This is a genomic window from Streptomyces sp. NPDC007983, from assembly GCF_042958345.1.
Lineage (GTDB): Bacteria > Actinomycetota > Actinomycetes > Streptomycetales > Streptomycetaceae > Streptomyces.
This window is the reverse complement of sequence record NZ_JBIBJI010000018.1, coordinates 112,238-169,908: the sequence shown is the minus strand read 5'-3', so window position 1 is coordinate 169,908 and position 57,671 is coordinate 112,238. Positions and strand designations below refer to the sequence as shown.

Sequence of the window (57,671 nt, the reverse complement as noted above, 5' to 3'; positions counted from 1 at the left end):
CGGGCGAAGTCGCCCCGCCCCGGCCGCTCCACCTTGATGACCCGCGCGCCGAGGTCGGCGAGCTGGCGGGAGGCGAACGGGGCGGCGACGGCCTGTTCGAGGGCGACGACGGTGATGCCGTCCAGGGGCTGCGCGGGCATGGGCGACTCCTTCGATACGGATAGCTCCTGTCTTCCCCGCAGTGAGCGGCCGCCGAACGCCGCTCACCGCGCCGGGTTCAGCCGGACGGCTTCCGGTTCAGCCGAGCAGCCTCCGCAGGTAGGCGATCTGCTCGGCCTGCTGGTGGGTGCCCCCGCCCTCATGGCCGTTGAAGGACCACACCTTCAGCTCCTTCTCGCCCGCGTAGTGGTGGTACGCGGCGAAGCCGCACGAGGTCGGGGTGATCTCGTCGCGCAGGGCGGTCGAGAAGAGCGCGGGCGCGGTGGCCCGGGCCGCGAAGTTGAGGCCGTCGAAATGGTCGAGGGTCGCGAAGACCCGCTCGGTGAGATCGCGCTGACCGGCACAGAAGCGGGCCAGTTCGCCGTAGGGATCGGCGTCGGTGATCTCGACGGCCCGCCGGATGTGCGTCATGAACGGCACGTCCACCAGCGCCGCGGTCAGATCCGGCACCAGCCCGGCCGCCGCCAGGGCCATGCCACCACCCTGGCTGCCGCCGCTCACGACGATCCGGTCCGGGTCGACCAGCGGATGCGTGCGAGCGGCCTCCACCGCGCGCACGGCGTCGGTGTACAGCCGCCGGTAGTAGTAGTCGTCCGGGGAGAGGATGCCCTGGGTCATCTTGCCCGGCGCCTCGGGGCCGGTGCCGCCGACCGGATCGGGAGTGGCACCGGGGGAGTGCTGGGCCCAGCCCTGGCCCCGGGTGTCCATGACGAAGACCGCGTAGCCCACCGACGGCCACAGCAGCCAGTTGTGCGGCAGGCCCCGGCCGCCGTTGTAGCCGATGTACTGCACCACGCATGGCAGCGGGCCCGTCGCCTCGCGCGGGGCCAGCAGCCAGCCGCGTATCCGGTGCCCGCCGAACCCGGAGAACTCGACATCGTAGGTGTGCAGCCGGGCCAGGCCCGCGTCGGTCCCGGTGAAGACCGCGTCCAGCTCCGTGGTGCGGGACTCGGCGAGGGTGTGCTCCCAAAAGGCGTCGAAGCCATCCGGCTCGGGCAGCGGGGGCCGGTACGTGCGCAGCTGGTCCAGGGGCATATCGACGAACACGGGGCGAAGACCTCCGGAGAATCGGTATGGCGATGGGCGATGGCCAGGGACAACGTGGGAGGAGCAGGTTCGGACGTCAAGGATCGTTCGGACATCCGATCAGCGTTCGACTTCTCGGTCAAGAGGAAATATGCGCCGGGGGAGCGGTACTGGAACGGACGATCAGCCGGGTGGACAGCTCGGTCCGCATCCCCTCCGGGACCTCACCCGCCCTCAGCCGCAGCAGGGTGCGCAGCGCCGTCGCCGCCATCTCCGACAGCGGCTGACGGACCGTGGTGAGCGCCGGTGTCGTCCAGCGGGCCTGCGGCAGATCGTCGAAGCCCACTACGCTGACGTCCTCCGGCACCCGCAATCCCCGCTCCCGCAGCGCCCGGTACGCGCCGAGCGCCATCGGGTCGGAGCACACGAACACCGCCGTCGGCGGCTCGGGCAGCTCCAGCAGCTCCGTCATCCGCTGGTACGCGCCGGCCTCCCGGAAGTCGCCGTAGCGTACGTACGCGAGCGGCACCCGCAGCCCGGCAGCGGCCATCGCCGAGCGGAACCCGGCCACCCGCGCACCGCTGCACACCTTCCGCCGGTACCCGCCGATCACCGCGATCCGCCGGTGCCCCAGCGCGAGCAGATGCTCGGTCGCGCTCACGCCGCCCTGCCAGTCGGCGGCGCCCACGGACGGTACGCCCGGCGGCGGCACCGGCCCGGGGTCGATCAGCACGAACGGAACCCGGTGCTCATCGAGCCAGGCGTACTGGGTGGGCGTCAGCTCCGCGAGATGGAACAGCACCCCGGAACTGCCCCGGTCGCACAGCTTGTCCAGCCAGCCCCGCTCGGGCCGCCCGTCGCGGGTGCGCGGCAGCCCTGCCGACACCACCACCTCCAGGCCGGCGTCGTGCGCCGCCGCCTCCACCCCGTGCAGCACCGCTCCCGACCACGCGCCGTCCAGTGAATGCACCACCAGATCGACCAGGGCGGGCGGCCGGGGCGCCTCCAGACGCGGTTTGCGGACGTACCCCAGACGGTCCAGGACCTCGCTGACCCGGCGACGCGTGTCGGGCGCCACATCCTCGCGGCCGTTGACCACCTTCGAAGCGGTCGGCACCGAAACCCCTGCCTCGCGGGCGACGACCGCCAGCGTCGGACCCGTCGACCCCGGGGAACGCGCCATCGAGATACCCCCTTCCCGAACCCGCCCAAGCGCGACACCGACCGGGCAGAAACCGGTTACTACAGTAAGGCCGCCTCAACTCCGACGGGAAGACCCGGGAATTGAGGCGGCGGCACCGCGCCGACCCTTCAGCCGTTCACGGTCACAGGCCGTAGCGGTTCTTCAGATGGCGCCAGAAGTCCCGGTACATCCACTTGTCGAATTCGGTGATGTGGTCGGCGGTTCCCGCCTGCATGAGGAAACCGCCCACCCCGGTCGGGGTCCAGTCGTAGAAGTCGTCCAGACCGTAGGTGTGCCCGATCTCGTGCAGCAGGATGTGGATGTTGTCCTGGTTCAGCGCGCCCAGCATGTACTCGCTGCCGATGCGCTGCCCCCAGTCACCGCCCGCGCCGCCGCCGAAGCCCTTGGTCAGCCACAGCGACTGGTCGTAGTGGCGCGCCGCGCCACCGGGGCACTTGGAGTAGTTGCCGTCCTGGTGGAAGAAGCGGCCGCAGTCCGGGGAGCACTGCGGGGCGCCGCCGCCGTCCAGACCGGTGTAGACGTCGACCGAGTTATCACTCCACTGCAGCGTGGAGCGGTTCTTGACCGCCCAGCCGACGACCTTGACCGGGACCTCCTTGTACGGGAAGTTCTCGAATCCCGCGACCGAGTCGATCCACTTCTTCGACTGGCGCTTGAGCGCGGTATGGATCTGGTCGCGCATCTGCGCCGTGACCGGCTGGTCGGATTCCCAGCGGACGCAGTAGTTCAGGCTGCCTTTGTTGGCCATCACCTGATCCCAGCCGTAGTTCTTGAAGCCGTACAGGTCGGGATAGGTGGACTCGACGTGCCTCCAGACCTCGTTCAGCGGCTGGACGAGATTGCTCGGCGGATTCCAGGTGTCCGACGCGCCCGTCCCGGCGGCGTCGGCGGGTGCGGTGAATCCGATGAGGGACAGCGCCCCGGCCGCCGCGGCGGTCAGGAGGGCGCGTAACCCGCGGAATCTTCGTACGCGCATGGCGGCTCTCTTCCGTGTGGGGAACGGGTGCGGGCGGCGCACCCCCCGGGGAGTGGCCGTACGGGGACGCCGCCCGCACCCTCCAGTGGCCCCCGCGGCCCGGAAGGTTGCCGCCCCCTGCCGAATGCGCGCGGACTGACAAACCGCCGTGCGCTCAGCGGCCGGTACGGGCCTCCCGCGAGCCGTCGTCCGGGACCACCCGGGCCGCGGCCGGGTCCAGCACCCGGGTGAGGAACGCCCGGGTCCGCGGATGCCGTGGCGCGGCCACCACTTGCTCCGGACCGCCCTCCTCCACGATCACCCCGTCGTCCATGAACACCACCCGGTCGGTGACCTCCCGCGCGAAGCTCATCTCATGCGTGACGACCAGCATCGTCATCCCCTCGTCGGCCAGCGCCCGCATCACGGCGAGCACATCCCCGACCAGCTCGGGGTCGAGGGCCGAGGTCGGCTCGTCGAACAGCATCAGCTCCGGATCCATCGCCAGCGCCCGCGCGATCGCCACCCGCTGCTGCTGCCCGCCCGACAACTGCGCCGGATAGGCGGCCTCCTTGCCGGTCAGGCCCACCCGGCGCAGCGTGTCCCGGCCGATCCGCACCGCCTCGGCCTTGTCGCGGCGCAGCACCCGCCGCTGCGCGATGGTCAGGTTCTCCAGCGCGGTCAGATGCGGGAAGAGGTTGAACGCCTGGAACACCATGCCGATCCGCCGCCGCACCCGGTCGATGTCCACATCCGGGTCGGTGACCTCGGCCCCGCCCACGGTCACCGAGCCCGCCGTCGGCTCCTCCAGCAGGTTCACACAGCGCAGCAGGGTCGACTTGCCGGAGCCGGACGGCCCGATGACACAGACCACCTCGCCCCGCTCCACGCCGAGGTCGATGCCCTTCAGCACCTCCAGCCCGCCGAAGGACTTGCGCAGCCCCCGGATCCGGATCACGGGTCCTCACCTCGCCTTCGCGGTACGGGCCTCCAGCCACCGGACCAGCTGGCCCAGTGGAACGGTGATGAGCAGGTAGCACAGCCCGGCGACCAGGATCGGGGTGAGACTGCGGTGCTGATTGAGCGCGTCCCGGCCGAACTTGGACAGTTCGTACTGATCCAGGGAGAGCCCGAGCAGATAGACCAGGGACGAGTCCTTGGTCAGCAGGATCAGTTCGTTGGTCAGCGGCGGCAGCACGATCCGGAACGCCTGCGGAATGATGATCGAGACCATCGCCCGGCCGTGGGACATGCCGAGCGAACGCGCCGCCTCCATCTGCCCCTTGGGCACGGCCCGGATGCCCGCGCGGATCGTCTCCGCCATGTACGCGGCCCCGACCAGACCGAGCGCCAGCATGACCGTGACATAGCGGTCCAGCGCCACCTGGAAGGCGAGCGGCACCCCGAAGCCGAGCGCGATGAACACCAGCAGCGCCGGGACGCCGCGGAAGAACTCGATGTACGCCACCGACAGCCATCGGTACGGAGTCACCCGCGACAGCCGCATCAGCGCGAGCACCAGCCCGGCCACGAGCCCGAAACCGAAGCCGAGCAGGGTGTAGACGACGGTGTTGACCAGGGCGGTGGTGATCATGTCGGGGAACAGGGACCGGGCGACGTCCGCGTCGAAGAACGCGCGGCGCAGTTCACCCCAGTCCGCGGCCAGGACGACGGCGAGAGTTACGGCGGCGAGCACCGCGTACTGCACCGCCCGTATCGCCCGCGCCCGCTGCCGACGGGTCATGGTCACAGCTCACTTCCTGGGCGCGGTGCCGAACCACTTCCGGTAGATCGCGTCGTAGCGGCCGTCCCCCCTCGCGGCCTCGAGGACCTGGTTGATCTTCTTGCGCAGGGCGTCGTTGCCGGTGCGTACGGCGATGCCGTACTTCTCCCCGGTGCTGAACTCGGCCGTCACCTCGGTGTCCGGGTTGTCCTTGACGAAGTCGTACAGCGCCCCGTTGTCGTTGATGCCCGCCGCGACCTGTCCGGTCTTGACCGCGGACACCAGCAGCCCGAGGTCCTCGAACTGGACCAGCGTGGCGCCCACGGCCCGCTTCTGGGCGTACGCCTCCCCGGTGGTGCCCTGCTGGACCGCCAGCCGCTTGCCCTTGAGGTCGCCGAGGTTCCGGTACGGCTTGCCCTTCCGGGTGAGCAGCGCCTGGGTGGCGTCGAAGTAGGGGCGGGAGAAGTCCAGGTTCTTCTCGCGGACGGCGTTGATCGTCATCCCGGCCGCGGCGACATCGCAGGTGCGGGTGTTGAGGTCCTCACCGGACTGGATGCCCTCGAAGGGTGTGTCCACGATCTCCTGCTTCACCTTCAGCTCCGCGGCGACGAGATCGACCAGATCCACGTCGAAGCCGACGATCTTCTTGCCCTGCCGGGACTGGAAGGGCGGATAGGGAAGATGGGTGCAGGTGGTCAGCTTGCCGGACGTCACCAGGCTGATGTCCGGGCCGCCGGAGTCCGACGGTTTTGTGCTGGTACAGCCGATGAGCAGGGCGGCAGCGGCGGCAATGGCCAAGACGGGCAGCGCGGAGCGAGCGGACACGGCACCTCCGGGACATGGTCGGCGAACGACCCCACGGGACACGTGATCAGTACGTCGGCCCGCATCCTGCCACTCTCCGTGCCGCCGTGACCCCGCCGTGTGCGTTGCGAGCGCATAACGGCCGGGGAACCCAGGCCCTAGCGGCGCCGTCGCCGCCTGCGGCGCTTGCTGAAGAACCAGCCGGCCGGCGGCTCGTCCGCCCGCCAGGGCTGGGGCTCGGGCGCCCCACGCCGCCGCCAGCGCGCGGTCAGTATGCGCGTGCGCGCGGCGGGCTCGGTGACCTCGGCGCCCCGGACGAAGTCCTCGTCGAGAACGACGTCGTCCCAGTCGTCCCGGGCCCGGTCGTCCGCCTCGTCCCCCCGGTCTGTGGAGCCGGTGCTCAAGGGGCACCTCCCGTCCGCCGGTGTGCCGCTCGGGCACGAAAGCGTGTTCCTGGAGCGAGGAACGTGCGGGACGCCCGCCGAGTTCCGGTGGGTGCTACGCGGGGATCCAGACGCGCATCGGTCCGGCCTCCCGGTTCGCCCAGGCGTAATAGGGGATCGCGGTGACGCGCACCGGGTCGTCCACACCACCGCTGCCGCCCCCGGCGTCCCGGTACGGCCACCAGCCGTCGGGCGGGGCCGCCCGGCGCAGCGCCCGGGCCATGATCACGGTCACTCCGCCCAGCAGCCGCGGCCGGTGCTCGGGGACCAGCTCGGTGTCCGTGTCGAGCGTGATGCCGTCCAGCCGCAGCCCGGCGGGCTGATCCGGCTGCTCCAGGCAGTACACCAGCGGTCCGTGCTCGATCGCGGCGCAGCCGCGCACCGCGTCCATCCGCGGGTCGGGGCGGGTCAGCCGGGGTGTCAGCGGCAGCGTCAGGACCACGGTCTCGCCCGGCCGCCAGCGGCGCCGCAGCCGCAGCCAGCCCCGCTCCGCGCGCTCCGTCACCGTCTCGCCGCCGATCGTCGCCTCGTACCGGTCGGCCCAGTGCGGGATGCGCAGCGACAGCGTCCAGTCGGCTTGCGCGGGAGCCTCGTCCACGACCACCGCGATCCGGCCTTCCCACGGGTAGCCGGTGCCCACCCGCACCGTTCCGCCGCCGGCCGCGTACACCCCCGACGCGTACTGGTGCAGCTGCAGGCCGCCGGCGTCGCCGCTCGCCATGTAGTGCGGCAGCGAGGCCAGCAGCCGCATCACATTGGGCGGGCAGCAGGCGCAGCGGAACCAGGGCGTCCGCCGGGCCTCCTGGTCGCTGTGCGACTCCGTACGGCCGTCCCGGACCTGGAGCGGATTCACATACAGCCAGCGCTCGCCGTCCAGGGAGACGCCGGACGCGAAGCCGTTGAACAGGGTCCGCTCGATCAGATCGCTGTAGCGGGCGTCCCCCGTGAGCAGCGCCATCCGCCAGCTGAACTGGATCGAGGCGATGGCGGCACAGGTCTCCGCGTACGCCCGGTCCGGCGGGAGTTCGTAACGGTCGCCGAAGGACTCCAGGTCGTGCCGTGAACCCACCCCGCCCGTCAGATGGGTCTTGGTGGCGGCCATGTCCTCCCACAGCCGCACCAGCGCCTCCCGCAGCTCCCGGTCGCCGGTCTCGGCCGCCAGGTCCGCGGCCCCGGCCAGCAGATACAGCTGGCGGACCGCGTGTCCGGCGACCGCCGTCGCGTCCCGCACCGGGACGTGGTCCTGCCAGTAGGGCGCCCCGGGGCGCGGCCCCGTGGCACCGCCGTCGCCCAGGGTTCCCGCACCGCGCCGGTCCACGAAATACCGGGCCAGATCGAGATAGCGCCGCTCGCCGGTCTCCCGGTACAGCTCGACCAGCGCCGTCTCGATCTCCGGGTGCCCGCACACCGCGTCCACGGCCTTGCCCGGGCCGAAGACCGCGTCGATGTGGTCGGCGCACCGCACCGCCACATCGAGCAGCCCGTCCTCGCCGGTGGCCCGCCGGTGCGCGACGGCGGCCTGGAGGAGATGGCCCGCGCAGTACAGCTCGTGCCCCCAGTGCAGCTCGGTCCACCGCCGGGCGCCCGGTCCGGCCTGGTAGTACGTCTGCAGATAGCCGTCCGCGTCCTGAGCGTCCGACACCAGGGCCGCCAGTCGCGCCACCTGCCCGGCCAGTTCCTCCGCGGCCGGTCCGCCGGGCTCGCCGGCGAGCTGCCAGGACGCGGCCTCCAGCCACTTGTGCACATCGGAGTCCTGGAACGGGAAGTCCCCCGTGAACCCCTCCTCCGCCGTCCCCGCGGCGGCCCGCAGATTGGCCAGATTGCCCGCCTCCTCCAGTCTCCCCGGCCCCTGCGGAACACTGACCTCGGCGTTGATCCGCCGCTTCGCGGCCCAGAACCCTCCGGTGATCCGGGCCGTGACGGGCGGCCGGAGAGCGGTGTGCGCATCGTGCGAGAGCCGGATCGGTCCTGTGGACATCTGCCTACCCCTTACCCCGTACGTTCCGTGGCGGCCATGCCTTCCACGGCGTGGCGAGCCGCACGCGCCATGTGGCCCATTCCACTGCACTTCGGCGCCGGAGTCAGGAGGGGCGACGCGGGTCCGTGCGAGGAGGCGACGGAACGTCAGGCGGCGGGCGGCTCCGCCCCGTCCACCACATGGGCCACACCACACGTGACGTTGTCGGGTCCGCCCGCGCGGTTGGCGAGGGCGATGAGTTCGAGCGCGGCCTCTCCCGGATCGGCCACCGAGCCCAGCACACGCCGGATCTCCTCCGCGGCCACCACCCCGCTGAGCCCGTCCGAGCACAGCAGATACCGGTCGCCCGCCAGGGCGTCCCGCAGCGCCAGATCGGGCTCGAACGCCGACCCGCCGCCCACGGCCCGCAGCAGCAGCGCTCGCTGGGGGTGGGACGCGGCCTCCGCCATGGTGATGCGCCCCTCGTCGATCAGTGACTGCACCACGGTGTGGTCGTGGGTGATCTGGAACAGCTCGCCGTCGCGCAGCAGATACGCCCGCGAATCGCCGATGTGCACCAGGCCCAGCCGGGACCCCGACCACACCATCGCGGTCAGCGTCGTCCCGACGTCGCGCAGCGCGGGATCGGACGCGGCCAGCTCGCACACCGAGGTGTGCGCCCGCCGCGCCGCATCCTCCAGGGCGCTCAGCAGTTCGGCCCCCGGAACCTCGGCCTCCAGCGGCTTGAGCGCCTCGATCGCCGCCTCGCTCGCATGCCGGCCGCCGCCGAAGCCGTCGGCGACGGCGAGCAGACGCGGACCGGCGTACCCGGCGTCCTCGTTGCTTGTCCGGACCGAGCCCCGGTCGGAGAGCACGGCGTAGCGAATTCCCAGGGAGTTGGGAGAAGAAGTCATGGTGACGTCCTTTCCGGACAACTGGTCGACGAGGAAGGCGGCCAGGTCACGCCGGGCCGCCGTATCGGCCTCGACCTGCGCCCAGTACGCGCGGACCTCCCGCGCCGCCGCGCCCGGATCCAGCTCGCACACGGTACGGATCCGGGCCAGCGGCATCCCGAGCCGACGCAGCCAGGCCACCAGCCGGGCCCGCTCCAGCTGCGCCGGGTCGTAGAGGCGGTAGCCGGAGTGCGGGTCGACACGGGCGGGCGGCAGCAGCCCGAGTTCGTCGTACAGGCGGAGCGCCTTGGGGGACAGCCTCGATGCCTTCGCGAACGCGCCGATCGTCAGCAGTCCCATGCCCGCCCTCCTCGCGCCGGGCACCTCGCCCGGCCACCACGATGCTGGAGCTTCCCCCTCGGAGAAGGTCAACCAAGGCCAATCAAGGCCAACGAAGACCATCTATGGACCATATTCAAAAGCACATACCTCTCTCGTTTATATTTATCAGTCATATACTTTCATTCGGTCTTCTTCAGGTATTCGTTGTGCTTGGTGCGGGAAATGACGGGGCATCCGCACAGACTCGTGGCAGCCACGAGGCGAGGGAGGACCCATGTCCGTTTCCACCACGCCCGGTACCGTGTGGGGCACCTGGATCAACCTGCAAGGCGGCATCCACTCCGAGCCCGCGCCGGTGGCCCAGGCCGACGACCGGATCCAAGTCTTCATCAGGGGCGGTTCGAACGTCCTCTGGAGCAGACTCGAGACCCGCGACGGGGGGTGGGGGGCCCTGGCAGCAGTACCCGGGCCTGGCCGTCGACGGCATTCCCGCCCCGATCCGCGGGAAGGACGGAAAGGTGCGGGTCTTCTACCGCACCCCGGGCAACGATCTGCAAGTCATCACCCAGACCTCAATCAACTCCGGGTACGGAGCGCCCCAGACGCTGGCCACCGGCATCGGGGACGACCCGGCCGCGACCCTCGGCGCCGACGGCCGCATCTACGTGTTCTTCCCCGGCACCGACAACGCCCTGTGGTACCTGCGCAACCAGGATCTCCAGTACGAGACGTACAACACCGCGGCGTCGCTCGGCGGCGCCATCTTCGCCACGCCGTCGCCCATCCTCGACGGGGGAGGGCGGATCGTGGTGGCGGTCAAGGGCAGCGGCGAAACCCTCTACACCAACCAGCAGGCAGCCGAGAACTCCACCACCTGGGAGGGCTTCTCGCTCAACGCTCCCAACGTGACCAGCCGTCCCTCGGTGTGCCTGGACGCGGCCGGCCGGGTGCAGGTCTTCTACCGGAGTTCGGACGGTTCCGTCCGGCGCGTCGGACAGACCGACGACTACGACTCGTTCAACGCGCCCGTGAGCCTGGGCGCGCAGATCGTGTGGCGGCCCACCTGCGGCCTGGGCCAGGACGGCCGGATCAACGTGTTCATCAAGGCCACCGACAACGCCCTGTGGGTCGCCGTCCAGACCACGGAGAACGGCACCACCTACACCGGCTTCCAGTCCCTCGGCGGGGTCATCGGCTCCGCCGGCATCAGCGTCCCCATCGCCAACGAGGAGAATCTGCTCTACGTGTTCCTGCAGGGCAACGGGACCGCCAGAGACCTCTGGCTGCAGCGCCAGACGTTCGTCTGAGCAGCGTCCCTGGGGGCTCCACGGTTTTCGAAACTTTCGCACCTGCCTCAGGGGCTGTCGGAAGTCATCAGAACCCTTAATCTCCGAACAAATTCGATCAACGATCAGTTGATCAACGGAGAGCCAGGAGCCCCCACATGCCCACAGCAGGAGAGCGACGATCGAGCCGCAGCGACGGACAGCCCAGCCGGCGACTGGTCCTGATGGGAGCCCTGGCCCTGGGAGCGGCCGCGGGAACCCCCGGCCTCGCCGAGGCCGCCGCCCCCTCCGCGCGGGAGACGACCGCCAGGGCCGCCCGGTACGCCAATCCGCTGGTCCGCAACCGTGCCGACCCGCATATCTTCAAGCACACCGACGGCTATTACTACTTCACGGCCACCGCCCCGGAATACGACCGCATCATCCTGCGCCGCTCCAGATCCCTGGGGGGCCTGGCCACCGCGTCGGAGTCGGTGATCTGGAAGAAGCACGCCAGCGGTGACATGGGCGCCCACATCTGGGCCCCGGAAATCCACTTCATCGACGGCAAGTGGTACGTCTACTTCGCGTCCGCGCCCGCGAACGACGTCTGGAAGATCCGGATGTGGGTGCTGGAGAACGCGAGCGCCAACCCGTTCGCCGGGACCTGGACCGAGAAGGGCCGCATCGCCACCCCCATCGACTCCTTCTCCCTCGACGCCTCCACCTTCGTCCACCGGGGCACCCGCTATCTGATCTGGGCCCAGAGCAACCCGGACGTCGGCAACAACTCCAGCATCTACATCGCCAAGATGGCCAACCCCTGGACCATCACCGGGCCGCAGGTGGAGATCTCCCGTCCGACCTACGACTGGGAGACCCGCGGCTACAAGGTCAACGAGGGCCCGTCCGTCCTCCAGAAGAACGGAAAGCTCTTCCTCACCTACTCCGCCAGCGCCACCGACGCCAACTACTGCATGGGGCTGCTCACCGCCTCCGCGGACAGCGACCCGCTGGCCCCCGCCTCCTGGAAGAAGAACCCCCAGCCGGTCTTCACCAGCAACGACACCACCAAGCAGTACGGCCCGGGCCACAACTCCTTCACCGTCGGCGAGGACGGCCGCACCGATGTCCTCGTCTACCACGCCCGCCAGTACAAGGACATCACCGGCGACCCGCTCAACGACCCCAACCGGCACACCCGGATCCAGACCCTCGGCTGGAAGGCCGACGGCACCCCGGACTTCGGCATCCCCGTGGCAGACGGCCCCGCACCGGACACCAGGGCCACCACCCGCTACACCATGACCGCCTTCACCAACAGCAGCGAATCCAACCTGTACGTGTACGACTCGCCGGACGCGCTCACCTACACGCTGCTCAAGGGGCCGGCGTACACCCCGCCCGCGGAGCTGATCCGCGACCCCAGCATCATCAAGCACACCGACGGCTACTACTACATCGTCTACACCACCAACTGGACCGGGAACACGATCGGTTTCGCGCGCAGCCGCGACCGCGTCAACTGGACCTTCGTGCGCAACCACACGCTGCCGCTCGCCGGAGTCGAACGCACCTGGGCGCCCGAGTTCTTCGTCGACGCGGGCGGCAGCGTCAACATCATCGTGTCGCTCGACACCACCGCCACCCCCGATGACATCTTCCGGCCGCATCTGCTCACCGCCACCAACGCCTCGCTCTCGTCCTGGACCACCCCGAAGCCGCTCACCGGCCTGGACAAGGCGAACTACATCGACACCTTCGTGGTACGCCACGGCGGGCAGTACCACGCCTTCACCAAGCAGGAGACGACGAAGTACATCGAGCACGCGACCGCCACCAGCCTCGGCGGTCCCTACACCCTGCGCGGCACCGGCGACTGGGCGGGCTGGGGCAGCTGGCGCGAGGGACCGGCGCTGGTCCCGCTGGACAATGGTGGGTGGCGGATCTTCTTCGACGGCTACGCCGAGAAGAAGTACTACTACAGCGACAGCCTCGACGGTTTCCGTACCTGGACCCCCATCCGGGAGCTGCCCCGGCTCTCCGGCTTCGCCCGCCACTTCACCGTCCTCAAGGAGAGCGTGTGATGCGCGGACGTCTGTGGGCCCTCGTCGTGGCCACCCTCCTCGGGCTGCTGGCCCCGCTGGCGGGCGCCGGTACGGCGCAGGCGGCCCCCGCCACCATCGTCAACGCCACGCAGTTCACCACCACATCGGGCGAGGCGGTGCACGCGCACGGCGGCGGAGTCATCAAAGTCGGCGCGTACTACTACTGGTTCGGTGAGAACCGCAACGCGGACAACACCTTCCGCTACGTGTCCGCCTACCGCTCCACGGACCTGAAGACCTGGGAGTTCCGCCGCCACGTCCTCACCCAGGCCACGGATCCCGAGCTGGCCACCGCCAACATCGAGCGGCCCAAGGTCCTCTACAACGAGCGGACCAAGCGGTTCGTGATGTGGATGCACAAGGAGAACGGCAGCGACTACAGCGAGGCGCGCGCGGCCGTCGCCACCTCCGCCACCGTCGACGGCGACTACACCTGGCGGGGCAGCTTCCGCCCGCTGGACCAGCACATGTCCCGCGACATCACGCTGTTCAAGGACGGCGACGGCACCGGCTACATGATCTCGGCCGCCCGGGAGAACTACGACCTGCAGATCTACCGGCTGACCGACGACTACACCGGTGTGGCGAGCCTGGTCGCCAACCCCTGGCCCGGCGGCCACCGCGAGGCCCCGGCGCTCTTCAAACGCGGCAATGTGTACTTCATGCTGACTTCCGGCGCCACCGGCTGGAACCCCAACCAGCAGCAGTACGCCACCGCCACCAGCCTGGCCGGTCCCTGGAGCGCGATGCGCGACGTGGGCGACGCCACCGCCTACGGCTCGCAGACCGCCTACGTCCTGCCGGTGCAGGGCGCCCGGACCACCTCGTACCTGTACCTGGGTGACCGCTGGGGCAACTCCTTCGGCGGCAAGGTCAACGACTCGCGCTACGTCTGGCTGCCGCTGGCCTTCCCCACCGCGACCACCATGACCATGGACTGGTATCCGCAGCTGACCATCGACGCCGCCGCGGGCACGGTGACCGGCTCCGGCGGCCCGTACACCACGCTGAAGGCCCGGCACAGCGGCAAGTGCGCCGATGTCGTCTCCGCCGCGCAGACCGATGGCGCCGCGGTCGTGCAGTACACCTGCAACGGCGGCGGCAACCAGCTGTTCTGGTCCAGGAGCGCGGGCGGCGGATACGTCCAGCTGGTCGCCCGGCACAGCTCCCAGTGCCTGACCGTGGCCGGCGGCTCCACCGCCGACGGCGCGGCCGTCGTCCAGTCGGCCTGCGGCACGGGCACGGACCAGCAGTGGCAGGTCACGGACACCGGCGGCGGATACGTCCGGCTCACCGCCCGTTCCAGTGGCAAGTGCCTGGACGTGGCCGACGGGTCCACGGCGGACAAGGCCGCCCTCATCCAGTGGAGCTGCACGGGCGGCACCAACCAGCAGTGGCAGCGCGGCTGACCGTCCGCACCCTTCCGGCCCTTCCCGTTCGGAGCTGTTGACATCCCCGGACGTGCCGGTAGCTTCACGTGCGCACGATGTCGGACATTGTTCGTAATTTCGAACCTCCGTGAGGGAAGTCATGAACGAACCAGTCGACAGACGGCACTTCATCGCCACCACCGCCTCAGGGGCCGCGGCCGTGATGCTCACCGCCGCCGCGGGCGGCACCGCGGCGGCGGCCACGCCCGGCGCCGCACCGCCCGCGGCCCCACGGGGGGCCCGGGCGCTGACCAGCGTCCGGCCCTTCCCGCTCACCGCCGTGACCCTGCTGTCCGGCGCCTTCAAGGACAACCAGTCCCGCAACACCGCCTATCTGCGCTTCGTCGACATCGACCGGCTGCTGCACACCTTCCGGCTCAACGTCGGCATCGCCAGCAGCGCCCGGCCCTGCGGCGGCTGGGAGAGCCCCACCACCGAACTGCGCGGCCACAGCACCGGCCACCTGCTGTCCGGCCTCGCCCTGACCTACGCCAACACCGGCGACGCCGCACTGCTCGACAAGAGCCGCAAGCTGGTCGCCGCGCTCGCCGCCTGCCAGGCCAAATCCCCGGCCGCCGGCTACGGCACGGGCTATCTGTCGGCGTTCCCGGAGAACTTCTTCGACCGGCTGGAGGCCGGCAGCGGCGTCTGGGCCCCGTACTACACCATCCACAAGATCATGGCCGGACTCGTCGACCAGTACCGGCTCGCGGGCAGCGACCAGGCCCTGGAGACCGTGCTGCGCCAGGCCGCCTGGGTCGACACGCGCACCGGAAGGCTCGGCTACGACCAGATGCAGCGCGTCCTGGAGACCGAGTACGGCGGCATGAACGACGTCCTCGCCGATCTGCACGCGATCACCGGCGACAGCCGGTGGCTGAAGGTCGCCGAACGCTTCACCCACGCCCGCGTCTTCGACCCGCTCGCCCGGAACGAGGACCGGCTCGCCGGCCTCCACGCCAACACCCAGATCCCCAAGATGGTCGGCGCCCTGCGGCTGTGGGAAGAGGGGCTGGACAGCCGCTACCGCACCATCGGCGAGAACTTCTGGAAGATCGTCACCGATCACCACACGTATGTCATCGGCGGCAACAGCAACGGCGAGGCCTTCCACGAACCGGACGCCATCGCCGCCCAGCTCAGCGGTAGCTGCTGCGAGAACTGCAACAGCTACAACATGCTCAAGCTCACCCGGCTGATGCACTTCCACGCGCCCGAGCGCACCGACCTGCTCGACTACTACGAGCGCACTCTGTTCAACCAGATGCTCGGCGAACAGGACCCCGACTCGGCCCACGGCTTCAACATCTACTACACGGGCCTCGCCCCCGGCTCCTTCAAACAGCAGCCGTCCTTCATGGGCCCCGACCCGAACCAGTACTCCACCGACTACGACAACTTCTCCTGCGACCACGGCAGCGGCATGGAGACCCACGCCAAGTTCGCCGACACCATCTACACCCGCGGCGACCGCAGCCTCCTGGTGAACCTCTTCATCCCCTCCGAGGTGCGCTGGCAGGAGAAGGGCATCACCTGGCGCCAGACCACCGGCTTCCCCGACCAGCAGACCACCACCCTCACCGTCACCTCCGGCGCCGCCTCCCTGGAACTGCGGGTGCGGATCCCCTCGTGGGCGTCCGGGGCCCGCGCCACGCTCAACGACAGCACCCTCCCCGACCAGCCGAAACCCGGCAGCTGGCTGATCATCGACCGGCAGTGGAAGACCGGCGACCGGGTCGAGGTGACCCTGCCGATGAAGCTGCGGCTCGACCCCACCCCCGACGACCCCGACATCCAGGCCGTGCTGTACGGGCCCGTCGTGCTCGCCGGGGCGTACGGCGACCGCACCGGCATGGCCATGCCGCGCCTCGAACAGGACTCCGTGGTCCAGCAGGCCACCAGCCCGATGCGCTTCACCGCCACCGCGGACGGGCAGAGCGTCACCCTGCTGCCCGTCGCCCGCGTCCACCACCAGCACTACAACGTGTACTGGCTGAGCGGCCAGCCGCCCACCCCACCGCCCGCCTTCGCCGCCTGGTACCGCTTCGACGAGACCTCCGGCACCACCGCCGCCGACGCCACCGGCCGAGGCAAGACCGCCCGGCTCACCGGCGGCGCCACCTGGACCACCGGCAGGGCCGGCAGCGCCGTCGCGCTGAACGGCACCGACGGATATGTGACCCTCGCCGAAGACCTCCTCGCGGGCGCCACCGCGTACACGCTGGCCACCTGGGTCCGGCTGGACGGCACCCCCGCCCAGTGGACCCGGATCTTCGACATCGGCACCGGTGTCACCGCCAACATGTTCCTCACCCCGGTCGCCGACTCCGGCAAGCTGCGCTTCGCCATCACCGCGGGCGGAGGCGGCGCGGAACAGCGCATCGAGGCCGCTCCGCTGCCCACCGGCCAGTGGACCCATGTCGCCGTCGCCTACGGCAGCGGCACCGCCGTGCTCTACGTCGGCGGGCGCGAGGCCGGGCGCAACACCCGCGTCACCGTCGAACCCGCCGATTTCGGCAACCACATCCGCGCCGCCTACCTCGGCAAGTCGCAGTACCCCGACCCGTACCTCAGGGCCGCGTTCGACGACTTCCGCGTGTACGGCCGGACACTCAGCGCGAATGAGGTCGCCACGCTGGCCGAAAGCTGACAAGCTCGGGCGGGCGGGCCACGGCCCGCCCGCCCCCGTACCGACCGGCATGGACAAGGACGACGTACATGGCCCACCTCGCGGCGGAGAACCGCTACGACTCCATGCAGTACCAGCGCTGCGGGCGCAGCGGTGTGCTGCTGCCGAAGGTCTCGCTCGGCCTGTGGCACAACTTCGGCGACACCCACCCGCTCGAGACCCAGCGCGCCGTGCTCCGCCGCGCCTTCGACCTCGGCGTCACCCACATCGACCTGGCCAACAACTACGGGCCGCCACCCGGCAGCGCCGAGACCAACTTCGGCTCGATCTTCGCCCAGGACTTCCGCCCCTACCGCGACGAGCTGTTCATCGCGAGCAAGGCCGGATACCTGATGTGGCCCGGGCCGTACGGCGAGTGGGGCTCGCGCAAGTACGTGCTGGCCAGCCTCGACCAGTCGCTGACCCGCATGGGCCTGGACTACGTCGATGTGTTCTACTCCCACCGCTTCGACCCGGACACCCCGCTCGAAGAGACGATGGGGGCGCTCGACAGCGCCGTACGGCAGGGCAAGGCCCTCTACGCCGGGCTGTCGAACTACCCGCCCGAGGCCATCGCGGAGGCGGCCGCGATCCTCAAGGATCTGCGCACCCCCTACCTGATCAACCAGCATCCGTACTCGATGCTCCAGCGCGGGGTCGAGGGCGGGGTGCTGGAGGCCTCCGCCGCGGCCGGCGCCGGTGTCATCGCCTTCTCGCCGCTCGCCCAGGGCCAGCTCACCGACCGCTATCTGAACGGTGTGCCCGCCGACTCCCGCATGGCGCTCGGCCACTTCCTCAAGCGCGACGCGCTCACCGAGGAGCGCCTCGCGCTGCTGCACGCCCTCAACAAGATCGCCGGGGAGCGCGGCCAGACCCTCGCCCAGCTGGCGCTGGCCTGGGTGCTGCGGGATCCGCGGGTGGTGTCCGTGCTGATCGGCGCGAGCAGCGTCGCCCAGCTGGAGCAGAACGTCGCGGTCCTGGACTCGCCCGGCTTCAGCGACGCCGAGCTGGCCGAGATCGACCGCCTCTCCGCCGAGGCGGGCGTCGACATCCCCTGATCAACCGCCGTGTCCCCGCTCCCGGCACCGGGAGCGGGGACACGGCGCGCCCTTGGGTCAGCGGCCGGTGAAGCGCGGAGCGCGCTTCTCACGGAACGCGGCCATCCCCTCGGACTGGTCCTCGGTGGCGAACAGCGCGTGGAAGGCGCGCCGTTCGAACAGCATCCCCTCGCGCAGCCCCACCTCCAGCGCCCGCTCCACCGCCTCGCGCGCCGCCATGACGGCCGGTGTGCCGTACGAGGCGACGGTCGCGGCCACCGCCGCCGCCTCCGCCATCAGCCGGTCGTCCGGGATGACCCGGGAGACCAGCCCGGCGCGTTCCGCCTCCTGCGCGCCCATGGTGCGCCCGGTGAGGATCAGGTCCATCGCCTTGGCCTTTCCGACCAGTTTCGTCAGCCGCTGGGTGCCGCCGATGCCCGGGATCACGCCCAGTTTGATCTCCGGCTGACCGAAGGTGGCCGATTCGGCGGCCAGGATGATGTCGCACATCATCGCCAGCTCACAGCCGCCGCCCAGCGCGTAGCCGGACACCGCCGCGATCTTGGGGGTGCGCAGCGCGGCGAAGGCGTCCCAGCCCGCGAAGTAGTCCTCGGCGAACATCTCGACGGACGTCCTGGGCTCCATCTCCTTGATGTCGGCGCCCGCCGCGAACGCCCGCTCCGAGCCGCGGATCACGAAGCAGCCGGTCCCGGGATCGCGGTCCAGCGGACGCAGCGCCTCGACCAGTTCGGCCAGCAGCCCGCCGCTGAGCGCGTTGAGCACCTCGGGGCGGTGCAGCGTCACGGTGACGACGCGCTCATGTCGCTCGATCTTGATGAAGTTCACGGTGTCTCCCTCGGGGGTGAGCGGTTCTACGAGTCCCAGATGGCGCCGTACGCGGGGATCCCGCGGCACTCCAGGCCGTGGACCACCTGCCAGGTGAGCTTCTTGTTGGAGATGCAGATGACGGCCTCGGCCCCGAAGTCCGCGTACGCGGCGTGGGCGAGCCGGACCATGTCGGGCTTGCCGTGTTCGGAGGTGTCCCAGATGACCGCGTCGGGCTGGACGGCAAGGATCTCGTCCACCAGGGCGTCGCCGTAGGTCGTACGGGGCGTGCGGGTCGCCCACACCAGCCGTGCCGGGACCTGCTGGGCCAGCAGATGGGGGAGGCAGGGGCCGATGCCGCTGCCGGTGGCCACGTAGACCACCTTGCGGAACAGCGTCTCGATGTTGGCCACGCCCGCGGTGGTGATGCCCTTCACCCAGACCCGGGACGGCGCGTCGTCGATGAATTTCCCGGTCCAGTCCCCGGCGCGGGAGATGGTGAGCCGGAAGCCCGACTCGCCGGGCGCGGGCACATTGGCGAACGAGTGCCATTCCCGCAGCGGGCTGCGGCTGATCGCGGTCGAGGACCCGGCGAAGGGCGTCACTCCGTGGTGGAAACGGGCGAGCGCCACATGCGCGGAGGGGCGCTCGACGGCCACCGCCACCCGGCGCAGCCGCAGCCACGGCAGCGCCACACTGAAGGTGATCAAGGCCAGTACCCAGACCCCCGGCGCCGTCAGCAGCCGCCCGGCGGCGGACCCGCCGCCGGGCCCGTCGAGGGTGGTCAGCACGGTCTGCGCCCAGAAGAGCGCGAGCGCCGCCCAGCCGCCGAAGCGGTGCGTCCTCTCGAAGTGGTCGTGGAACCGTGCCCGGAAGGGCGGCAGCGCGGTGGCCGTGATCCCCAGCAGCAGGACGACCAGGGCGTACGAGACGGCGAGCGTCGCGGCCGGGGCGGCGTGCCGGGTCAGCGAGCCCACCAGGGCGAGGAACCAGACCGTGCCCGCGAGGGCCCCGCCGACGTGCACCCCGCCGAAGTGGTAGACCTTGGCCAGCGTCCACCGGATCCTCAGCGGCCAGCTGACGGGCGGCGCGGTGGCCATGCGGAAGAGCAGATTGATGACGTACTGCTGACGGATGACGATGGCGACCGCGAAGTTGACGAGCGCCGCGTCGGAGAGCGTACGAGGCGGCAGGCCCTCGCCCGAACGGGACAGCAGGAAGGCCAGGTTGACCGCGAGGACCAGGGCGATGAGGCGGTTGTAGTGCATCAGGCGCGGATGCTTCAGCAGCCCGCGCAGCCCCGGTGTCCGGGGCGGCAGCGGCGGCTGCGCGGCGCGCGGCGGCGCTTCGGCGCGGGGTGTGGTCATGACGCCACCCCACCGGCCGTGCGGCGCTCGGCGGCCAGCCGCAGCAGGGCCGCCTTGTCGACCTTGCCGCGGCTGGTGAGCGGCAGCACCGGCAGGGTGTGGACGGCCACCGGCACGCAGTAGTAGGGGAGGGCCCGGGCCACGGCCCGCAGCGCCGCATCGGGGTCGACCCGCAGCGGGGCGGCGAAGGACACCAGACTGCGGTCGTCCAGCTTGAGCGTCACCGCGCGGACGCAGCCGGGGACCGCCTCGAGGACGGCCGACACCGAGTCCAGTTCGACCCGGAAACCCCGCACCTTGACCTGGTCGTCGGTGCGGCCCAGATGTTCCAGCTCGCCGTCGGGCGTCCAGCGGCCCAGGTCGCGGGTGCGGAACATCAGCCGCCCGCCGCCGAGGAACGGATCGGGCGCGTACCGTTCCGCGGTGAGCCGCGGATTGCGCAGATAGCCCGCCGACACGCAGTCGCCGCCCGCCCACATCTCGCCGGTCTCGCCGATGGCGCACGGGCGCCGCTCGGCGTCCAGGACATACACGGTGTTGTTGGGGGTCGGCCGTCCGATGGTCAGCCGCAGCGCCGCCGGGTCATGGCGCTGCATGGTGTTGACGATGGTGGTCTCGGTCGGCCCGCACGCGTTGTAGAAGGCGCAGACCCGGGCCCAGCGGTCCGCGAGCGAGCGCGGACACGGCTCCCCGGCGACGGCCGCCACCTTGATCCGTGCGCACAGCTCCGGGTCGACCGCGCTGAGCACGGTCGGGGTCGCGATGACCACGTCAACCCGGCGTACCGTCGCGGCGATGTCGGCGCCGCGGATGACGAGGGTGGCGCCGTGGCTCAGACAGCCGAGGATCTCCCACGCGGCCATGTCGAAGGCCACATTGAGGATCTGGGACACCCGCATCCCGGGCCGCATCCCCAGGTCCCCCGGCTCGGTGAGCAGGAGGTTGCACACATTGCGATGGGTGACGGTGACCCCGTTGGGCGCTCCCGTGGTGCCGGAGGTGAAGAGCACATAGCAGCCGTCGTCCGGCGTCACGGGCCGGGCGGGCACGAAGGGGCGTCCGGTCTCCTCACCGTCGAAGGGTTCGGCCATCGCGGTGTCGAGCGGGATGACGGTGTGGCCGGGCGGCACCGGTATCCGGTCCGCGTAGCCGGACGTCGTCAGGATCACCCGGGTCGATGCCGTGCGGATGACATGGCCGAGCTGGGCCGGGGGCGCCAGCCCCACGTCCTGCGGCACATAGGCCGCGCCCGCCTTCAGGGTGGCCAGCAGGCCGACGAGCAGGGGGAGGGAGCGCCGGACGAACAGCGCGACGTGATCACCGGGGCGTACGCCCAGCCGGACGAGCCGGGCCGCCAGCCGTCCGGCCTGCCGGTCCAGCTCCCCGTAGGTGATCGTCTCGCCGAGGTGCTCGGCCGCGACGGCCAGCGGGGAAGCGGCGGCGTGCCGCTCGATGGCCTGGTGGATCAGGGAACAGGACAGCGTGGCCACCGGCCCCTGGCCGTACCGCTGGAACAGCCGCCGGTCCATGCCGGAGAGGTGCCGAAGGGGATCGGCGGGCCAGTCCGGGGCTGCGCCCGGAAGCCTGCCGGGTTGCTGACGCACGGTGTGTATCCGCATATGTCGCCCACTCTCGTTCGACAAGTCGGTCATCGTTCGGCTGATGGAGCCGGGTGCGGGCACAAGGGGCCCAGGTGCGGGTGAAGGGTGAAAAGTGATGAGCCGTATGAGGTGCGAAGGTGGCACTTCGGCGAAAAAATCAGGACGCCGCCGACCCGGTCACAAGCACATCGTGTGGCATGTGGTGATCAGCCGTCTCGCTTGTTCGAGAGCTTAAGGACCCGTGCGGGGCGCATGGAAGACGGGCGATGGGCGCAAGTTGGCCAGGATCCCACTAGAGTGCGCCCGCGCGGAAAGGTACGCCTTGTGGCCTTGATGACGACCTGGTAATGACCGAAGCGGGGCGGCACCCCCGAAACTGACAGCGCATCAGCCTGCCCGCCGATGGCCGAGATCCGCCCCGGATGATGCGGGCGGGGCGTCCCGATAGCATGAACGGCCCGCCCGCACCGCCCACGCATCGCCGCACGGAGACAGAACCTTGGCCACACAACGGATCCCGGTCCTTCTCATCACGGGTTTCCTGGGTTCCGGAAAAACCACGATGCTCAACCATCTGATGCGCGACAGCGTGGACACCCGGATCGGGGTCATCGTCAACGACTTCGGCAGCATCAACATCGACGCCATGGCCGTCGCCGGACAGGTCGACTCGATGATCCCCATCGAGAACGGCTGTCTGTGCTGCGCCGCGGACGCCTCCGAGATGGACGAAATGCTCGACCGGCTCACCGACCCGGAGCTGCACATCGACGTCATCGTGATCGAGGCGAGCGGCCTGGCCGAACCGCAGAGCATGATCCGTACGCTGCTGTCCAGCGGCAATGAGCGCATCCGCTACGGGGGTCTGGTGGAGGTCGTGGACGCCGCGGAGTTCGCGAGCACCCGCGACCGCCATCCCGAGCTGGACCGCCATGTGCGCGACGCCGACCTGATCGTGCTGAACAAGACCGACCGGGTGGGGGAGGACGAGCGGGGGCGCGTTCTGGAAACCGTCGCCGGGATCGCCCCGGGGCTGCCCGTCATCACCGCCGAACACGGCCGCGTCGACCCCGGACTGCTCTTCGACCACGAGCCCCGGGACACTCCCGAAGAGCGTTTCTGGCAGCTGTCGTTCGCCGATGTGTGCGCCGAGGACCACGACCACGACCGCCATCTCCACGCCGCGTACCAGAGCGTCGAATTCACCTCGGCCGAGCCGCTGGACCCGCGCCGCTTCATGGCATTCCTCGACGCCCGGCCCGCGGGCCTGTACCGCCTCAAGGGCTTCGTCCACTTCGCGGGCGCCGACCCGCGGCCCACCTACGGACTGCACGCCGTCGGCGGGTACCTCCGGTTCCAGCCGGTGCCCTGGGAGCGCGGGGAACCCCGCACCACCCAGCTGGTGATGATCGGTACCGGCATCGACGCCGACACCCTCACCAAGCGGCTGACCGACTGCGTCGCGACCCGCCCGGAGGAGGTGGATGAGCGGCACATGATGGGGGTGCTGCGCTACGTGGACCAAGCGGACTAGTGGATTCCCTATGCCCGGATGCGCAACCCTTTGGCAACTCCAGCTGTCCTGGTGGGTGTACGTGAGGTAAACGCTCACCAACGAGCTGGAGGATATGTGCGGCCCCGTTCCCTTTCCACCGTCGCGCGCTGCGCCACGGTGGTCGCGCTTGTGACCACCCCCGCCTTACTCGCCGCCCCCTCGGCGGGCGCCGCCGAGGCCCGCGCCACCGCCGCGGCTTCCGCGCCGCGGGCCGACTTCAACAAGGACGGTTACGCGGACCTCGCCGTCTCCGCGCCGGCCGGCACCGTGGACGGCAAGGCCAAGGCCGGTTATGTCGCCGTCGTCTACGGATCGGCCTCGGGCACGGACACCGCCCACCGGCAGATCATCAGCCAGGCCACCGAGGGCGTCCCCGGCGAACCCGACGCCTCGGCGTACTTCGGAAGCCGGACGGTCGCCCGCGACCTGGACGGCGACGGCTACACCGACCTGGCGATCGAGGTCGGCGACAAGCCGGCCGTCACCGTCCTGTGGGGCTCGGCCAACGGCCTGACCGGCGGCACCCAGCTGCCCGAGGGTGACGGCGACAACTTCGGCTCCAGCATCATCGCCGGCGGCGACTTCAACGGCGACGGCCACGCCGACCTGGTCGATCAGGTCATCGTCAACAAGGGCTCGGACCTGGACGAGCGGACCGGACTGCGCGTCCGGTTCGGACCGTTCAACCGTGCGGGCGAAGCGGCGGGGAGCGCCACCGTCGACACCAACAAGATCGACCGGCCGACCAGCCTGACCGCGGGCGACCTCAATGGTGACGGCAAGGACGAGCTGGTCAGCACCCACGCCTTCGAGGAGATGTCCGAGGCCACCCTCGTCTGGAAGGGTGGCACGGACGGGCTCGGGAAGACGCCCACCAGGCTCACCGACGCCGCCACCACCGCCATCGGCGACGTCGACAAGGACGGCTACGGCGACCTGATCGTGCGCACCGTCCCCGACAACGTCGTCGAGGAACTGCCGTACGACCACGGCACGCTCAAGGTGTTCTACGGCACCGCTTCGGGGCCGAGCACCACCCGCACCAAGACCATCGACCAGAACACCGCCGGGGTGCCGGGCGTCAACGAGGACGGCGACCAGTTCGGCTACTCGCTCAGCGCCGACGACGTCAACGGCGACGGCTACGCGGACGTCGCGGTCGGCATCCCGTACGAGGACCTGGAGGCCGGCCAGAAGGACGCGGGCAGCGTCGTCCAGCTGTACGGCGGCTCGGGCGGGCTGTCCGGCACCGGTGCCCAGGCGTTCACCCAGGACACCGCCGGGGTCCCCGGCGTCGCGGAGGCGGGCGACCGCTTCGGCGCGGCGGTGCGGCTCACCGACACCAACGGCGACGGCGCGGCGGACCTCGCCGCCGGTGCCCCCGACGAGGACGGCGCCCACGCCACCAGCGGTGCCGCCTGGGTGCTGCGCGGCAAGGCGGCCGGGCTCACGACCGACGGCGTCGTCTCCTTCGGGCCCGACACACTCGGCGCCCCGGAAGCGGGCGCGGCCCTGGGGGCCGGTTTCTCGCGGTAACCGGGACCCGGTGACGGGTTGCGGACGCCGAACGATCCGCCGTGCGCCACTAGTTGACGTTTCTTCATGTCTACTGGACGGTAGTGTCCATGGCGACGCATGGGACGCGAGGCACCGCGACTTTGAGGCTACGGAACGGCCGACCCCGAGCGGGTCGTACAGGGCTGCTCGGGGCGGCCGTTCTGCTGGTGGCCGCGGTCGCGGCCCCGGGCACCCCGGCGGCCGCCGCCGAGACGCCCTGGTTCGACGGACGGGCCGCGGACGAGGTGACCACGGACGGGGCCCGGTTCGCCGACGGCCACGGCCGCGAGGTCGTGCTCCGCGGCTTCAACGTCTCCGGCGAGACCAAGCTGGAGGAGAACGGAGGCCTCCCCTTCGCCGATGTCGCCGACGCCCGGAAGTCCGCCGCCGCGATGCGGAATCTGACCGGGGCGAACTCGGTGCGCTTCCTGCTCTCCTGGGCCCACGCCGAACCCCGGCCCGGCGAGGTGGACACCGGCTACCTGGAGCAGGCCACCGCCCAGATGAAGGCCTTCCTCGACGCCGGAATCCGGGTCTTCCCCGACTTCCACCAGGACCTCTACTCCGGCCACCTCTTCGACAAGGACAGCTGGTACAGCGGCGACGGCGCCCCGAAATGGGTCGTCGACGCGGGCGGCTACGGCAAGGAGTCCTGCGGCATCTGCGCCCACTGGGGCCAGAACATCACCCAGAACCAGGCCGTCATGAAGGCCACCCGCGACTTCTGGCACAACCGCGCGCTGACCACCGGCGCCGGAACCGTGCGCGTCCAGGACGCCTTCCTCGCCACCGCCGAGAAGACCATGTCCTACTTCGCCCAGCACCTCTCCGCCGACGCGTTCGCCCGCGTCACCGGCTTCGACCCGCTCAACGAGCCCTACGCGGGCGTCTACGACGACGGTGAGAAGAGCCGCACCTGGGAGAAGAACGTGCTGTGGCCGTTCTACGAGAAGTTCCGCGCCCGCATGGACGCCGCCGGCTGGCGGGACAAACCCGCCTTCGTCGAGCCCAACATGTTCTGGAACTCCAACCTGGACTTCCAGCGCCAGGAGGGCGGGCTGCTCGACGTGGGGAAGCCCGGCTCCCGCTATGTCTTCAACACCCACTACTACGACCAGAAGGCCATCTCCGGCATCTTCATGCCCGGCAAGGCCGCCGACGGCCAGTACTCGACCGACTTCGGCGCCGTCCGCGACCGCGCCACCGCCCTGGGCACCCCGGCCGTCATGAGCGAGTTCGGCCATCCGCTCACCGGCTTCACCTCCGACAAGGCGCCCACCGTCCTCAAGGGCATGTACCAGGCGCTCGACTCCCGCCTCCCCGGCGCCACCTGGTGGATCAGGCCCGCCGCCTCCGGCCCCGCCCTCTCCTCCACCCAGTGGCAGTGGGACATCTACAACGGCCGCCACCACGAGGCGATGAACGGCAACACCTCGAAGGTCCTCACCGACGGCGACGCCTGGAACGACGAGGACCTCTCCGCCGTACGCCTCGACGACTCCGGCAACGCCCAGCTGCGTCAGGACGCCCGGCTGCTCGACCGCCTCTACCCGCGTGCCGTGGCGGGCCGCACGCTCGCGTTCACCTTCGAGGACCGCTCACGCGACGGCGGTACCACCCTCAGCTGGGACCGCATCCCCAGCTCACTCCCCAACGTCGCGCGACTCACCGGCTCCGGCCGCTACGGCCTCCTGGTGTGGCGCTCCGACGGCCGCACCGACGCCCCCACCGAACTGCACCTGCCCCGCGACTTCGACCCCGCCACCACCACCGTCGTCTCCGACCTGGGCGCCGTCACCGGCCCGCCCGCGTACACCGCCCAGGGGCACACCGCCGACCACCCCATCGCCACCGCGGCCGAGCCCGGCGGCGCCGACACCCGCCGTCTGGTGCTCTCCGCGCCAGAAGACACCGGCACCCTGCACTACGCCCTCGTCGCCGACGGCACCGCCGCCCCCTCGGCGGAACTGCGCGCCGCCGCCCAGCGGGAACTGACCCGATGGGCGGCGGACAGCGGATTCTGAGGCCCGGGGGCCTCGTCACCAGCGGTGGTGCACCTGCGCACGGATCCGCCGGTCGTACAGCTCGCCGATGGCGTCCAGGGTGGGCCGCGGCAGCGGCGGCAGCGCCGCCGCCGCCGCGTTCGCCCGCGCCTGCTCGGGGGAGCGCGCGCCGGGGATGACCGAGGTGACCCCCGGCTGCTGGACGATCCACCGCAGCGCCGTCTGCGCGGGCGTGGCGCCCTCCGGCGCCAGCTTCCCGAACTCCACCGCCGCCTCGACGCCCTCCGCGAAGTCCACCCCCGAGAAGGTCTCGCCCTAGTCGAACATCTCGCCGTGCCGGTTGTACGTACGGTGGTCGTCGTCGGCGAACAGCGTGTCCTTGGTGTACCTGCCCGACAGCAGACCGGACGCCAGCGGCACCCGCGCGATGATCCCCACCCCGGCCTCGGCCGCCGCCGGAACCACCTTCTCCAGCGGCTTGAGCCGGAACGGGTTGAGGATGATCTGCACGCTCGCCGTTCCCGGCCGGGCGATCGCCGTCAGCGCCTCCTCACACGTCTCCACGCTGACCCCGTACGCCGCCACCCGCCCCTCGTCCACCAGCGTGTCCAGCGCGTCGAACACCGCGTCGGTGGCGTGCACCGAGGACGGCGGGCAGTGCAGCTGCACAAGATCGAGCGTGTCCACGCCCAGGTTGGCGCGTGAACGATCGGTCCACGCGCGGAAGTTGTCCAGCGTGTAGTTCTCCGCGGCCTGCGGCATCGCCCGCCGCCCCATCTTGGTGGCCACGAAGATCCCGGCGTCCGGCCGGTCCCGCAGAAAGCGCCCGATGAGCTGCTCGCTGCGCCCGTCCCCGTACACATCGGCGGTGTCGAAGACCGTCACCCCCGACTCGACGGCCGCCTCCAGTACGGCCAGGGCGTCCGCCTCGCTGACATCGCCCCAGCCCGCGCCCAGCTGCCAGGTCCCCAGCCCGACGACGGAGACCTCGCGGCCGGTCCGGCCGCACACCCGCTGCTCCATGGTCACGCTCTCCTCCCGCGATCTCCTGTGATGCGGCTCACCGTACCCGCACCGGCCGAACACCGTTCCGTCGCCCTGTCCGGCCCCTCGCGGGCGGCCTCCCTCGCCGGGTAGCCTGGCGGGCATGCTTTGACGCCCGCCCCGCGCCCGGGGTCCACCGGCCACTCCTTCGCCTCCGCTCCCACAGCCGACGAAGGAGAAAACAGCCATGACCATCCTGACCGTCGCCCTGCTCCAACTCGCCCCTCCCGGCCGAGACCTGCGGGCGAACCTCGCCACCGGTGACGCCGCCTGCCGCCGGGCCAAGGCCCTCGGTGCGGACATCGCGCTCTTCCCCGAGATGTGGAGCAACGGCTACCGCCCGGCCGCCGCCGACCTGTCCGGCGACGACGTCTACCGCCATCCCCGGCGATGGGACGGCGCGCCGCCCGCGCCGCCGCTGCCCGCGCACGAGACCATATGGGGCGACGAGGCGATCACCCGCGACGGACCCTTCGTCGCCCACTTCCGCGAGCTGGCGGCCGAACTCGACATGGCCATCGCGCTCACCTATCTGGAGAGCTGGGACGGGCCGCCGCGCAACACCGTCTCGCTCATCGACCGCCACGGCCGCCTCGCCCTCACCTACGCCAAGGTGCACACCTGCGCCTTCGACGTGCCCGAGGCCGTCCTCACCCCGGGGGAGGGCTTCGAGGTGTGCGCCCTGGACACCGCGGCGGGCGAGGTCATGACGGGGGCGATGATCTGCTACGACCGGGAGTTCCCGGAGAGCGCCCGCGCCCTGATGCTCGCCGGTGCGGAACTCGTCCTCACCCCGAACGCCTGCGATCTGGAGATCAACCGGCTCAGCCAGTTCCGGGCCCGCGCGTACGAGAACATGACCGCCCTGGCCATGGCCAACTACGCGGGACCCGGCTGGGGGCACTCCATCGCCTTCGACGGCATCTCCTTCGCCGACGGGCGCTCCCGGGACATGCTCGTGATCGAGGCGGGCGAGGCCGAGGGCGTCTACCCGGCGGTCTTCGACCTCGACGCGCTCCGCGACCACCGGCGCCGCGAAACCTGGGGGAACGCGTTCCGGCGCCCCGCCGCCTACCGTGCCCTGACGAGCCATGAGGTGCGCGAGCCGTTCGTACGAGTGGATGGCAGCGGTGCCCGGCCGCCCGGCGCGGACACTCCCCAACGGTTGTCAAGTACCTACAAAAACATCATGTGAGCTGCGGCGATTGCTGTCGGGGTACCGGCCGAGTAGGGTATTCCGCATGTCAGCACTCAATGTGGAATTCAGCGATCGGGAACTTGAGGACCTCCGCCAGATCGCCAAGGAACGCGGGACGACGATGAAGGCCATCGTCCGCGAGGCGACCGTCGCCGACATCGCCCGCCACCGCGCTCTGCAGGAAGGTGCCGAGGTCTTCCGCCGGTTCTTCGCGGACAACGCGGACGCCTTCGCGGACGCGTTCCCGGACGACGAACACCGCGGACAGGCCGCCTGACGATGCCGCCGCTTCATATCGACGTCCCGTGGCTGCTCCAGCGCCATGAGGAGGTCCTGCCCGAACAGCCGGCCATCTCCGACTTCTCGGGGCTGGTCGCCGCCGTGGCCCGCCACCGCGTCGACCCGCCGCGCCTGGGTGTCGATCCCGACCCGGCGTGGCGGGCCGCGGCGCTGCTGCACACGCTCGCCATGCTCAGGCCGCTCCCGGCGAGCAACGCGCGCTTCGCCAGCGCGACCGCCGTGGCCTATATGCACGCGTCCGGCGAGGGCATCGACCCGCCCTACGGCGCGCTGATCGACCTGGTCCGCGACATCCTGTCCAGCAAGGCGGACGTCTTCGACGCGGCGGGCCGCATCCGCTCCTGGCGCATCTGACCGCTGCGTTCCGCTCAGCCTGCGGGAACCGAGGCGGCCTCGGCCGCCCGCGCCTCCGCTATCTGCGCCCGTTCCGCGTCGGCGAGCAGCGAGTGGCCGGTGGCCAGGACGGCGATGCCGAGGGCGACGGCGGCGGCCCCCACGTAGAACGGGGTGTGCACCCCGGTGCGCTCGGCCAGCTTGCCCGCGGCGTACGGCGCAAGACCGCCACCGATGAACCGGACGAAGCCGTACGCGGCCGAGGCGACGGGCCGTTCGACGGGCGCGACGGTCATCACCGCCTGGGTGGTGATGGTGTTGTTCACGCCGATGAAGGCACCCGCCACGACGACCGCCGCGATCAGAGTCGCCCTGGAATCGGTGAACACCGCGATGACGAGGATGTCGAGGGCGAACAGCGTCAGATTCAGATACAGCGCGCGGGCTATGCCCAGCCGGGCCTGCAGCCAGGGCGCGCCGAAGACGGAGAAGAAGGCGACGAACAGGCCCCAGCCGGTGAACACGTAGCCCAGCTCATGGGTGCCCAGGTCCATCGGGAAGGGCGCGTAGCCCAGCACCGTGAAGAAGCCCCAGTTGTAGAGAAGCGCGGTCAGCCCCATGGTGAGCAGCCCGCGGTGGCGCAGCGCCCTCAGCGGGTCCAGGACCGAGGCGCGGCGCACCGGGGTGGGGGTGGGCTCGACGAGCACGATGGTCGCGATCAGGGCGATGGCCATGAGGACCGACACGCCGAAGAACGGCCCGCGCCAGCTGATGCCGCCGAGTTCCCCGCCGAGCAGCGGGCCGACCGCGATGCCGATGCCGAGGGCGGTCTCGTAGAGGATGATGGCGCCCGCGAAGCCGCCGCTGGCCGAGCCGACGATGACGGCCAGCGAGGTGGCGATGAACAGGGCGTTCCCCAGCCCCCAGCCCGCGCGGAAGCCGACGATCCCGTCGATGCCACCGGACGCCCCCGCCGCCGCGCTGAAGAGCACGATGAGCACCAGACCGGCGACCAGGGTGCGCTTGGCACCGATGCGGCTGGAGACGAAACCGGTGACCAGCATGGCCACCGCCGTGACCACCAGATAGCTGGTGAACAGCAGCGACACCTGGCTGGGCGTGGCCCGCAGCTTGCTGGAGAGGGCGGGCAGGATCGGATCCACGAGGCCGATGCCCATGAAGGAGATGACACACGCGAAGGCGACGGCCCACACGGCCTTGGGCTGCTTGAAGGGACTGCTGGTGCGAGGATCGGCGGACAAGAAGGGCTCCGTTCAGGAAGCGGAACCCCCCGGGGGCCTGCGGGTCCGCCCCGCGCCTGTCGCCAGCCGCCGGAGGGCGGGGGCTGCGGCGCGGACGGCGGTGGCGAGTGCCTGTTCGTCCTCGGGGGGCAGGGTGGCGAGCAGCCCGGCCAGCCGGGCGGTGCGGTCGCGGCGCCGTTCGGCGAGCAGTGCGCGCCCGCCGTCGGTGATGGCCACCAGCACCACGCGCCCGTCGTGCGGATCGTCGACCCGGGTCACCAGGTCCTGCCGCTCCAGCCGCTGGATCAGCTGGGTCATCGAGGGCTGGCTGACGCCCTCGTCGGCGGCGAGTGCGGTGAGCCGGGCCGGGCCCTCCCGGTCCAGGCGGCCGAGCGTGGAGGCGGCGGTGAAGCTGATGTCCCGGGTGGCCAGATGACGCACCGCGAGAAACGCCAGCCGCTCCAGCGCCTCCGCGACCTCCTCACGGGCCTCGGTGACCTCGGTGCCCGGGGTTTCCGGCGAGCCGGACTGATGCATGTACTCCACACGTACATATGTATCACGGGTCTATATAGACGGGCTATACACCGGCGCCGGGCGATTCCGCCGGGCTCAGCGGAAGATGCCGGTGTGGCCGAGGGAGTAGCGGCCCGGCTGCGGATAGACGGCGAGTCCGTGCGGGCCGCCGCCCACCGGGATCCGGGCGCGGAGCCGCCCGGTGCGGGTGTCGATCGCGTACACCTCGCCGTTGTAGCGGCCCGAGAGCCACAGCACCTTGCCGTCGGAGGACACCCCGCCCATGTCGGGGCTGGTGGCGCCGGGCAGCCGCCAGCGGCCGGTGAGCTTGCCGGTCTTGAAGGACAGCAGGGAGATCGTGCCCTCGCCGCGGTTGGAGATGTAGAGGGTGCGGGAGCCCCGGCTGACGTAGAGGCCGTGGGTGCCCTTGCCGGTGGGCAGCAGCCGGGGGCGGCCGAAGGTGTCCCCGTTCAGCACCCACACCCCGTTCGCCACCATGTCGGCGACGTACCAGGTCTTCCCGTCCGGTGAGATCTTGACGTCCTGCGGCATGGCCCCCGCGAGCGGCAGCCGCTGCTTGGCCACCACCTTCATCCGGGCCGTGTCCACCTTCAGCAGCTCGCCGGAGAACTCGCAACTGACGATGAAGTAGCGCCCGTCGGGGGAGAAGTCCGCGTGGTTGACGCCGAGGCACGTCACCGGCACCGACTTCACCACCCGCATGGTGTGCGCGTCCCGGAACACCAGGGCCCGGTCCTTGGAGGCCATCACCACGGCATGCTTGCCGTCCGGGGTGAAGTAGAGGTTGTACGGATCGTGGACGTCCACCGGGCGGCCCACCCGGCCGGTCGCGGGATCGATCGGGGTGAGGCTGTTGCCGAGGTCGTTGTTGACCCACAGCGTCTTCAGATCCCACGACGGCACCACATGCTGCGGCTGGTGGCCGACCCGGACGGTGCGCACCACCTTGTACGTCTTCGGGTCGATCACGCTCACCGTGTCCGACAGGGTGTTGGGCACGTACACCCGCGACGGAAAGCCCTTCACCGCCCGCGACAATTTGCCCGGCCGGTCCGCCGCGTACAGGTCGCGCGGATCGAGTGGCGGCGGCATGCCCGGCAGCAGACGCGCCCGGGCCGCCTTCCCGGCCGCGGACCGCACCCCGGCCGAGTGGTGCGGCATCGCCGACTTCCGCGGATGGGAGGCGTGCTCGGAGGAGGAGGCACACGCCGGGACCACCCCGCAGCACAGCAGCAGCGCCGCGACCACGCGCGGCGCGGGGAGGCGGCGTCCCGGGGAAAGCCGTGTCGCACGGCCCGGTGTCGTGCGGCTCGGGCGGCGGGTCGGGCTGGCCACGGAAGGTCCTCCAGCGGTGAGGGGAGCGCGGCCGTGCCGGACTGCGGTGGGGCCGTCGGCCCAAGATTGTCACCGCCCCCGCCCACCGGCACCCGCCCACGTCCAAGCAGGTGAGCGGCGTACCGCCGGTGGCCGACGACGCGCCCGGAGCGGCGGCGTAGGATCGCGGCCGGCCGCGGGAGCGCCCCGCGGCCGACCGGCGAAAGGGCGGGAAGGATGCGCTTCGGACTGCTGGGCACCGGACACTGGGCGGCCGAGACCCACGGCGCGGCGCTCGCCGCGCACCCCGACGCGGAACTGGCCGGGATCTGGGGCCGCGACCAGGCCAGGGCGGCGGCGCTGGCGGACCGCTACGGCACCCGCGCCTATGCCGACGCCGACGCGCTGATCGCCGACGTCGACGCGGTCGCCGTCGCCCTCCCGCCGGACATCCAGAGCGGCCTCGCCGAGCGTGCCGCCCTGGCCGGGCGCCATCTGCTGCTGGACAAGCCGCTGGCCTTCACCACCGCTGCCGCCGACCGGATCGTGGCGGCCACCGAGGAGCGTTCGTCGGCCTCGGTGGTCTTCTTCACCCGCCGCTTCGCCGCGCCCGTCGCGTCGTTCCTGGACCGTGCCGCGGCGGCCGGGGGCTGGGACGGCGGCCGGGCCACCGGCTTCGGTTCCATATTCCGGTCCGGCAGCCCCTACGGCGGCTCCCCCTGGCGCCGCGAACGCGGCGGGCTGTGGGACGTCGGTCCGCACGCTCTGTCGCTGCTGCTGCCGGTGCTGGGCCCGGTGGCCGAGGTCACCGCCCTCGACGGACCGCGTGGCGCCGCGCACGTACTGCTGCGGCACCGCTCCGGCGCGGTCGGCACCCTCGCGCTCACCCTGGACGCCCGGCCCGCCGCCGTCGGCTTCGGCTGCGACTTCTACGGGGAACAGGGGACGGCCGAGGTGCCCGACCCCGGGACCACGGCGGTGGAGGCGTTCACCACGGCCGTCGACCGGCTGCTGGCCGGCGCCCGGGACGGCGTGCCCGACCCCTGCGACGTGCGGTTCGGCCGCGAGGTGGTCGCCGTGCTGGAGGCCGCCGACCGCTCCCGCCGCGAGGGCCGCACGGCCGTACCGGGCTGAGGCGTTCCCCGCGACCGCCGCCGGTCGCCGGAGACCGCGCCGCATATTCCGGCGGACGCTGGGGAACCGGGAGCCATGACCAAGCTCTGCCTGCCGGCGGGCATCGGGGCCTGCCTGTTCGACCTCGACGGAGTACTGACCCGGACCGCCGTGGTGCACGCGGCGGCGTGGAAGCAGATGTTCGACGAGTTCCTGCGACGCCGCGACGGACCCTCCTTCCGCCCCTTCGACAAGACCACCGACTACGACGAGTACGTCGACGGCCGCCCGCGCGCCGACGGCGTACGCACCTTCCTGGCCTCCCGGGACATCGACCTCCCCGAGGGCAGCGCGGACGACCCGCCCGACAAGGACACCGTCCAGGGGCTCGGCAACCGGAAGAACATCCTCGTCCTGGAGAAGATCCGGGAGGACGGCGTCGAGGCGTACCCCGGATCGGTGCGCTTCGCCGAGGCCGTGCGCGCCGCCGGGCTGCGCACCGCGGTCGTCTCCTCCAGCGCCAACTGCCGCGACGTGCTGGTCGCCGCCGGTATCGAGCATCTCTTCGAGGTGCGGATCGACGGCGTGGTCGCCGCCGAGCGGGGGCTCCCGGGCAAACCGAACCCGGACACCTTCCTGGAGGCCGGCCGGGAACTGGGTGCCGCCCCCGCCGAGGCGGCCGTCTTCGAGGACGCCCTGGCGGGCATGGAGGCGGGTCGCGCCGGCCGCTTCGGCTACGTCGTCGGAGTGGACCGGGTCGGCCAGGCCGACGCGCTGCGCGAACACGGCGCCGACATCGTCGTCAAGGATCTCGCCGAGCTGCTGGAGGGCCCCTCGTGATCACCGATTCCTCGTACGCCGTCGATCCCTGGCAGCTGCGCGAGACCGCGCTCCGCCTCGATCTGCTGCCGCAGAGCGAGTCGGTGTTCGCGCTCTCCAACGGCCATGTCGGCTGGCGCGCCAACCTCGACGAGGGCGAGCCGCACGGACTGCCCGGCTCCTACCTCAACGGTGTGCACGAGCTGCGCCCGCTGCCGTACGCGGAGGCCGGATACGGCTATCCCGAAGCCGGCCAGACCATGATCAACGTCACCAACGGCAAGGTCATCCGGCTGCTGGTGGACGACGAGCCCTTCGACCTGCGCTACGGGCGGCTCCGCTCCCACGAGCGCGTGCTCGACCTGCGGGCCGGCCTGCTGCACCGCACCTGCGAATGGACCTCCCCGTCGGGAACCAGCGTGCGCGTCCGCTCGACCCGGCTGGTCTCCCTCACCCAGCGGTCCATCGCCGCGATCGCCTACGAGGTGGAGGCGCTGGACGCCGAGATCCGTGTCGTCGTCCAGTCCGAACTGGTCGCCAACGAGCAGCTGCCGGAGCGCGGCGGGGACCCCCGGGTCGCCTCCGCGCTGGAGAGCCCGCTGGAACCGGAGGAGCACGCCGCCGTCGACAAGCGGCTGCGGCTGATCCACTGCACCAAGGCCAGCCGGCTGCGGGTCGGCGCCGCCGCCGATCACCTGATCACCGGGCCGTCGCCCACCCGTCACGTCAGTGAAAGCGCCGACGACGTCGCCCGCCTCACCGTCACCTCCGTCCTCAAACCGGGCGAGACGCTACGGCTGGAGAAGCTGGTCGCCTACGGCTGGTCCGGCACCCGTTCACTGCCCGCCGTACGCGACCAGGTCGAGGCGGCGCTCGCCGGAGCCGCCTCCACCGGCTGGGAGGGCCTGGTCGAACAGCAGCGCGCCTGGCTGGAGGACTTCTGGGCCCGCGCCGACGTCGAGGTCGAGGGCGACGCCGAGATCCAGCAGGCCGTACGGTTCGGCATCTTCCACGTCCTGCAGGCCGGCGCGCGCGCCGAGGAACGCGCCATCCCCGCCAAGGGCCTCACCGGCTCCGGCTACGACGGACATTCCTTCTGGGACGCCGACACCTTCGTCCTGCAACTGCTGAACTACACCTACCCCGAGGCGGTCGCCCAGGCGCTGCGCTGGCGCCAGTCCACCCTGCCCGCCGCCCGGGAGCGGGCGCGCCAGCTGGGCCATGAAGGGGCCGCCTTTCCCTGGCGCACCATCGACGGCTCCGAGTGCTCCGCGTACTGGCCGGCCGGCACGGCCGCCTTCCACATCAACGCCGATGTGGCCGACGCCGTGGTGCGCTACGTCGCCGCCACCGGCGACGAGGAGTTCGAACGCGAGACCGGGGTGGAGATACTGGTGGAGACCGCCAGGCTGTGGCGCTCCCTGGGCCACCACGATCACCACGGCCGCTTCCACATCGACGGGGTGACCGGTCCGGACGAGTACAGCGCCATCGCGGACGACAACATCTACACCAACCTCATGGCCCAGTCGAACCTGCGCGCCGCGGCGGACGTCGTGGAGCGCCACCCGGACAAGGGGTTGGCGCTGGGCGCCGACGACGAGGAGGCCGCGACCTGGCGGGACGCGGCCGAGGCCATGACGGTCCCGTACAACAAGACGCTGAGCGTCCATGAACAGTCGGCCGACTTCACCGACCACCAGGAGTGGGACTTCCAGAACACCCACCCCAGCCAGTACCCCCTCATGCTCCACTTCCCCTACTTCGACCTGTACCGCAAACAGGTGGTCAAACAGGCGGACCTGGCCCTGGCCATGTATATGCGCGGCGAGTGCTTCACCGACGAGGAGAAGGCCCGCAACTTCGCCTACTACGAGCGCCTGACCGTCCGGGACTCCTCCCTGTCCGCCTGCGCCCAGGCGGTCATGGCCGCCGAGGTGGGCCATCTGCGGCTCGCCTACGACTACCTGGGCGAGGCGGCCCTGATGGACCTGCGGGACCTGGAGCACAACACCCGCGACGGCCTGCACATCGCCTCGCTGGCCGGTACCTGGATGGCGCTGGTCGCCGGGTTCGGCGGGATGCGGTACCGCGAGGGCAGCCTGTGCTTCTCGCCCAAGCTGCCGGAGAAGCTGGCCCGGCTGGCCTTCAGCGTGCAGGTGCTGCGACGGCGGCTGCGGGTGGAGATCACCGACCTCACCGTCACCTACACCCTGGTCGAGGGTGCCCCGCTGGAGATCCAGCACTACGGCCGGCCCATCACCGTCTCCGACAAGGCGCCCCAGAGGTGTGACGTGCCCGAACAGACCGCCCGCGCCGAGCCCCGGCAGCCCCCGGGCCGCCGCCCGGACCGGCGCGCCTGAGGCACCGCGACGACAATGGAGGCGTGGTGGACCCGCTGACGGCTCTGGACCGGATCGCGTTCCTGCTGGAGCGCGAGCAGGCACCCACCTATCGTGTGCGTGCCTTCCGTACCGCTCAGGCGGTGCTCGCCGGGCTGTCCGCGGAAGAGGTGGAACGACGGGTGGCGGCGGGCACCCTCGCCTCGCTCAAGGGCCTCGGCCCCAAGACCTCACAGGTGGTCAAGGAAGCGCTCAGGGGTGAGGTGCCCGGCTATCTGCGGAAGCTGGAAGCCGGTCCCGGGGAGGGCGGTCCAGGCGGTCCCGAGGAGCGTGGGCCCGAGGCCGCCGCGGACGAGCTGCGGGCCGCGCTGCGCGGCGACTGCCATCTGCATTCGGACTGGTCCGACGGCGGTTCTCCGATCGAGTTGATGGCCCGTACGGCCGCCCGGCTGGGGCATGACTGGGCCGTGCTGACGGACCATTCCCCGCGGCTGACCGTTGCCCGGGGACTCTCGCCGGACCGGCTGCGCGAGCAGCTGGACGTGGTGGCGGCGCTCAACGAGACGCTGGCGCCCTTCCGGCTGCTGACCGGGATCGAGGTCGACATCCTGGCCGACGGCTCGCTGGACCAGGAGCCCGAACTGCTGGACCGGCTGGACCTGGTGGTGGCCTCCGTCCACTCCAAGCTGCGGATGGACGCCCGCCCGATGACCCGACGGATGGTGACCGCGGTCGGCGATCCGCGCGTCGATGTGCTGGGGCACTGTACGGGGCGGCTGCTGGGCGGCAAGCGGCCCGAGTCGGCGTTCGACGCCGCGGAGGTCTTCGCGGCCTGCGCGGAGTCGGGCACCGCCGTGGAGATCAACTGCAGACCGGAGCGGCTGGACCCGCCGCGGCGGCTGCTCCGGGAGGCGGTCCGGGCGGGGACGTTCTTCTCGGTCGACACCGACGCCCACGCGCCCGGTCAGCTCGACTGGCAGATCAACGGATGCACCCGGGCGGTGGAATGCGGCGTGCCGAAGGAGCGGATCATCAACACCTGGACGGCCCGGCAGCTGGGGGAGTGGACCCGCACCCGCAGGCCTCCGGGTCCTTAGCGGTTCCGTTGCTCAGGACCGCGTGCCCGAGGGGTCGAGCACGGCCTCGACGTCGACGGTGATGTCGACCATGTCGCTCACCACGACCCCGCCCCGGTCCACCGTGTCGTTCCAGGACACCCCGAAGTCATGCCGGTTGACCCGGCCGGTGGCGAGGAAGCCCGCCCGCTGCCTCGGCCCCAGGTCCCGGTCGTCCTCCCACCAGGGCGTGCCCCACTGCCCCAGATAGGCCACGTGCAGCGGCACCCGGTGGGTGACACCGCGCACCGTGAGATCGCCCGTGACCTCGAACTCGGTTTCGCTCAGCTGGGTGACGCCCGTGCCGGTGAACGTCCACGTCGGATGGTGCGCGACGTCGAAGAAGTCCGCGCTGCGCAGATGGGCGTCCCGCTGCGGCTGCCCCGTGTACACCTGTGTCGCGTCGATGGTCGCCTCGATCCGGGCGTCCTCCGGCTTGTCGGGGTCCACCTCGATCGATCCCTGAATGTTTTTGAACTGCCCGCGCACGTACGTGACCATCATGTGCCTGGCCTTGAATTCGGCGCCCGTGTGGCCGGGCTCGAAGAACCATCTGGTGATCGCCATATCCGCTTCCTGACGTGTTCCTGACGTGTGATCCGCTCGGTCGCTCTGGAACGATCATGCGTCAGACGCGCGGGATCCGCCGCTCCGCACCCGCATCCGCCCCCGCGCCGGATCCGGCGCGGGGGCGGATGCGGGTGCGTCAATGCGCGGTCAGGACCGGTCGCAGCTGGTGACGCCGGGCCGCCAGCGGCAGGCGATCGCGGCGAATCCGCCGTCCTTCACCACCGGGACGGACACGGTGTCCCCGCCGCGCACCACCCGTGGCTCGCGCACCAGGCCGTCCGCCCCGTCGAGGACGAGATCGACCAGCCAGTTCCCCCCGCCCAGCCGCAGCGGCACGGCGGCGGTGTGCGCCTCGCCGGTGAAGGTGCCGCCGATGAACCAGCGCCCGCCCTTCGCCCGCGCGAGCACGGCGCTCTCCCCGGGTCGCCCCGCCAGCAGCCGGGTGTCGTCCCAGGAGGCGGGTATCTGCTCCAGGAAGCGACGGGCCCGCGGACGGGCGTCGTACGACTCCGGAGTGCCCGCCAGGTTCTGGATCCCCGACTCGTACAGCACCGACAGGCCCAGCTCACCGGCGTCCGAGGCCGCGTTGGGGCGCTCGGCGCGCTGGAAGGCGCCCGGGGTGAAGTCCATCGAGCCGATGACATTGCGGGTGAAGGGAAGCGTGGCCAGGTGCTCCGGGGTGTTCACCCGCTTCTCCTCGCCGTTGACGCCCTCCATCGACATCACCTGCGGCCAGGTGCGCTGAATGCCCTTGGGGATGGTCGAGCCATGGAAGTTGACGAGCAGATGGTGGGCCGCGGTGGCCGGAAGGATCTCGTCGTACCAGCGCAGCGTCTCCTGGGCCTCGGAGTCCATGAAGTCGATCTTCACCCCCTTCACGCCCCACTTCTCCAGGGTCGGCAGCCACTGCTCCCGCTCCTCCGCGGTGTCCAGATCGCGGTGGTGGATCCAGACCTGGATGCCGACCTTCCGCTCCCGGGCGTACCGGACCAGCTCCGGGATCCAGCTGTTGCGCTGCCAGTCGGGGTCGGTGACGTCCCACTGCTCCGGGTCGAAGTACCAGCCCGCGTCCACCACCACATACGGCCAGCCGCGCTGCGCCGCGTAGTCCACGTACCCCTTCTGCATCGACAGGCTCTGCCCGGCCGGGCGCCCGCCCGCCAGCCAGGTCCACAGCGCGGGCCCCGGCCGGATCCACGAGGTGTCGGCGACCTTCGACGCCGGAGCCAGATCATCGGTGAAGGTGGACTCGGTGACGGTCGCCAGATCGCCCACGACCATCGCGCGCCACGGGGTGCGATACGCACCGTCGGACTCGACCCGCTGGTCCCACAGCCCGACGCGGTACGTCGGGCTGCCCTCCTCGTGCACCAGTCGGGCGGCGGAGTAGCGGCCGGTCAGGTCCGACTCGGCGATCAGGGTGTACACGCCGCCCGTCTCGAACAGGGCCTGCGCCATGTACTCGCCGGTGGGCGCGGTCGCCGCGGTGTACTGCTTGAACAGGTTCTCGTTGTCCTTGCGGTACGTGCCGAGCCACGCGTCCGCGTCCGCGGGCAGCGTGAACGCCGAGGTCTCGCCCAGCACATCACCGCTGCCGGACGGCAGGACGTAGCGATAGGCGACCCCGTCGCGGGACACCCGCACCAGCACGTCCAGCCGGGCGCCGCCGCTGCCCCGGAACCGGAAGCGCGCCTCGGTCATGCGGTATGCGCGCGAGCGCTCCTTGCCGACCGTGGACCGGTACCGCCCGGCCACCGTGCGGTCGCTGCGGCCCAGGAACCTCAGCCCGCGCGACAGGTCCGCCCGCTCGGTGACGATGCCCACGGGCGAGGGCTCGACCACCGTACGACCGCCTCGGGACACCTGAAGCGTCAGCGCACCCGAGGCCCGGTCGAGCCGTAACCGGGCGAGCGGACCGGAGTCCGTGCGTGGGGATGCCCCGTTCGGCAAGGGGCCGCTCACCGTCCACGCGGAGTCCTTCGCCTGCCCCTTCGCGCGCGCCGGGCCCGTGACGAACAACGTCATGGCCAGTGCGCCGCAGAGGAGAAGGACCAGGGTGGAGCGTCTGACAGATCTCTCCATATTTGCCTCCCGAGGCGGACACGTTACCGATTCATCCGACAACTGGGGAGGGTTGAGGCCGAACATTGCCCCATCAAGGCCCCGTCTCGCTCACATAGGTCCGATCTATCCGTCGCATGGGATGTCGCATGGGATCCTGATACCCCGACCAACGGCCCGGCGAGAGAGGGACATCGACGATGAGCGACACAGAACCCCGGCAGCCCTCGGCCCCCGCCCCCGCCGAACCGGAGGGCGGGGACGCCGCCTGCTGGCTGGACCGCGTCTGCGCCGCGTGCGGCGCCCTCCAGGACACCGCCCCCTTCGACCGCTGCCGGCGCTGCGGCGCGGAAGCGGAGGACCGCTGACTCAGTCCCGCTCCGCGCCCCCGAGCCGCTCCGTGTCCCCGCCGAAGGCCAGATGCGTGGTCCGCGAGGCCAGCAGCCACCGCCCCTCCACCCGGCGGTACACGTCCTCGTAGTGCCCCACGTTGACCGGCGGCCGCGACGGGACGATGCCCCCGCGATAGCCGTCGACCCGGTACGTCGCGAAATACGACGTCGCACCGGCCGTCGTCGCGGAGTCCACCGTGACCAGGACGTTCGAACACACCCGGCGCGACAGCCGGTCCGCCGGCCGCGACGCGAAATACTCCCGCAGCGCGTCCCGCCCCCGCACCAGCCGATCCCCGGCGGGCCACTCCCACGTCCCGTCGGCGGTGAACAACTCCGCCACCGTGCCCGGTTCCCCCAGATCGAGCCGCCACAGGAACTCCACGATCAGCCGCTCACAAGCCCGTTCGGCGATCAGCCGCTCCATCGGATCGAGGATGTCGCTCTCCATCTCCGTCATGTCCTCACGGTACGAGGCACCACCGGCGAACGGCAGCGATTAACGCGGGCCCTCGATCGCACCGATGTCGGGGGCGCCGTGGTAGAGCGGAGTGCCTCGGTAGTCGCGGCCGCCGTTGTCGGGGGTGGGGGCGCCGGTGTCGATCAGAGGGGAGCCCGGCCGGGGAGCGAAGGCCAGGCCGGTGCGCAACCGCGGTCCGCTGGCGGGGGTGCCGTACGGGCCGGACACGGCCGGGTTGACGAACAGCGGGTCGCCGGTGCGGGCGTGTGCGTCGGTGGCGGGTACCGGCAGCGGGGCGCCGCCGTAGAAGTTGCGGTCGTAGGTGATGGTCGGACTGGTCGTCAGGGTCGCGTCGGCGACCGCCGAGGAGAACGCGTTGTCGTGCAGGTTGTAGCGGGCGTTCAGCGAGGAGCCGTAGCCGTAGACGAGGTACCTGCTCGCCGGGTTGTGCACGGTGTTGTTGTAGACCTCGGCCGACGCCGCCTTGTCCGAGTGCAGATACAGCGGATATCGCGAGTTCCCGTTCAGGACGTTGTACCGCACCACGACGTCGCCGAAGGCGAACTGGCAGAGCAGGATCCCATCGCCGTTGTCGTGGACGAAGTTGTACTGGATGACCACCCGCGTGGTGCCCTTGTCCGCGTCGATGCCGTTGGAGTCCGCGCCCCCGGCCTTCCGCTCCGTCCGGTACACCTCGTTGCGCTGGATCACCACGTCGTCCGCGTAGTACGCCTCGATGCCCGACGTCCCCGCCTGGTCGACCACATTGCGCTCGACCACCGCGCCGCGCACGTTGGTCAGATACATCGCGTTGCAGCCGTAGGCGGTGCCGCCCTGGGAGATGTGGTTGTTCCGGATGGTGATGTCCGTGTGCGGGGTGAACGTGGTGTCGGACGCCGAGGTCCGGGTGCCCCAGCCGGTCGGCCGGGCGACCGGGTCGCCGTCCGCGTCCTTCAGGTCGCCGGTGTACTGCTTCACGACGATGCCCGCGAACGAGGTGTCGCGCACCGTGGAGTTCTGCACCCGTACGTCGTGCAGCACGGTCGGGGTGGCGGGCGGCGCGGTGATGTCGGGCACCGTGGTGTCGAAGACGATGCCGCCGGTCTTCTTCGACCGGTCCCATCCGGTCTTGAAGCGCACCCCCGGGGCGTTGCCCGCGGTGTCGCCGCTGATCCAGTTCACCTCGCCGGTGACGTCGTGGACATCGACCCTGTCGATCACGAAGTGGTCCAGCTGCCGTGAGTCGTCCCCCGACACATGGATGCCGCGCAGATCGCGCAGATTCTCCCCGGGTGTCTCCGTGGCGGGCAGCGCGTTGCTGACGTCGAGGTCACGGATCTCCCAGTACTCCTGGTTGAACAGCCGCACCGCGTCATCGACGGTGCCCTCCCCACGGATGCGGGGCTTGGGCCCGGTACCGTAACGCCCGATCGTGATGGGGCGGTTCTTCTCGCCCGAGCCCTTCGGCCACAGCTGACCCTTCCAGGAACCGCCACCCTTCAGCAGGACACGGTCACCCGGCCGGAACGTCGTCCGGCCGATCCGCTCCAGGCTGCGCCACGCGGCGCGGGTGCTGGTGCCGGACGCGCCGTCGTTCCCGGAGCGGGAGTCGACGTAGTAGGTGGTGCCCGAGGCCCGCCCGGAGGCGACGGGGGCGGAGGCGGACGCGGGGGCGGGGAGCGCCGTGAGCGTGGCGGCGGCGCCGAGGGCGGCGGCCGTGAGCAGGCCGAGTGGCCGTCGGCCGGGTCTGACGGAGCGTCGTCCAGAGGTCATCACGCCATAGAAAGCGCTGTCATCAGTGGTGTCAAGGTGTCTGGCGCGCAAGCGACTTGATGACGCAACCGCTTTCTCACCGTCGTGGCGCGAGTCCCGCCTCGAAGGCCAGGATCACCGCCTGGGTCCGATTCCCGGCACCCAGCTTGGTCAGCACATTGCCCACATGCGTCTTGACGGTCTCCAGGCTCACCGTCAGAGCCCCCGCGATCTGCTGGTTCGTCAGCCCCTCCGCCATCAGCTGAAGGATCTCCGCCTCCCGCCGGGTGAGCGCCGCCACCCGCTCCGCGGCCTCCCGCCGCACCGGACGTCCGGTGGTCAGACGGGCGACGGCTTCGGGGAAGAGGACCGAATCCCCGCTGGCCACCAGCCGGATGGCATGGGCGATCTGCTGGGCCGGGGCCCGCTTGCGGATGAACCCGCTGGCCCCGGCCTCCAGGGCGTCGTAGACATACTCGTCGTTCTCGAAGGTGGTGATGACGATGACCTTCGGCGGCTCCGCCGACGCGGCCCGCAGCCGCCGCGTGGCCTCGATGCCGTTGACGGTGGGCATCCGCACGTCCATCAGCACCACATCGGGCCGCCACGCGTCCACCAGCGGCAGCACTTCGGACCCGTCGGCGGCCTCGCCGACCACGGTGAGATCGGGCTTCGTGGACAGCAGGGTCCGCAGTCCGGTACGGGTGAGTTCCTCGTCGTCCACGATGAGCACGCGCACCGTACGGCCGGCAGTCGTGGCCCCGTCCGGCGCCCCACCGGCGTTCACGGTGGTCATCGCGCGGCCCCCAGCGGCAGTCGCGCCACCAGCCGCCACCGGGCGCCCCCGTCCCCGGGGTCGTCCACCGGCCCGGCGGACACCTCGCCGTTCAGCAGCCGTACCCGGTCAGCGATCCCGGCCAGCCCCTGACGCGGCCGCTCGCCCCGGCGGAAGCGCGCCCCGCCGCCCAACGGGTTGACGAGTTCCACCTCCAGCAGGCCGTCGCGGGCGGCGACCCGCAGCGTGATGCCCGCCTTGGCGCCGTGCCGCAGCGCGTTGGTCAGCCCCTCCTGGACGATGCGGTACGCCTCGCGGGACACGGTCGCCGGGACGCGGTCCAGGGCGCCCTCGGCCGTCATCTCCAGCACTGCGCCCGCCCGGCGCACCGACTCCGCGAGCGTGCCGAGGTCGGCGAGGGTGCGCGCGGGAGCGGTGGGCGCGTGCTGTTCCCGCAGGACGCCGAGGACATGGTCGAGGTCGTCCATCGCCGCGCGGGCCGTCTCCTCGATGGTGTTCAGGGCGCGCCGGGCCGCCACCGGGTCACGCTCCAGCAGTTCGCTCGCCACCGCCGCCTGGATGGTGGAGGCGGTCAGCGTATGCCCGATGGAGTCGTGCAGCTCCCGCGCCAGCCGGTTGCGCCCGGCCAGCAGGCGCGCCCGCTCCTCGGCGGCGGCGGCCCGCTCGGCGGGCAGGTGGTCGAGGAGGACCGGAGCCAGCAGCCGGAGCCCCGCGGCGGCGGCCGCGGTCACGTACGCGGCCAGCAGCAGACACAGGGCGGTGACGACGGCGCACCACGCTCCCGCCACGCCCGCCCGCACGGTGACGTGGCCCCCGAGGACGTCGACCCGGCCCCCGCCGTCCAGCCATACGGCCGGAAAGATGACGGCGGCGAAGGCAAGCGCCCCGGTCACCGTCGTCGCCGCCACGCCCACCGCCGCGTGCGGCACCAGCCAGGCCGCCGTCCGCGCCCGGTCGGCCCACCGGGACCGGGGCGACGCGGCGGCCGGTGCGGGCAGTTCGGTGCCGAGCCACCGATTGGCCAGCGCGACGCATCCGCGGCGCGCCGCGCGAGGACCGCCCATGACGGCGATCGCCACGACGAGCGCGAGCGTGAAGCCCGCGATACGGCCGGGCAGCGGCCACCCGGGCGGCGCCGACACCACCGCCACCACCAGCGGCGGCACACTCAGTGCCGCTCCGAGAAACGCGTAAGCCCAACTCCGATAAGTGGCGCCATCGAAAAGCGGGCGCATCAGTGTGCGCATGGCCCGAACGCTACCGGCGCCCGGAGCGCACCGCCTCCCCCGAAAGAGCCAGCCGCCCTCGCGATGCCGGGGGACGGGGAATTCGCTCTCGGCAGCGATGCGTCCGCACGCCGCCGGACGGCAGCCTGATCCAGCGTTCTTCCGCGGCTTTCCGCGCCGCCCCGTCATGACTCACGAAAGGCATGTGCGTTGATGTCATCGAAAACCAGAGGGATTGTGGCGTACCTCGCCCTGTCCTTCGCCGGAACCTGGCTGTGGCTGTTCGTGGCGTACGGAGTCATGGGCCTGTCCGCACTGAATCCGCTGCTCCAGCTCCCGGCCTTCTGTGTCCCCGGCATCGCGGCGTTCGTCGTACGGCGCTGGGTCACCCGGGAGGGATTCGCCGACGCGGGGCTCCGGCTCCGGCTGAAGTCCGCTTGGCGCTACTACCTCCTGGCCTGGTTCGGCCCGTTGCTGATCGCCGCCGTGACCGTGGCGCTCGCGGCCGCGCTGGGCGTGTGGCGCCCGGACCTCAGCCCGCTGGACGAGATCGCGGACGGTGTCCCGGGCTGGGCGGCGGTGCTCGGCCTGACGCTGGCGATGCCGCTCCTCACCCCGCTGTACTGGGGTGAGGAGTTCGGCTGGACCAGCTATCTCCGGCCACGGCTCTTCGGCGGAAGAATGGCGCCATCGATGATCGCCACCGGGCTCGTCTGGGCGTCCTGGCACTTTCCGCTGGCCTTCATCGGCTATGTCGAATTCCCGCATCTGTTGCTGGGGCTGCTGGTGTGGACCCTCAGCTTCCAGTGTCAGGAAGTCATTCTCGCCTGGCTCTTCATGCGCAGCGGCACGATATGGACCGCGAGCCTGGCCCACGCGGGAAACAACATGGTGCTCTTCCTGCTCACCGGCCAGCTGCTCGGCAGCGGGGACGACGGTCTCGGAACGGTCGCCGTGACCGTGCTGACCACGATCCCCCTGGCGGGGATCAGCCTGTGGATCACCCGGCGTCCCCTTCGCCCGGTGGCGCCATCTGTCAGCTAGAAGCGGTAGCGCAGAATGCGGCCCACGTCCTTGAAGCCGGGCAGATGCGCCATCACCTTCATGCTCATCCTGCCCGCGGTGGGCATCGCCTCCATCCCCGGCATGTCGACGCTGCGCACCGAGTCCATCAGCGTCAGCCCGTCGTGCCAGCCCTCGACCTCACGCGGATCATCCAATCCCCAGTGCAGCGTCGCGCCCGCGTTGCGCACCGCCGGAACCATCTTCTGGAGCCGGATGCCCAGCGACCCGTAGACGTCGAAGAGCAGCTGACCGCCGGGGAACCGCTCGGTGATCCGCTGGATGAGGCGCTTGCCCTCCTCCTTGTGCAGATACATCGTCAGGCCCTCGAAGACGGCCACGGTCGGCCGGTCGTCGGGCACCTCGCGGAGCCACGCCTCCTCGGTCACCGAGGAGGCGATCATCTCGTAGGAGCCCGAAGGCCGCGGGAGCAGCTGCCTGCGCAGCTCGATGACGTCGGGGTAGTCGACGTCCAGCCAGCGCACCGACGATGACGGGTCGAGCCGGTGGACCCGGGTGTCCAGCCCGCACGCCAGGTGCAGCACGGTCGCCTTCTGGTGTTCGGCCAGGAACGCGGCGGTCCAGTCGTCGAGCTGTTTGGCCCGCAGCGCGATGCCGACCGCGGTGGTCTCCGTCATGCCCGTCTTGCCGAAGTCGTAGGCGACGCGCTCCACCGCCTCCTGGGCCGTGTGATCGCCCAGGACGGAGTGCGGTGAACGGCTGTCCACCGCCCTGCCGTACAGCGTGGCGAGCATCGTCTCCTGCGTACCGCTGAGAGTGATCTTTTCGCGATCCATGGTTCCTCGGTCGAGTGCGGGGATACCGGCGGCCATGTCCGGCATTCATCCGGGATGGGTGGAATCCGTGCTGCGTACCGTGCCACGAGTACCCGGACCGAGGCGACCGCACCCTGGGCCATTCGTGTCCTTCGCGCCGCGGTCCGGGGCCCGGCGGCTGCCGGGGGCGGCCGGAAAGCGGCGGTCGGGTGAGCCGGGGTCAGTCCTGGGCGAGCCACAGGTCGGGGCCGAAGACCTCGTAGTGGATGGCCGACGGCCGCACACCGCGCTCCAGCAGCTGGGCGCGCACCGACCGCATGAACCCCAGCGGCCCGCAGAGATAGGCATGGACGCCGTCGGGGATCTCGACATCCGACAGGTCCACCCGGCCGGTGCGCTCGGCCGGCCAGTCGTCCCCCGGCCGCTCGTACCAGACGTGCGCGGAGCCCTGGGCGAGCTTGGTGACCAGCCGCTCCTGGTCGGCGCGCAGCGCGTGGTCGTCGGGGGAGCGGTCGGCGTGGACCGCGATGACCGGGGCCTGGTGCCCCCGGTCGACCAGGTCCTCCAGCATGGCGACGATCGGTGTGCAGCCGATACCGGCCGACGCCAGCAGCAGGGGTGCGTCCGTGGCGTCGAGCACGAGGTCGCCGTACGGGGCGGACACGCTGATCACATCGCCCTCCCGGAGGTGCTCGTGCAGATGACCCGAGACCTCGCCGTCCGGCCCCGTACCGCCGCGCACATGCTTGACGGTGATGGAGCGCACCGTCGCACCGGGCGGGTTGGTCAGGCTGTACTGGCGGATCTGGCGCGCCCCGTCCGCCAGTTCGACCTGGACCGAGACGTACTGGGCCGCTTTGAAGGCCGGTGCCGGGCGGCCGTCCGCTGGCCGCAGCCGGAAGGTGACGACGTCCGCGGTCTCCTGGACCCGCTCGGTCACCTCCCACGGCCGCCAGGTCCCGCCCGCCAGCACGCCCTGCTCGGCGTACAGCCGCCGCTCGATCTCGATGAGGGCATTGGCCATCAGCCAGTAGACCTCGTCCCAGGAGGCCGCCACGTCCTCGGTGACCGCGTCGCCGAGCACCTCCGCGATCGCGGCCGACAGGTGACGGTGCACCAGCGGGTACTGGGCGGGGCTCACCCCGAGCGAGGCGTGCTTGTGCGCGATCCGGGTCAGCATCGCGTCGGGGCGGACATCGGGGTGCTCCACCAGCGCGGTGGCGAACGCGGCCACGGCGCCGGCGAGGGCCTGCCGCTGGATTCCGGCGGCCTGGTTCCCCCGGTTGAACATGTGCCGCAGCAGCTCCGGGTGGGCCTCGAAGAGCTTCCGGTAGAACAGGTCGGTGATGGACCCGATGGCCGCGCCGACGGCGGGCAGGGTGGCGCGGACGGTGTCAGCGGACTTCTGGGAGAGCATCACCGGCTCCTAAGTGGTACGTGAGATTCGTATTAAACGGCGCGAAGAAACCCGACGCGGCGAGCACCGGCACACAGGCGGGGGAGGGCCGGTTCGGCGTCCCCGGCGGGTTCACCGGTCCGCCCCGGGGCCCCGTCCGACCAGTCCGAGCAGGACGGGCCCGGTGGGGGAGTCGACCAGATCGGTGACCGTCAGCGGGTCGAGCGAGGAGAAGAACGCCTCCTGCGCCTGGCGCAGCGCCATCCGCAGCCGGCAGCCCTGCCGGAGCGGGCACGGGGTGTCGCCCTCGCAGTCGACCACCTCGGCGGGCCCTTCGAGCTCCCGGACCAGTTGGCCGACCGACGCGGTGCGGCCGGTCCCGGTGAGTACCAGCCCGCCGCCGCGCCCCCGTCGTGTCTCGATGAGGCCGAGGTGCTGCAGCCGGGCGGCCACCTTCGCCAAGTGGCTGTACGGTACCCGCATCTCCCCGGCGATCTGCCGCGCGGTGCACGGCTCGGCCCCGGTGACCGCCAGTCGCATGATGGCGCGGAGGGCCAGATCGGTCGATTTCGTCAGCCGCATGACACCAGATTAGATAATGCGAATCTGAGATGCAATTTATCGAGGCGGGGTCCGCAGCGCACGGGTCACCGACCAGGCCACGGACACCATGGGCACGGCCACGATCGCGCCGACCACCCCCGCCACGATGCTTCCGGCGATCACCGAGATCGCCACCACCACCGGATGCAGTCGCACCGCCCAGCTCATCACCAGTGGATGCAGCACATGCCCCTCGAACTGCCCGACCACGACGATGAGCGCGAGCACCACCGCCGCGATGACCGGTCCCCGCCCGGCCAGGGCCACCACCGTGGCCACCGCCAGCGCGATCGGCGAGCCGATCAGCGGGATGAAGGTGGCGAAGAAGACCAGCAGGGTCAGTGGCAGCGCCAGCGGCACCCGCAGCAGCAGCAGGACCAGCCCGACCAGGGACGCGTTGGCCGCCGCCACCAGGATGATCCCCCGGGTGTACCCCGCGAAGGTGCTCCACGCCGCCCGGCCCGCCCGGTCCCATGGGGAGCGGGCCGCCTCCGGCAGCTGCTCGCGGAACCACCGCCACATCCCGTCGCCGGAATGCACGAAGAACAGCGAGCAGAACAGCCCCAGGGCCGCCGCGGTCAGCGCCTCCACGATCCGGCCCGCACTGCTGAGCGCGCTGCTGATGAGCGTGGCGCGATGGGCCGACAGGAACGAGCCGATCCTGTCGTGCAGCCCGGTCAGGGTGCCGTGCCGCACATGGAACGGCGGCCCCTCCAGCCAGCGCGTGATCCGGCCGATCCCGCCGCGTAACTCGCCCACGAGTCTGCCCGCCTCACTGGCCGCCGCATTGCCCACCAGCGCCAGCAGCCCCAGCACCACCAGCAGGCTCCCGAACACCGCCAGCGCCACCGCGAGCGGCCGGGGCAGCGCGCGGGCCAGCAGATCGGCCAGCGGCCGCAGCAGCGCCGTGCCCACCAGCGCCAGGAACACCGCGACCGCCACCAGCTGAAAGCGGCCCAGCACGGTGAACGCCAGATAGACGGCCACCCCGACGGCCAGTAGCCGCCATGCGTACGCGGCGGCCAGCCGCAGCCCGGGATGCACCCGATCGCTCGCGCCGTCCGCACCGGCCCCCCGGGGCCCCGCCGACATCCGCGCCACGGCTCTCGGCGCCCGGCGTGGACGGTTGCCGAGCGCCGCGTACCGCGCCCGCCCGCCGCGCCGGATCCCCGGGCGCCGTCCGCCCTCCCGCCCGCGCGCCCGCTCCGGCGGAGGGGGAGACTCGCTGCTCACGCCGGTGCCACCACCCTCCGCGCCCCGGTCCCGCACGGCGGGACGGGATGACCATTCTTCCCGTTATGTGCCTGATGGGATGATTCAAGCAGGGCGGCCGGGCGCGCGCCTGATCACGCCTCCGCCCGGCGAAGCCGACCGCGGCCGCCACGGGCCCCTCGAAGCCCCCTCCCGCGGACCGGCGGGGGCTGTGGCGCTGTTCCCCACAGCCCTGGCGAACTCCATAATCGATCACCACGGTGCCTCATCCGCCGACCGCCCTCCGCACCGCAGCAAGGAGTTGCCGTGACGTACGACATCACCGCCATCCGCGCGCAGTTTCCCGCCCTGAAGGCCGGTTCGGCCCACTTCGACGGGCCCGGCGGTACGCAGACCCCCATACCCGTCATCGAGGCCATCACCGACGCACTGGCCCATCCGCTGGCCAACCGGGGCCGGACCACGGCGGGGGAGCGCAACGCCGAGGCGATCGTCGCGGCGGCCCGGCAGGCGATGGCCGACCTGCTCGGCGCGGACCCCACCGCGGTCGTCTTCGGCCGCAACGCCACCCAACTGGCCTACGACTTCTCCCGTACGCTCGCCACGACCTGGTCGCCGGGCGACGAGATCGTGGTCACCCGCCTGGACCACGACTCCAACATCCGCCCCTGGATCCAGGCCGCGGACCGGGCCGGGGCCACCGTGCGCTGGGCCGACTTCGATCCGGCGACGGGCGAGCTGACCCCGGACGACATCAGCGCCGTCCTGAGCGAGCGCACCCGGCTGGTCGCCGTCACCGCCGCCTCCAACCTCATCGGCACCCGCCCGGCCATACCGGAGATCGCCCGGCGCGCCCACCGCACCGGGGCGCTGCTGTACGTCGACGGCGTGCACTACACCGCCCACTCCCTCGTCGACCTCGACCAGCTCGGAGCGGACTTCTACACCTGCTCCCCGTACAAGTTCCTCGGCCCCCACCTCGGCGTCCTGGCGAGCCGCCCCGAACTCCTGGAAACCTTGCACCCCGACAAGCTGCTCCCCTCCACCAACGCCATCCCCGAGCGGTTCGAGCTGGGCACCCTGCCGTACGAATTCCTCGCCGGGACCCGCGCCGCCGTCGACTTCCTCGCCGGACTGGACCCGCGGGCGCGCGGCAGCCGCCGCGAACGTCTGGCATCGGCGTACGCGGCCCTCGAAGAACACGAGGACGCGCTGCGGCTGCGTATCGACAAGGGACTGGCCGCCCTCGACCCGATCACGGTCCACTCCCGCGCCGCGGACCGCACCTCTACCCTCCTGCTGACCATCGACGGCCGCGACACCGCCGACGCCTACGGCTACCTGGCCCGCCGGGGCGTGGACGCACCGTCCGGATCCTTCTACGCCATCGAGACCTCCCGCAGGCTGGGCCTCGGCGACACCGGCGGGCTCCGCGTCGGCCTGGCCCCTTACACCAGCACCGAGGACGTGGACCGACTGCTGGAGGGACTGTCGGACTTTCTGTCGTGAGACACGTGCTCAGCGCAGGGCGTAACCGCCGTCGGTGTTGCCATCGACGGTGCCGGGTGCCACCGCGTCGGCCCGCACCCGCCGGTGCCCCGGATAACGCATCGCGCCCGGCGGCCCACGGCTGACACCCTCCCTCCATGGAACACACCGAGGTACTCGTCATCGGAGGACGCGCGGGCGTCGGCAAGACGACGGTCGGCTGGGAGGTGTCGGCGCAGCTGCGGGCCGCGTCGGTGCCCCACGCGATCCTGGAGGGAGACTTCATGGCCCAGGTGCACCCGGCCCCCGAGGACGATCCGCACCGCACGAAGATCGCCGAACGCAACCTGACGGCCCTCTGGGCCAACTACGCCGAACTCGGCCACCGGCGCCTGGTGTACACGAACACCGTGAGCGTGCTGCCCGCGACCACGGACATGATCGAGCGTGCCACCGGGCCCGGCGCCCGGATCGTCCGCGTCCTCCTCACGGCCTCGGACGCCACGGCGGAGGAGCGGCTGACGGGCCGGGAACTCGGCTCGGAACTGGAGCGCGAACTGCGGGGCAGCGCCCGCAAGGCCCGCCTCCTGGACGAGCAGGCCCCCGCGGACACCCTGCGCGTGGCCACCGACGGGCGGCTGGTGGTGGACATCGCGCGCGAGCTGGTGACCGCCACCGGCTGGACCGGCGGCGCGTAGCGGCGGCGGCTGTCCCCGGCCCGCCCTTCGGCCACCGAGGCCCGAACACAACCGCCGGTTCCCGCCCGCCGCCCGGCTAGGCTCAGCCGTGCGGCATGGTCCACGGCATGCGGTACGCACACGGAGGGAAGGCGCGGGAGCGTGAGGGACGGTCAGGAATCCATACGGTCGAAGCCCGCGATGCGCGCCGACGCCCGCCGTAACCAGCAGCGCATCCTGGACGCGGCCCGCGCGATGTTCGGCGAGCACGGTACCGCCGCACCCCTGGACGACATCGCCCGCCGTGCCGGCGTCAGCATCGCGACGCTCTACCGCCGCTTCCCCGACCGCGCCGCGCTCTGCCGGCAGGTGGCCGTCGAGGGCTACGAAACCGTGCTGGCCGAAGCGCGGGCCGCCCAGGAGGTGGCCGAAGAGGGCGGCCCGGACGCCCCGCTGCGAGCCGTCGAACGCTTCCTGACCGGCGTGGTCGAGCTTCGTTCCCGCCTCGTCCTCCCGCTGTTCGGCGGTCCGGCCTTCCACGACGAGGAGGCCACCGTCCTGCGCCACCGCATCACCGGTTCCCTCGAGGCGGTGCTGGCCCTCGGCCGGGAGTGCGGCGCGGTGCGTGACGACGTCAACTCCATCGACCTGCTGATGGCCGCGGCCCTGATCAGCAGACCGCTGCCCAACACCCCGCCCGAGTGGCTCGACATCACCGCCCGCCGCCACATCGCCGTCCACCTCGACGGCCTCCGCCCCGGCGCCGGCCATCACCTCCGCGGCCCGGGCCTGGGCCATCCGGAACCGGAGCACGCCTTCAGCGGCGAGACGCCGGCCGTGGCGGAGAGCGCCCCCACCGGACACCGCGCGTGACAACGGGCCGTGGCCCCCGCCCGAAGGGCGGAGGCCACGGTCACCGGAGCGCTTCCGGTCAGGTGCGGTACGCGTAGTACAGGGAGTTCGGGTTGGAGGCGATGATGCTCGCCACCGACTTCCGGTACGTGTTGACCGAGTGGTAGGTCATGTACGGGACACCGCTGGAGGAGCGGTACGTGACCATCATGGTGTGGTCCTTGGACCCGTCCCGGTCGAAGTCCATCTGCATGACGTCCCCGACACCCAGGTCGTACACGTTCCCCAGGTTGGTCGCACGCTTGGCGTCCAGCGTGAACCACGACCACTCATTGGCGCCCACCCAGGACGTCGCCTGGGCGGAGGTGTCGTACCACCAGGTGCGGTAGTCCTGCGCGTCGCCCGGGGCGTGCTTCCACCCGCCCGCCTTCAGGGCCTGGCTGATGAAGTTGGTGCAGTCCCCACCGGCCTCGTTGAACTTCCGGTAGGCGGGGTTGTAGTTGCTCCAGTACTTCTCCGCGTACGCGGCCATCGCCGCGTAGTTGTACGCGCCCGCCGGCTTGGTCGTCGACCGGGACGGCTTCGTCGTGGACGCGGGAGTCGCGCTGGGCAGGGCCGCCGCCTTCACCGCCACCGTGGCGGGCTCGTTGATGGCCCTGGGCCCGTCGTCGGTGGGCCTGATGCCTGTCAGCTCCCACTTCCCGCCGGTCCCGGCGGTGAAGCTCAGCTCGTGGTGCGCCTGGAAGCTGGTCGTCGCGGGCTCGTCCCCGCGGATCTTCTTGTACGTCAGCGTCGTGGTCTCCGTGGCCTGGACGATCGCCCGCCCGCCCGCGACGCGGGTCTTGCCCACGGTGACCTTGGTGTCGGCGTTCGTGTACGCCTCGCCCAGGGCGGCGAGCCGCGCCTTGCGGGTCCGCAGCGTGGACAGCGCCGTGTTCTCGGTCCGCGTCAGACCGGCCGACAGCCGCGCCTTCTTGGTGGCCGGTGCCGCCGTACGCCGCGTCTGCTGCCCGTCCAGCAGCGCTGCCGTACGCTCGGTGAGCACCGCGTCTGCCAACTGCCCGAACGACGTGGTGGTCGCTCCGTCCACCACACCGGTCTGCGCCGCACTCGCGGCCGAAGCGGGCAGTGCCACGGCCGACAACGCCACCGTCAGTGCCGCCCCGGCAGCGGATCTGAAGGTCATTGATTTCACTATGTTTTCCCCTCCGCATCCCGGGCCGGATCGACCCGGGGGGTCGGATCCTTGCATAAGCGCCGCCTCTTTGGTGATTTTGTGCTCAGATTGCGAAGTGGCATCCATGAGTTCTCCACCTGCGGCATAATGCGGATTTTCTTGGACTGACTCAGACGGGCTTCCGCCGGCGCCTCGTCCCCTGGGCATCCGAACACTGGACGCACGCCCTGCTCAGCGGCTGAGCGCCGGCGGCCACGGCGCTCGAGGTCAGGTCTTCCGGCGGTGGCCGAGGGCGCGGTAGTGGCTGGGTGGCATGCCGACTGCCGCGCGGAAGGCGCGGCTGAAATCGGCCGGCCGGGGGAAGCCCCAGCGGGCGGCGATGGCCTGGATGCTCAGGTGGTGGAGGTGGGGGTCGGCCAGGTCGCGGCGGCACCGGTCCAGGCGGCGGTCCTTGATGTACGCGCTCACCGAGGTGCCGTGCTGCTGGAAGATCCGGTGCAGATAGCGCAGCGAGATCCGATGGGCCGAGGCGATGGTGGCGGGCCCCAGATCCGGGGCGGGCAGATGCTGGTCGATGAACGAGGTGATCCGCAGGAACAGCAGCTGCTGCGGTGACCGGACCGGCAGGGTCGACTCGTCGTCGAGGTGGTGGGCCAGTACGGCGGTGGCCAGGTCGACCGCGGTGTGCCCCATGCGCAGGACATCGCGCGGTGTGCACCGGAGGTGTTCGTCGGCCAGGGAGGTCATGAACCGCGCGAACAGACGGCCGACGCCCTCGGTGCCGGGCAGCGGCACCGCCAGCAGCCGGGTGATCTTCCGCTCCGGCAGCGGCAGCAGCCGTTTCGGGAACTGCAGGACCACCGATTCGGAGTCGGCCTGACCGGTGTCGACGAGGGCGTCGAAGGGGCGTGAACTGTCGTACAGGACCAGTTCGCCGGGGCCCAGCAGCGCCCGCGTCCGGTTCTGCTCGAGACCCTGGTGTCCCCGGCGGATCAGAGCCAGCTGGTACTGCTCGGGGTCCGATCGCCGGATCAGGAGGGGCGTCCGCTGGGAGAGCAGCGGCGCGTACGCCATCTCACTGACCTGGGCCGGGCCGAGCGTCATGGCCCGCAGACGTCCTCGGAAACCACCGGGGTTCGGAAACTTGAGCTTCGTGGTGACCAGGGCCAGGGCCGTGGTCTGCACCCACCCCTCCGCGCGGTCGCGGACGGGCAGTGCGGCGCTGTCGAAGACTACTTCCACGCAAACCCCCTCATCGGCCCAGCGTCCTCCACTCCCGGCCCGCCGCGGTAGTGCGCTCTGCGCCAACAACAGTGCGCTGACGGCTCATGACAAGGGGTGACCGTGAGCGGCAGCATGTTCGGTGTTCGCGCCACGGCCGGGCCATGAGGTCCGGCCGTCACGGGGGCGCACCACCTGATCGAAGGGGGAAGTCCATGAGGAACGACGACCGCACGAGCCCGGGGATCCGCAGGGCGCTGATGAGTGCGGTGGCCACCGCCGCCGTGCTCGGCACCGGGCTGCTGGGCCTGGCGGGGACGGCCGAGGCCGCGCCGCGCCCGTCGGCCGCGGTCCAGGCCGCCACCGGCCAGGCCGCCACCGACCAGGCCGCCACCGGCCACGCCGCCACCGGCGAGAACTCCGCCCGGCTGGCAGCCGGTTGGAGCTTCTACCGCGCCTACTGGACCAAGAGCGCCTGCGTTTCGGAGGGCAAGGCGGGCACGTCCAAGCGCTGGTGGTCCGACTACAGCTGCAAGTACGAAACGGGCAACGACGGAAACAAGAAGTGGTTCCTGTACGTGTACAACCGGCGGGTCTGACCACCGGCTGAGCAAGCGTGAGGCGAGCGGGGGATGGTGGCGGCCTGCCGGTGCGTCCGGTGGGCCGCCACCGTGCGCCGCCCCGGCGCGTGGCCGGCGGCCGCCGGGCGGGGTATCGGCGGTGATCGCCGCGCGCTGCCCCCGCCTTCCCGCCGAAGTGTCCTGGATCGTGCTGTCTCGCATGTCTCGCCGGTTTGGAGCAGGGTAGGTAGTGAGCCGAGTCGTACACATGTCGGGCGGACACAGGCGCGCCGCACGCTTCGGGAGGTACCGAATTGAGCACCGCTGGCCAGGAGACACCCCGGGACACGAAGGAATTCACCCGATCCGGGCCGCACTTCTCCGACCGGATCACGGCCGACAGCCGGGACGGCTGGCCGGTCGAGGCCGGGCGCTACCGGCTGGTCGTCAGCCGGGCCTGTCCCTGGGCCAGCCGGGCGCTGGTCTCGCGGCGGCTGCTCGGCCTGGAATCGGCCCTTTCACTGGCGGTCGCGGACCCCATCCAGGACGAGCGGAGCTGGCGCTTCACCCTGGACGCGGGGGAGCGGGACCCGGTGCTGGGCATCGCGTTCCTCAGCGAGGCGTACGACGCCCGTGAGAAGGAGTACCCGGGCGGCGTGAGCGTGCCCGCGATCGTCGACATCCCCAGTGGCAAGCTGGTCACCAACGACTTCCACAGCCTCACCCTCGACCTCGCCACCCAGTGGACCGCCCTGCACCGGCAGGGGGCGCCGGACCTGTACCCGGAGGAGCATCGCGAGGAGATCGACGAGGTGATGGAGGCGGTATTCCTCGATGTGAACAACGGCGTCTACCGGGCCGGTTTCGCCAACCACCAGGAAACGTACGACGACGCCTTCCGGCGTCTCTTCGCCCGTCTGGACCAGCTGTCGGAGCGCCTGGCCACGCGGCGGTATCTGGTCGGCGAGACCATCACCGAGGCCGACATCCGGCTGTTCACCACGCTGGTGCGCTTCGACGCGGTCTATCACGGCCACTTCAAGTGCAACCGCAACAAGCTGAGCGAGGACCGGGTGCTGTGGGGGTATGTACGCGACCTCTTCCAGACGCCC

General features: G+C 71.2%; 50 protein-coding genes and 1 pseudogene (2 of these 51 running past the window's edge). 22 read left to right on the top strand and 29 right to left on the bottom strand.

All coding sequences use genetic code 11. From position 1 onward, the window contains the following. From ACFZCY_RS37115 to ACFZCY_RS37070, 10 genes are all read right to left on the bottom strand, one after another. Positions 1-140, bottom strand: the beginning of a protein-coding gene (locus ACFZCY_RS37115) for a CoA transferase (RefSeq protein WP_391183658.1). 1,000 nt of this gene lie to the left of the window's left edge; the window shows 140 of its 1,140 coding nt (coding positions 1-140); the start codon lies at positions 138-140; its stop codon lies off the left edge, out of view. A 97-nt stretch (positions 141-237) separates the two neighbouring features. Beyond that, a complete protein-coding gene (locus ACFZCY_RS37110) occupies positions 238-1,206 on the bottom strand; it encodes an alpha/beta fold hydrolase (RefSeq protein ID WP_391183655.1) in 969 nt (322 codons plus the stop codon). A gap of 118 nt (positions 1,207-1,324) precedes the next feature. Beyond that, positions 1,325-2,368: a substrate-binding domain-containing protein gene (locus ACFZCY_RS37105; RefSeq protein ID WP_391183652.1), complete on the bottom strand. Its 1,044-nt coding sequence runs from the start codon at positions 2,366-2,368 to the stop codon at positions 1,325-1,327. Positions 2,369-2,510: 142 nt separating this feature from the next. Then, positions 2,511-3,365 carry a hypothetical protein gene (locus ACFZCY_RS37100; RefSeq protein ID WP_391183649.1) on the bottom strand — a complete coding sequence of 285 codons (855 nt, stop codon included), beginning with the start codon at positions 3,363-3,365 and terminating at the stop codon, positions 2,511-2,513. Between the two features lie 154 nt (positions 3,366-3,519). Then, a complete protein-coding gene (locus tag ACFZCY_RS37095) occupies positions 3,520-4,302 on the bottom strand; it encodes an ATP-binding cassette domain-containing protein (protein ID WP_391183647.1) in 783 nt (260 codons plus the stop codon). 6 nt (positions 4,303-4,308) lie between these two features. Continuing rightward, positions 4,309-5,088, bottom strand: coding sequence for an ABC transporter permease subunit (locus ACFZCY_RS37090; protein ID WP_391183688.1), 780 nt, complete (start codon positions 5,086-5,088; stop codon positions 4,309-4,311). 9 nt (positions 5,089-5,097) lie between these two features. Then, positions 5,098-5,892, bottom strand: coding sequence for a transporter substrate-binding domain-containing protein (locus ACFZCY_RS37085; protein WP_391183643.1), 795 nt, complete (start codon positions 5,890-5,892; stop codon positions 5,098-5,100). A gap of 137 nt (positions 5,893-6,029) precedes the next feature. Further along, a complete protein-coding gene (locus tag ACFZCY_RS37080) occupies positions 6,030-6,275 on the bottom strand; it encodes a hypothetical protein (protein ID WP_391183640.1) in 246 nt (81 codons plus the stop codon). A gap of 94 nt (positions 6,276-6,369) precedes the next feature. Further along, complete coding sequence (locus tag ACFZCY_RS37075) at positions 6,370-8,292, bottom strand: beta-L-arabinofuranosidase domain-containing protein (RefSeq protein WP_391183638.1); 1,923 nt, start codon at positions 8,290-8,292, stop codon at positions 6,370-6,372. 146 nt (positions 8,293-8,438) lie between these two features. Next, the gene (locus ACFZCY_RS37070) at positions 8,439-9,524 is read right to left on the bottom strand and encodes a MerR family transcriptional regulator (RefSeq protein WP_391183635.1); all 1,086 of its coding nucleotides are present in this window, start codon (positions 9,522-9,524) and stop codon (positions 8,439-8,441) included. A gap of 500 nt (positions 9,525-10,024) precedes the next feature. On the opposite strand from ACFZCY_RS37070, the gene ACFZCY_RS37065 reads away from it, so the two are divergent. From ACFZCY_RS37065 to ACFZCY_RS37045, 5 genes are all read left to right on the top strand, one after another. Further along, complete coding sequence (locus tag ACFZCY_RS37065; RefSeq protein WP_391183633.1) at positions 10,025-10,813, top strand: hypothetical protein; 789 nt, start codon at positions 10,025-10,027, stop codon at positions 10,811-10,813. Between the two features lie 137 nt (positions 10,814-10,950). Next, positions 10,951-12,858 (top strand): family 43 glycosylhydrolase, encoded by a 1,908-nt coding sequence (locus ACFZCY_RS37060; protein WP_391183630.1) that lies wholly within the window; start codon positions 10,951-10,953, stop codon positions 12,856-12,858. Beyond that, a complete protein-coding gene (locus ACFZCY_RS37055) occupies positions 12,858-14,288 on the top strand; it encodes an RICIN domain-containing protein (RefSeq protein ID WP_391183627.1) in 1,431 nt (476 codons plus the stop codon). The genes ACFZCY_RS37060 and ACFZCY_RS37055 overlap by 1 nt, the downstream gene beginning before the upstream one ends. Positions 14,289-14,409: 121 nt before the next feature. After that, the gene (locus tag ACFZCY_RS37050) at positions 14,410-16,959 is read left to right on the top strand and encodes a beta-L-arabinofuranosidase domain-containing protein (RefSeq protein WP_391183625.1); all 2,550 of its coding nucleotides are present in this window, start codon (positions 14,410-14,412) and stop codon (positions 16,957-16,959) included. Between the two features lie 68 nt (positions 16,960-17,027). Further along, positions 17,028-18,035 carry an aldo/keto reductase gene (locus ACFZCY_RS37045; RefSeq protein ID WP_391183621.1) on the top strand — a complete coding sequence of 336 codons (1,008 nt, stop codon included), beginning with the start codon at positions 17,028-17,030 and terminating at the stop codon, positions 18,033-18,035. 57 nt (positions 18,036-18,092) lie between these two features. On the opposite strand, the gene ACFZCY_RS37040 is transcribed toward ACFZCY_RS37045, so the two are convergent. The 3 genes from ACFZCY_RS37040 to ACFZCY_RS37030 are packed head-to-tail and all read right to left on the bottom strand — an operon-like array spanning position 18,093 to position 21,735. Then, complete coding sequence (locus tag ACFZCY_RS37040; RefSeq protein WP_391183618.1) at positions 18,093-18,860, bottom strand: enoyl-CoA hydratase-related protein; 768 nt, start codon at positions 18,858-18,860, stop codon at positions 18,093-18,095. Between the two features lie 26 nt (positions 18,861-18,886). Continuing rightward, entirely contained in the window at positions 18,887-20,206 is a 1,320-nt protein-coding gene (locus tag ACFZCY_RS37035; RefSeq protein ID WP_391183616.1) for a hypothetical protein, read from the bottom strand. Next, a complete protein-coding gene (locus tag ACFZCY_RS37030; RefSeq protein WP_391183686.1) occupies positions 20,203-21,735 on the bottom strand; it encodes an amino acid adenylation domain-containing protein in 1,533 nt (510 codons plus the stop codon). The genes ACFZCY_RS37035 and ACFZCY_RS37030 overlap by 4 nt, the downstream gene beginning before the upstream one ends. Before the next feature lie 571 nt (positions 21,736-22,306). On the opposite strand from ACFZCY_RS37030, the gene ACFZCY_RS37025 reads away from it, so the two are divergent. From ACFZCY_RS37025 to ACFZCY_RS37015, 3 genes are all read left to right on the top strand, one after another. After that, the gene (locus ACFZCY_RS37025) at positions 22,307-23,341 is read left to right on the top strand and encodes a GTP-binding protein (protein WP_391183613.1); all 1,035 of its coding nucleotides are present in this window, start codon (positions 22,307-22,309) and stop codon (positions 23,339-23,341) included. 96 nt (positions 23,342-23,437) lie between these two features. Then, entirely contained in the window at positions 23,438-24,898 is a 1,461-nt protein-coding gene (locus ACFZCY_RS37020) for an FG-GAP-like repeat-containing protein (RefSeq protein ID WP_391183611.1), read from the top strand. Between the two features lie 89 nt (positions 24,899-24,987). Then, positions 24,988-26,943, top strand: a complete 1,956-nt coding sequence (locus ACFZCY_RS37015) for a cellulase family glycosylhydrolase (protein WP_391183609.1) — start codon at positions 24,988-24,990, stop codon at positions 26,941-26,943. A gap of 15 nt (positions 26,944-26,958) precedes the next feature. Here ACFZCY_RS37015 and ACFZCY_RS37010 read toward each other — a convergent pair. Further along, a pseudogene (locus ACFZCY_RS37010) lies at positions 26,959-27,945 on the bottom strand (aldo/keto reductase). 208 nt (positions 27,946-28,153) lie between these two features. Between ACFZCY_RS37010 and ACFZCY_RS37005 the strand changes: the two are divergent. From ACFZCY_RS37005 to ACFZCY_RS36995, 3 genes are read left to right on the top strand one after another with little or no spacing between them, the layout of a single operon-like run. After that, positions 28,154-29,161, top strand: a complete 1,008-nt coding sequence (locus ACFZCY_RS37005; protein ID WP_391183606.1) for a nitrilase-related carbon-nitrogen hydrolase — start codon at positions 28,154-28,156, stop codon at positions 29,159-29,161. Positions 29,162-29,207: 46 nt separating this feature from the next. Then, complete coding sequence (locus ACFZCY_RS37000) at positions 29,208-29,441, top strand: hypothetical protein (protein ID WP_391183604.1); 234 nt, start codon at positions 29,208-29,210, stop codon at positions 29,439-29,441. A 2-nt stretch (positions 29,442-29,443) separates the two neighbouring features. Beyond that, the gene (locus ACFZCY_RS36995; protein ID WP_055553857.1) at positions 29,444-29,818 is read left to right on the top strand and encodes a hypothetical protein; all 375 of its coding nucleotides are present in this window, start codon (positions 29,444-29,446) and stop codon (positions 29,816-29,818) included. A 14-nt stretch (positions 29,819-29,832) separates the two neighbouring features. Here the strand turns inward: ACFZCY_RS36995 and ACFZCY_RS36990 are convergent, their stop codons facing one another. From ACFZCY_RS36990 to ACFZCY_RS36980, 3 genes are all read right to left on the bottom strand, one after another. Then, positions 29,833-31,059, bottom strand: coding sequence for an MFS transporter (locus ACFZCY_RS36990; RefSeq protein WP_391183601.1), 1,227 nt, complete (start codon positions 31,057-31,059; stop codon positions 29,833-29,835). A 12-nt stretch (positions 31,060-31,071) separates the two neighbouring features. Then, positions 31,072-31,575, bottom strand: a complete 504-nt coding sequence (locus ACFZCY_RS36985; protein ID WP_391183684.1) for a MarR family transcriptional regulator — start codon at positions 31,573-31,575, stop codon at positions 31,072-31,074. Positions 31,576-31,650: 75 nt separating this feature from the next. Next, positions 31,651-32,736, bottom strand: coding sequence for a hypothetical protein (locus tag ACFZCY_RS36980; RefSeq protein ID WP_391183681.1), 1,086 nt, complete (start codon positions 32,734-32,736; stop codon positions 31,651-31,653). Positions 32,737-33,126: 390 nt separating this feature from the next. Here ACFZCY_RS36980 and ACFZCY_RS36975 point away from each other — a divergent pair, with 390 nt between their 5' ends. The 4 genes from ACFZCY_RS36975 to ACFZCY_RS36960 all read left to right on the top strand — a co-directional run bounded on the left by ACFZCY_RS36975 (position 33,127) and on the right by ACFZCY_RS36960 (position 38,260). Continuing rightward, positions 33,127-34,023, top strand: a complete 897-nt coding sequence (locus ACFZCY_RS36975; protein ID WP_391183598.1) for a Gfo/Idh/MocA family oxidoreductase — start codon at positions 33,127-33,129, stop codon at positions 34,021-34,023. A 75-nt stretch (positions 34,024-34,098) separates the two neighbouring features. Beyond that, entirely contained in the window at positions 34,099-34,842 is a 744-nt protein-coding gene (locus ACFZCY_RS36970; protein WP_391183595.1) for a beta-phosphoglucomutase family hydrolase, read from the top strand. Then, entirely contained in the window at positions 34,839-37,184 is a 2,346-nt protein-coding gene (locus ACFZCY_RS36965; protein WP_391183592.1) for a glycosyl hydrolase family 65 protein, read from the top strand. The genes ACFZCY_RS36970 and ACFZCY_RS36965 overlap by 4 nt, the downstream gene beginning before the upstream one ends. Before the next feature lie 26 nt (positions 37,185-37,210). Next, positions 37,211-38,260 carry a PHP domain-containing protein gene (locus ACFZCY_RS36960; RefSeq protein WP_391183679.1) on the top strand — a complete coding sequence of 350 codons (1,050 nt, stop codon included), beginning with the start codon at positions 37,211-37,213 and terminating at the stop codon, positions 38,258-38,260. A gap of 12 nt (positions 38,261-38,272) precedes the next feature. Here ACFZCY_RS36960 and ACFZCY_RS36955 read toward each other — a convergent pair whose 3' ends face one another. Then, on the bottom strand, positions 38,273-38,845 hold the full coding sequence (locus tag ACFZCY_RS36955) for a YceI family protein (protein ID WP_391183588.1): 573 nt from the start codon (positions 38,843-38,845) through the stop codon (positions 38,273-38,275). Positions 38,846-38,995: 150 nt separating this feature from the next. After that, a complete protein-coding gene (locus ACFZCY_RS36950; RefSeq protein ID WP_391183586.1) occupies positions 38,996-40,930 on the bottom strand; it encodes a glycoside hydrolase family 97 catalytic domain-containing protein in 1,935 nt (644 codons plus the stop codon). A gap of 179 nt (positions 40,931-41,109) precedes the next feature. Here ACFZCY_RS36950 and ACFZCY_RS36945 point away from each other — a divergent pair, with 179 nt between their 5' ends. Beyond that, positions 41,110-41,277: a hypothetical protein gene (locus tag ACFZCY_RS36945; RefSeq protein ID WP_391183582.1), complete on the top strand. Its 168-nt coding sequence runs from the start codon at positions 41,110-41,112 to the stop codon at positions 41,275-41,277. Between the two features lies 1 nt (position 41,278). On the opposite strand, the gene ACFZCY_RS36940 is transcribed toward ACFZCY_RS36945, so the two are convergent. From ACFZCY_RS36940 to ACFZCY_RS36925, 4 genes are all read right to left on the bottom strand, one after another. Beyond that, positions 41,279-41,752: a nuclear transport factor 2 family protein gene (locus ACFZCY_RS36940; protein ID WP_391183677.1), complete on the bottom strand. Its 474-nt coding sequence runs from the start codon at positions 41,750-41,752 to the stop codon at positions 41,279-41,281. 48 nt (positions 41,753-41,800) lie between these two features. After that, positions 41,801-43,534, bottom strand: coding sequence for a right-handed parallel beta-helix repeat-containing protein (locus ACFZCY_RS36935; RefSeq protein WP_391183579.1), 1,734 nt, complete (start codon positions 43,532-43,534; stop codon positions 41,801-41,803). A gap of 76 nt (positions 43,535-43,610) precedes the next feature. Next, positions 43,611-44,309, bottom strand: coding sequence for a response regulator (locus ACFZCY_RS36930; protein WP_391183576.1), 699 nt, complete (start codon positions 44,307-44,309; stop codon positions 43,611-43,613). Next, positions 44,306-45,556, bottom strand: a complete 1,251-nt coding sequence (locus ACFZCY_RS36925) for a histidine kinase (RefSeq protein ID WP_391183573.1) — start codon at positions 45,554-45,556, stop codon at positions 44,306-44,308. The genes ACFZCY_RS36930 and ACFZCY_RS36925 overlap by 4 nt, the downstream gene beginning before the upstream one ends. 216 nt (positions 45,557-45,772) lie before the next feature. On the opposite strand from ACFZCY_RS36925, the gene ACFZCY_RS36920 reads away from it, so the two are divergent. After that, the gene (locus ACFZCY_RS36920) at positions 45,773-46,579 is read left to right on the top strand and encodes a type II CAAX prenyl endopeptidase Rce1 family protein (protein ID WP_391183570.1); all 807 of its coding nucleotides are present in this window, start codon (positions 45,773-45,775) and stop codon (positions 46,577-46,579) included. Here ACFZCY_RS36920 and ACFZCY_RS36915 read toward each other — a convergent pair. The 4 genes from ACFZCY_RS36915 to ACFZCY_RS36900 form a co-directional block, all read right to left on the bottom strand. Continuing rightward, the gene (locus ACFZCY_RS36915; protein WP_391183568.1) at positions 46,576-47,394 is read right to left on the bottom strand and encodes a class I SAM-dependent methyltransferase; all 819 of its coding nucleotides are present in this window, start codon (positions 47,392-47,394) and stop codon (positions 46,576-46,578) included. The genes ACFZCY_RS36920 and ACFZCY_RS36915 overlap by 4 nt on opposite strands. Before the next feature lie 199 nt (positions 47,395-47,593). Continuing rightward, positions 47,594-48,790: a globin domain-containing protein gene (locus ACFZCY_RS36910; RefSeq protein ID WP_391183565.1), complete on the bottom strand. Its 1,197-nt coding sequence runs from the start codon at positions 48,788-48,790 to the stop codon at positions 47,594-47,596. A 111-nt stretch (positions 48,791-48,901) separates the two neighbouring features. Beyond that, positions 48,902-49,351, bottom strand: a complete 450-nt coding sequence (locus ACFZCY_RS36905; protein WP_391183562.1) for an Rrf2 family transcriptional regulator — start codon at positions 49,349-49,351, stop codon at positions 48,902-48,904. 36 nt (positions 49,352-49,387) lie between these two features. Next, positions 49,388-50,605, bottom strand: coding sequence for an AI-2E family transporter (locus tag ACFZCY_RS36900; RefSeq protein WP_391183560.1), 1,218 nt, complete (start codon positions 50,603-50,605; stop codon positions 49,388-49,390). Positions 50,606-50,890: 285 nt separating this feature from the next. Here ACFZCY_RS36900 and ACFZCY_RS36895 point away from each other — a divergent pair, with 285 nt between their 5' ends. The 3 genes from ACFZCY_RS36895 to ACFZCY_RS36885 all read left to right on the top strand — a co-directional run bounded on the left by ACFZCY_RS36895 (position 50,891) and on the right by ACFZCY_RS36885 (position 53,622). Then, positions 50,891-52,093 carry a cysteine desulfurase-like protein gene (locus tag ACFZCY_RS36895; RefSeq protein WP_391183558.1) on the top strand — a complete coding sequence of 401 codons (1,203 nt, stop codon included), beginning with the start codon at positions 50,891-50,893 and terminating at the stop codon, positions 52,091-52,093. Positions 52,094-52,230: 137 nt separating this feature from the next. After that, positions 52,231-52,770 carry an AAA family ATPase gene (locus ACFZCY_RS36890; RefSeq protein ID WP_391183556.1) on the top strand — a complete coding sequence of 180 codons (540 nt, stop codon included), beginning with the start codon at positions 52,231-52,233 and terminating at the stop codon, positions 52,768-52,770. A gap of 141 nt (positions 52,771-52,911) precedes the next feature. After that, complete coding sequence (locus ACFZCY_RS36885) at positions 52,912-53,622, top strand: TetR family transcriptional regulator (protein WP_391183553.1); 711 nt, start codon at positions 52,912-52,914, stop codon at positions 53,620-53,622. Between the two features lie 58 nt (positions 53,623-53,680). Here the strand turns inward: ACFZCY_RS36885 and ACFZCY_RS36880 are convergent, their stop codons facing one another. Both ACFZCY_RS36880 and ACFZCY_RS36875 read right to left on the bottom strand, forming a co-directional pair. Next, a complete protein-coding gene (locus tag ACFZCY_RS36880; RefSeq protein ID WP_391183549.1) occupies positions 53,681-54,787 on the bottom strand; it encodes an amidase domain-containing protein in 1,107 nt (368 codons plus the stop codon). A gap of 258 nt (positions 54,788-55,045) precedes the next feature. Further along, the gene (locus ACFZCY_RS36875) at positions 55,046-56,020 is read right to left on the bottom strand and encodes a helix-turn-helix domain-containing protein (protein WP_391183547.1); all 975 of its coding nucleotides are present in this window, start codon (positions 56,018-56,020) and stop codon (positions 55,046-55,048) included. 194 nt (positions 56,021-56,214) lie between these two features. Here ACFZCY_RS36875 and ACFZCY_RS36870 point away from each other — a divergent pair, with 194 nt between their 5' ends. Both ACFZCY_RS36870 and ACFZCY_RS36865 read left to right on the top strand, forming a co-directional pair. Beyond that, the gene (locus ACFZCY_RS36870; protein ID WP_391183545.1) at positions 56,215-56,598 is read left to right on the top strand and encodes a hypothetical protein; all 384 of its coding nucleotides are present in this window, start codon (positions 56,215-56,217) and stop codon (positions 56,596-56,598) included. Between the two features lie 275 nt (positions 56,599-56,873). Further along, a protein-coding gene (locus ACFZCY_RS36865; RefSeq protein ID WP_391183543.1) for a glutathione S-transferase C-terminal domain-containing protein crosses the window boundary here: on the top strand, positions 56,874-57,671 show its 5' portion. The gene runs 222 nt beyond the window's last position; only the first 798 of its 1,020 coding nucleotides appear in the window; the start codon lies at positions 56,874-56,876; the stop codon falls past the right edge of the window.

Bases quoted from the DNA above. Each gene is read 5' to 3' on its own strand.
- ACFZCY_RS37090 (WP_391183688.1), bottom strand. From the start codon at position 5,088: ATGACCCGTCGGCAGCGGGCGCGGGCGATACGGGCGGTGCAGTACGCG.
- ACFZCY_RS37060 (WP_391183630.1), top strand. From the start codon at position 10,951: ATGCCCACAGCAGGAGAGCGACGATCGAGCCGCAGCGACGGACAGCCC.
- ACFZCY_RS36975 (WP_391183598.1), top strand. From the start codon at position 33,127: ATGCGCTTCGGACTGCTGGGCACCGGACACTGGGCGGCCGAGACCCAC.
- ACFZCY_RS36950 (WP_391183586.1), bottom strand. From the start codon at position 40,930: ATGGAGAGATCTGTCAGACGCTCCACCCTGGTCCTTCTCCTCTGCGGC.
- ACFZCY_RS37000 (WP_391183604.1), top strand. From the start codon at position 29,208: ATGTCAGCACTCAATGTGGAATTCAGCGATCGGGAACTTGAGGACCTC.
- ACFZCY_RS36890 (WP_391183556.1), top strand. From the start codon at position 52,231: ATGGAACACACCGAGGTACTCGTCATCGGAGGACGCGCGGGCGTCGGC.
- ACFZCY_RS36905 (WP_391183562.1), bottom strand. From the start codon at position 49,351: ATGCGGCTGACGAAATCGACCGATCTGGCCCTCCGCGCCATCATGCGA.
- ACFZCY_RS36945 (WP_391183582.1), top strand. From the start codon at position 41,110: ATGAGCGACACAGAACCCCGGCAGCCCTCGGCCCCCGCCCCCGCCGAA.
- ACFZCY_RS37045 (WP_391183621.1), top strand. From the start codon at position 17,028: ATGGCCCACCTCGCGGCGGAGAACCGCTACGACTCCATGCAGTACCAG.
- ACFZCY_RS36870 (WP_391183545.1), top strand. From the start codon at position 56,215: ATGAGGAACGACGACCGCACGAGCCCGGGGATCCGCAGGGCGCTGATG.
- ACFZCY_RS36940 (WP_391183677.1), bottom strand. From the start codon at position 41,752: ATGGAGAGCGACATCCTCGATCCGATGGAGCGGCTGATCGCCGAACGG.
- ACFZCY_RS36980 (WP_391183681.1), bottom strand. From the start codon at position 32,736: ATGCCGCACCACTCGGCCGGGGTGCGGTCCGCGGCCGGGAAGGCGGCC.
- ACFZCY_RS37105 (WP_391183652.1), bottom strand. From the start codon at position 2,368: ATGGCGCGTTCCCCGGGGTCGACGGGTCCGACGCTGGCGGTCGTCGCC.
- ACFZCY_RS36915 (WP_391183568.1), bottom strand. From the start codon at position 47,394: ATGGATCGCGAAAAGATCACTCTCAGCGGTACGCAGGAGACGATGCTC.
- ACFZCY_RS37015 (WP_391183609.1), top strand. From the start codon at position 24,988: ATGGCGACGCATGGGACGCGAGGCACCGCGACTTTGAGGCTACGGAAC.
- ACFZCY_RS36995 (WP_055553857.1), top strand. From the start codon at position 29,444: ATGCCGCCGCTTCATATCGACGTCCCGTGGCTGCTCCAGCGCCATGAG.
- ACFZCY_RS37070 (WP_391183635.1), bottom strand. From the start codon at position 9,524: ATGGGACTGCTGACGATCGGCGCGTTCGCGAAGGCATCGAGGCTGTCC.
- ACFZCY_RS36935 (WP_391183579.1), bottom strand. From the start codon at position 43,534: ATGACCTCTGGACGACGCTCCGTCAGACCCGGCCGACGGCCACTCGGC.
- ACFZCY_RS37075 (WP_391183638.1), bottom strand. From the start codon at position 8,292: ATGTCCACAGGACCGATCCGGCTCTCGCACGATGCGCACACCGCTCTC.
- ACFZCY_RS36985 (WP_391183684.1), bottom strand. From the start codon at position 31,575: ATGCATCAGTCCGGCTCGCCGGAAACCCCGGGCACCGAGGTCACCGAG.
- ACFZCY_RS37100 (WP_391183649.1), bottom strand. From the start codon at position 3,365: ATGCGCGTACGAAGATTCCGCGGGTTACGCGCCCTCCTGACCGCCGCG.
- ACFZCY_RS36910 (WP_391183565.1), bottom strand. From the start codon at position 48,790: ATGCTCTCCCAGAAGTCCGCTGACACCGTCCGCGCCACCCTGCCCGCC.
- ACFZCY_RS36925 (WP_391183573.1), bottom strand. From the start codon at position 45,556: ATGCGCACACTGATGCGCCCGCTTTTCGATGGCGCCACTTATCGGAGT.
- ACFZCY_RS36955 (WP_391183588.1), bottom strand. From the start codon at position 38,845: ATGGCGATCACCAGATGGTTCTTCGAGCCCGGCCACACGGGCGCCGAA.
- ACFZCY_RS37050 (WP_391183625.1), top strand. From the start codon at position 14,410: ATGAACGAACCAGTCGACAGACGGCACTTCATCGCCACCACCGCCTCA.
- ACFZCY_RS36930 (WP_391183576.1), bottom strand. From the start codon at position 44,309: ATGACCACCGTGAACGCCGGTGGGGCGCCGGACGGGGCCACGACTGCC.
- ACFZCY_RS37030 (WP_391183686.1), bottom strand. From the start codon at position 21,735: ATGGACCGGCGGCTGTTCCAGCGGTACGGCCAGGGGCCGGTGGCCACG.
- ACFZCY_RS36970 (WP_391183595.1), top strand. From the start codon at position 34,099: ATGACCAAGCTCTGCCTGCCGGCGGGCATCGGGGCCTGCCTGTTCGAC.
- ACFZCY_RS37055 (WP_391183627.1), top strand. From the start codon at position 12,858: ATGCGCGGACGTCTGTGGGCCCTCGTCGTGGCCACCCTCCTCGGGCTG.
- ACFZCY_RS36880 (WP_391183549.1), bottom strand. From the start codon at position 54,787: ATGACCTTCAGATCCGCTGCCGGGGCGGCACTGACGGTGGCGTTGTCG.
- ACFZCY_RS37035 (WP_391183616.1), bottom strand. From the start codon at position 20,206: ATGACCACACCCCGCGCCGAAGCGCCGCCGCGCGCCGCGCAGCCGCCG.
- ACFZCY_RS37005 (WP_391183606.1), top strand. From the start codon at position 28,154: ATGACCATCCTGACCGTCGCCCTGCTCCAACTCGCCCCTCCCGGCCGA.